The organism is Citrobacter farmeri, from assembly GCF_019048065.1.
In the GTDB taxonomy this organism is placed as follows: domain Bacteria; phylum Pseudomonadota; class Gammaproteobacteria; order Enterobacterales; family Enterobacteriaceae; genus Citrobacter_A; species Citrobacter_A farmeri.
Map to the genome: position 1 here is coordinate 2,413,289 of NZ_CP077291.1, position 57,380 is coordinate 2,470,668.

The following is a 57,380-nucleotide window of genomic DNA, read 5'->3' on the forward strand; positions in this document are numbered from 1 at the left end:
GGCATCACGACCGATCAACTGCGGGCAAAGATGATCTTTCAGGTACGACGCGACGGACAGCTCACGTCCATTCAGCGTCGCGTCTCCCAGACCGGTAATGCCGTCTTCGGTCGTAATCTTCAATGTGACAAAGTTTCGCCCCGGACAGGTGACAAAAACCTCAGCCCCTACAATCTTCATTTTCTCTTCCTGGTTCTGTGTGGTGATGGAGGGAATTTACGCAATTCGCATACTACCATACAAGTATAAATGATCTGTTTTTCCGGGCAGATCACAAAACTCGCCGTCATGTCATGGAAGGGTGAATTCAGAAAGGGTGAAAAGACGGCCCTGAAGAACAGGAGCCGTCACAATTGAATGAGGTCAGACGCGACTGACTGCCGCAGTACGCCGCTTCACGGTCATAGACTGTGTTGCGTCTTCAGGTATTCGCAAATCGCGGTCGCACACTTCTGGCATCAGGAACGCAGAGAGCAAACCAATCAGGGAGTAAACCACGATCATCACCAGAATCGGCAGCCAGTTTCCGGTTATGTTGCAGAAAATCCCTGCCAGCACCGGTCCAAACCCGACCGCCACCAGCCCCCCTGCTTCTTTGGCAATCGCCATACGGGTAAAGCGATTTCGTGAGCCAAAAATTTCTGCCATCGTAATGTTTTCCAGGGCAAACAGACCCAGTACTGCGACGTTATGAATGACGATCAGAGCCGCCATGATCACGCCCGGGTGATAAGTGTTATCTACCACGATGGATAACATCGGATACGCGAGAATAATCGCCGAGATATTCAGCACGATATAGGGTAAACGACGTCCGAATTTATCGGATAGCCAACCCAGTAGCGGAATAGTGATAAAACCAATCACTGAACTTATCATCAGCGCATCCGTCGGGATGGACTTACTGAACAGCAACGTCTGTACCAGATAGCCGGCAAGAAACGTCTGGATCAGCCCCGAGTTGCCGGCCTGACCAAAGCGCAATCCTGTTGCCAGCCAGAAAGATTTGCTGGTAAACATCGTTCCCGCTGAAATCGCCTCCTGCGGGGCTGTCGCCGGAGAATCCCCCTCATTGACCTGCTCGAAGACGGGACTTTCTTTCAGATTCAACCGCAACCAGATCGCAAAAATCATGACGACGACGCTTGCCAGGAATGGGATACGCCAGCCCCATGCCAACAATGCTTCGCGATCGAGAGCAAAGAACATCACTGCCCAAATCGCGGTGGCGCTGAGAGTGCCGCAGTTTGTTCCCATAGCGACCAGTGATGAAATAATTCCCCGCTTACCAACTGGCGCATATTCAGCGAGCATCGTTCCGGCTCCGGATATTTCTGCCCCGGCCCCGAGTCCCTGAATAATACGTAATGTCACCAACAATACGGGTGCCAAAATCCCTATCTGCGCATAAGTCGGAAGTATACCGATTAAGGTCGTGCACATTCCCATTAATGTGATAGTGATAAACAGCACCTTCTTGCGCCCAATCCTGTCCCCCATTTTACCAAAAAAGAAGGCCCCGATAATACGCGCGATATAGCCTGCGCCGTAGGTTCCCATTGCGAGAATTAATGCCATTGCCGCGGATTGTTCCGGAAAAAATACCTCATGAAAAACCAGTGCTGCTCCCAGGGAATATAACTGAAAGTCCATAAATTCTAATGCGGTTCCTAACCACCCTGAAATCGCGGCACGCACCAGATCCCGGGTACTTCTTTCATGCTTTATTGTATTCATATCGTCTGTCTCTACAGAGTAAATGCGTACCACGGAATGCCCGAATCATCAGGCGTCCCTCGCATGAATTAATCTTAAACGGAAAAAGAGAGTAATACTTTACAACATCTCTGTTGATCGGTTTCGAATAGTGTTATTGCGTCAATGACCTGGCGATAGTCAAACTGTTGGGTAATTAATTTCTCCGGGTCGATTAATTTTTTTTGCATCCACTCAATCACAACTGGAAATTTATGCGCATTCAGTCGGGATGAGAAAATCGTGAGCTCTTTTCCGGTAATCCCCTGTTGGATTATCTGGCTGGGGGCGCTGGAAAAACCCATTATCACAATACGCGCCGCAGGTGACGCCAGGTCAATGGCTTCAGTCAAGATGGCAGGATGGCAGGCCGCATCGATAATCAACGTCGGTCTGATGCCCTTCTCCGCCAGATATTGCGCTAATGGCCGTCGGGTATTATTCATCGTTTCGTCAGCCCCGCATGCTTTCGCCATTGCCAGCCGCGCATTAATCCGGTCAACAACAATGACCGTTTTAACCTGATAAACGCCTTTCAGCACCTGGACGGTGGTTAATCCCATCGGCCCGGCGCCATAAATTAAAGCAATATCATTTTTTGTCGGCGCAACCTGGCCCGTGACATTGGCGGCAATCGTAAAAGGTTCAACCATTACCGCCTGTCGGTCACTGACCGAATCCGGAATACAATAAACATTACTTTCAGGAACCGTGACATATTCACTGAAGCCGCCATCACGATGAACACCTAATACCGTTAACGAGGTACAAACATTGGGTTTGCCAACCGTACAGGGATAACAGACGCCGCAACTTATTACGGGATCCACCACAACACGTTCGCCTGGACTTTTATTTCTCACCCCGTCACCGACTGCATCGATAATGCCATAAAACTCATGACCAATGACGCGAGGATATTGTGCAAAAGGATTATGTCCGCGATATATGTGGCTATCCGACCCGCAGATGCCTGCTATTTTAACCTTAATCCTCACTTCTCCAGGTTCAGGTAAAGGTAATGGCCGCTGTTCAATCCATAAATTATTTGGCTGTTGAATCACTATACTTCCCATGCGTTTTCCTTACATCAAATTAGTGATGCAAGAAATTTATTCTCCACATAACTACCATACAAGTATAATGATCAAAAAATCACCAGGCGATCACAAAAAAGAGACGCTCAACCGCGTCCCCATCCCGCCACAATAATCAACATTCCACAGAGCGCGATCAGCGCCCCGCTCCAGTCATACAGGCTGAGTTTTACCCCATCCACTACGCGCAACCAGATAAGCGCAGTGCAAACATAAACGCCGCCATACGCCGCATACACCCGCCCACTGGCGGCGGGATGCAGCGTCAGCAGCCAGACAAACAGCGCCAGCGCAACCCCGGCGGGGAGCAGCAACCAGACGGTAGCGCCCCGCTTTAGCCAGAGCCAGGGAAGAAAGCAGCCGATAATTTCGCACAGTGCGGTAGCAAAGAAAAGCAGCGTTGTTTTGATCATCTGAATCGTTCATTTACCTGAGGTTCAGGCATGATACGCCATAATCGCCTGATCTCATCCATAACCGTCCTGTGGGTATGCCCTGTGCGAGGAATGGTGTAGAATTTGCGTGTTAATGATGCTTTTTGCGTCGCTCATAAAAGGAACTTGCCATGAACATTACGCTTCGCAAACGCCTGTGCCTGACGGCAATGATGCTGCTGGGGGCTGTCGTGTACACCGCGACCGCGCAGGCTGAGACCAGTCGACTGGTGATCGAATCCGGTGACAGCGCCCTGAGTCGTCAACAGGCAGCTATGCAAAAAGAACAATGGGATGACACCCGTAGTTTGCGTCAGAAAATTAACAAACGCGCGGAAAAAGAGTGGGATAAAGCAGATGCCGCTTTTGATAACCGCGACAGCTGCGAACAGAGTGCCAATCTGAATGCGTACTGGGAGCCAAACACCCTGCGCTGTCTGGATCGTCGCACCGGTCGCGTAGTTACCCCGTAATACAGAGAGTGAAACGAGAGGTTAAGGATTGGGTATGACAAGCGCCCTCAGTGTTAAGCTGCGCCCGCTGGAGCGTGAAGATTTACGTTTTGTCCATCAACTCGATAACAATGCCAGCGTGATGCGCTACTGGTTTGAAGAGCCTTACGAAGCGTTTGTCGAGTTGTCTGATCTTTACGACAAGCACATTCACGATCAGAGCGAACGTCGTTTTGTCGTCGAATGCGATGGAGAAAAGGCAGGTCTGGTCGAACTGGTTGAAATCAACCATGTCCATCGTCGGGCCGAATTTCAGATCATTATTTCCCCGGAGTATCAGGGAAAAGGTCTTGCCTCCCGTGCTGCCAGACTGGCGATGGACTACGGATTTACCGTACTTAACCTCTATAAGCTGTACCTCATCGTTGATAAAGAGAACGAAAAGGCGATCCATATCTACCGTAAGCTGGGCTTTATGGTCGAAGGTGAGCTGATTCATGAATTCTTTATCAACGGTGAGTACCGCAATACTATCCGGATGTGTATCTTCCAGCACCAGTACCTGGCGGAGCATCGTACGCCCGGTTCGACAATGTTAAAACCTACCGCGCAGTAATCACTGCGCGGTCATCTTAATAGTAATCGATGGTATTTTTAATCGTGTAATTGTGCTCGACCGCGGGTTTGACGCTTTCATCAACGATCACCAGCGTACAGTCGGTGGGATTGGCATGACTGTCATAGTCACAGGTTTGCTTAACATTCCCCAAAGGGTGATCGTTAAGCGAACTTACCGCTGTATAATCAAGCTTCTTACGCGGATCGTTCGAGGGTTTTGCATTGACCGATAGCGTCTTGTCCTTGCTGACCGTGGTCTTGCCGAGCGGATAACCTTCTGCATCATAGCGATACTGGACTTTCATCTCTTTTCCCGTCGCCGCGACCACAAAGCCATTATCATCGGTGTCCCAGACAACGCCGGCTGAAGGCAGTTCCGCGAGCTGGCATTTTCCCTGCAGGCGCACCTTTTTTTCCAGCGTTTCGGCATCGCGATAAAAGTTCGCATCCAGTACCAGCGCCACGCCGGTATTATTTTCAAGATCGTGCAACTCCAGCGAGTCGAAGCAACCTTCCTCAGACAGCGTGCCGTTGACGCGCTTCGCTACTTCGCCCTTCTCATTGAGCAACGTCTGGCTAAAGTCCTTTACCGGCCCGCGCAGTGGGTCAAAGTCAAATTCATTAGAGAAACTGGCCATCTCCGGCGTAAAGGACAGCGGCACCGTGCTGTTGTCGCATCCCATCAGCGCAGTACAGAGTGCAAAAAGAAATAGCTGTTTTTTCACAGGTTCCCCGAAAGAAAAGGATGATCTACAGACATAGTAGCAAAGACTGTCGTTTACACTCCAGAAAAGCGAAAAACGACAGAAGCCAACCGGGCATAGTGCCTGGCGGAAAAATTCTGAGAAAATCGCACTCAATTTTTACGTATCTCAAATGCGACATTTGATCGAAATCAAACAATTGTGTATTAGATTTTCGCAAAATTCCTAAATCATCACGCACGCCGCATTTAAGCAATGATGCCCTGACAAATGACTAGCGAATTAGTCATTCAGCCTGCAATAAAAATTACTCATCCTCTGCGCATATTATCTCCTTGTATAAGGATAATTATTTGCACTATTCCTAATATTTTAAACGTCCTTAATAAGATACGTTTCTGGCAAAAAAACATTTAAGATCTTATATAAGAAAATGAAAGCAATATTAAATAGATAAAACCTATTGGAGAACGCAATAATTAGTCGATAAAACCATTTCTCAATGCTAGATCATGCAAATAAAATATACCTCAGAGAAAATAATTTATTTTTATAAAATGTATTTCGCTCATCATATACACTAAGAGATTGTTCTTCATAACAAATATTATTTCGTATACCAGGCTCTCTCTTATGGAAGAGACAATTATGAATATTAAAAATTTGCACCACCAGAAATCACTGCTGGCAATCGCTATTGCTTTCGCAGTGCAAACAGCCGCCGCAGCGAATATGGATAATATCAATCTGTTATCCGTGACGCCGCCGACGGACATCACGAGCGATCTCATTATCGACAATAATGACTCCCTCACCCTTTCCTCAACCGAAAATACCGGCAGTAACTGGAATCAGGTTCGCGCAGTAACCGTTGGGAGTACCGGAGTCGGTACATTGATTATTGATGGTCGGGATGTCCTTGTTGCCGAAGGGGCTATCATTGGTTACGGGGGGACCGGTACCGTCACCTTGACCAATGGTGCCACCTTGAGAACGAATAACTGGTATATCCAGCTTGGACTGGGTAATGGTTCCGGTACGCTGAATGTGCTAAACGGCAGTAAAATCACCGGTCTTAATAATTTACTCATTGGCGATTCCGACATCGGCGCCAGAGGGGCTGTGACCATTGACGGCGCGAATTCCTCCATTACCAATTACCAGACCGTCGTTGGCCTCCGGGGCCACGGTCAATTAGTCATTACCAACGGCGGTAAGCTCTCCTCCGCAAATCATATGTTTATTGGTTATCTTGGCGTAGCCGACTTTGACGTCGGCGATGGTACAGGGGTTGTACGGATAGACGGGGCAAACTCAATTCTGGATGTTGCTACGGAAATTAACCTGGGTGGCATTTACACAAGCAATAACACCGCCAAAGGTTATCTCACCGTCAGCAACGGCGCGACGGTCAAATCCGGCTCGTTGATCCGCCTGGCCTATGGCAACGGCAGTACCGGGATTTTAAATATCGGCGGCGCGCAGGGCGAAGCCGAACAGGCAGCGGGTAAGATTGACACACCACGAATCTGGCTGGGTAACACCAACGGTCAAAAAACCGCGATTCTGAACTTTAACCACTTCAGTCCTGACTTCCTGCTGGCATCTCAGATTTATGGCACAGGTGAAGTCAACCACGTCGGCTCAGGGGTGACCACGCTGACCGGGGCCAATACCTACAGCGGCAACACGCTTGTCTCCAGAGGCACGCTTCGCGCCGGCGCGGAAAATACATTTAGCGCCGCGTCAGATTACATCGTCAATGACGGCGCCAGTCTGGATCTAAATGGCTATTCGCAAACCCTGAACTCGCTGGAACTGGCCGGTACGACAACGCTCTCTTCCCCACCGCGAGTGAAAGCGGCCTTTACCCCGACCACGTTAACCATCAACGGCAACTACACGGGCAACAATGGTCTGTTGGCCTTGCGTACCGTATTAGGCGATGACCTTTCGGCGACCGATAAGCTGGTTGTTCGTGGTGATACCAGTGGCACCACGCGCGTCAGCGTCACCAACGCCGGCGGTGGCGGTTCGCAGACAGTGGAAGGCATTCCGATTGTTGAAGTCGAAGGCGCATCCAACGGGACCTTTGTAAAAGAAGGTCGTATCGTCGCGGGCGCTTACGACTACAACATCATCAAAAAGAACAACCAGAACTGGCACCTGACCAGCGAGGTGATTCCGGATCCGTTACCGCCGGATGAGCCAGCACCAGCTTCACCAGAAACACCAGAACAGCCCGTTCCACAACCGCCTGTCGCCTCGGAAGTTGAGCATCAGTATCGGCCGGAATCCGGCAGCTATCTGGCGAATACCCTTGCGGCCAACACGCTGTTCAACACCCGTCTTCACGATCGTCTGGGGGAAACCCAGTACACCGACGCGTTAACCGGCGAGCAGAAGGTCACCAGTCTGTGGATGCGCCACATCGGCGGACATAACCGCTTCAAGGACGGTTCCGGGCAAATCAGCACCCAGAGCAACCGCTATGTGATGCAACTGGGCGGTGATATCGCGCAATGGAGCACCGACGGTCTCGATCGCTGGCATCTGGGTCTGATGGCCGGTTACGCCAACAGCAAGAGCCGCAGCCATTCCAGTCTGACCGGATACTCTTCTCGCGGGGAAATCAGCGGCTACAGCGCCGGTCTGTACGGCACCTGGTATGCCAACGACGCCGATAAAACCGGCGCGTATGTCGATGCATGGATGCTCTACAACTGGTTCGACAACACCGTCTCCGGACAGGGACTGGCGTCCGAGAAGTATGACTCGGACGGTATTACCGCCTCTGTTGAAACGGGTTATACCTGGAAACTGGCCGAATTCAGCGAACGTAACGCGCTGTATATTCAGCCTAAAGTCCAGGTCACCTGGATGGACGTGCAGGCCGATACCCATATTGAGAAAAATGGCACGCGGGTAGTGGATAAAACCGATGGCAATCTGCAAACCCGCCTGGGTGTGAAAGCGTACCTGCAGGGGCATAACGCGATGGATGACGGTAAAGACCGCACTTTCCAGCCGTTTGTCGAAGCCAACTGGATCCACAACACGCAGAATTACAGCGTGCAGATGGATGACATCAACAACGATGTGAAAGGCAGCCGCAACATAGCTGAACTGAAAGCTGGTGTTGAAGGTCAACTGACGAAAAACGTCACCCTGTGGGGGAACGTCGCCCAGCAGATTGGCGACAATGGCTACAGCGATACGCAAGGTATGCTGGGGCTGAAATACAGCTTCTAGTCCCTTCCCCCGTGGCGACGCGGGGGATTTCTCACAAACCCTGACCTCGTCGGGGTTTGTGTTTTTGGAAAGTAAAGGGATCTTTCAGATTCTTCAACAGGTTGAAGGCACTGACAATTGCTTACACTACCAATGCTATGCTTATTCTGTGCATCTCAACAATGGAGCTGATGATGAAATTATCCCGAGGAATACTGACAAGCGCCCTGCTGCTCGCCTCCCCGCTGGTTTTTGCCGCCCCTGATTCCTGCGAACGCGTCAGGAGTGATATTGAGCAGCGCATCATCAATAACGGCGTTCCGGAGACCAATTTCTCCCTGAGTATTGTGCCAAACGATCAGGCTGACCAACCGGACTCACAGGTTGTCGGTCACTGTGCCAACGACACGCATAAAATTCTCTATACCCGAACCAGCAGTGGTAATGCACCTGCAACTACGCCTTCTCAGGAAGGTGCCAACGCCGAGCCGCAATAATTCCGCCTGTTTTTCCCCCTCCGGTAACGGAGGGTTTCCCTCACTTTGATATGGATTAATAACCCCCACCCATTAAGGGGTAAAATTCATTCCTGTTTAGCATGTCTCTGATATCGCTATAGAAAAAAATACACAACGATCTGTTTGACGGTGTGGCATCAGCCCAATACCGCCTGCACCACACCGATCAATACAGAAAAAAAGGAATGGCTGTTCCCGAAGACAGGGACGCAACCAGGTCAGTTTTTGACATTAGCAAAGTGAGCAACCATGAAAATCACCACGCCTGAGGGCCTCATGGCGGCCAGTATCAGTCGCCGTAGTCTGGTGAAATCATCCGCCATTGGCAGCCTTGCACTTGCCAGTAGCGCTTTCACCCTTCCTTTCACACGAATCGCCCGCGCCGCAGACGGCATGACACCTGCGCCAGTCGAAGAAAAAGCGGTCTGGAGTTCCTGTACCGTTAACTGCGGAAGCCGCTGCCTGCTGCGGCTGCACGTTAAAGATGACACGGTTTACTGGGTGGAGTCTGACACCACCGGCAACGATGAGTACGGCAACCATCAGGTTCGTGCCTGCTTGCGCGGCCGCTCAATACGTCGCCGCATGAACCATCCGGACAGACTGAAATACCCGATGAAACGCGTCGGCAAACGCGGCGAAGGTAAGTTTGAGCGCATCTCCTGGGACGAAGCGCTGGATACCATCGGCGACAACCTGAAGCGGATCCTCAAAGAGTATGGCAACGAGGCGGTCCACGTGCTGTACGGCACTGGCGTCGACGGCGGAAACATTACCAACTCCAACGTTCCTTACCGTCTGATGAACGCCTGCGGCGGCTACCTTAGCCGTTACGGCAGTTACAGCACCGCGCAGATCAGCGCCGCCATGAGCTACATGTTTGGCAGCAACGATGGCAACAGCCCTGATGACATTGCCAACACGAAACTGGTGGTGATGTTTGGCAACAACCCCGCGGAAACCCGCATGAGCGGCGGTGGTGTTACGTATTACGTCGAACAGGCGCGTGAACGTTCCAATGCGCGGATGATCGTTATCGATCCACGTTATAACGACACCGCGGCCGGACGCGAAGACGAATGGCTGCCCATCCGCCCCGGCACGGACGGCGCGCTGGCGGCAGCCATCGCCTGGGTGTTGATTACTGAAGATATGGTCGATAAGCCGTTCCTCGACACGTATTGCGTCGGTTACGATGAAACCACCCTGCCTGCCGGTGCGCCGCGTAATGCGCACTACAAGGCGTACATCCTCGGCGAAGGTCCGGACGGTATAGCCAAAACGCCGGAGTGGGCTTCCCGTATCACCAGTATTCCGGCGGATAAAATCATTCAACTGGCCCGTGAAATTGGCTCGGCGAAACCGGCTTATATCTGTCAGGGCTGGGGACCCCAGCGTCACTCCAACGGCGAGCAAACCGCGCGGGCTATCGCCATGCTGTCGGTACTCACCGGCAACGTCGGCATTAACGGAGGCAACTCAGGCGTACGTGAAGGCACCTGGGATCTCGGCGTGGAGTGGTTTTCCCTGCTCGAGAATCCAGTGAAAACGCAGATCTCCGTGTTCACCTGGACCGACGCTATCGATCACGGCACTGAAATGACCGCCACACGCGACGGCGTACGTGGCAAAGAGAAACTCGATGTTCCCATCAAGTTCATGTGGTGCTACGCCAGTAATACGCTGATTAACCAGCACGGGAATATCGCCCATACCCATGACGTGCTACAGGACGACAGCAAATGCGAAATGATTGTCGGCATTGAACATTTCATGACGGCGTCGGCGAAGTACTGCGATATTCTGCTGCCGGATTTAATGCCGACAGAACAGGAAGATCTGATCTCCCACGAATCCGCCGGCAATATGGGCTATGTGATCCTTGGTCAGCCCGCAACTTCAGCGAAGTTTGAAAGAAAGCCAATCTACTGGATGCTCAGCGAGGTCGCCCGCCGACTCGGGCCTGACGTGTACCAGACCTTCACCGAAGGACGTTCGCAGCATGAATGGGTGAGATACCTGCATGCGAAGACCAAAGAGCGCAATCCGGAAATGCCGGATTACGAAGAGATGAAGCAAACCGGTATCTTCAAGAAAAAATGTCCGGAGGAGCACTACGTCGCCTTCCGCGCGTTCCGTGAAGATCCAGGCGCTAACCCGCTGAAAACACCGTCAGGGAAAATTGAAATTTACTCTGCGCGACTGGCCACTATCGCCGATACCTGGGAACTGAAGAAGGATGAGGTAATCCATCCTCTGCCTGCCTATACGCCCGGTTTTGACGGTTGGGATGACCCGATCCGCAAAACGTACCCGCTGCAGCTCACCGGGTTCCACTATAAAGCGCGCACGCACTCCAGCTATGGCAACATCGACGTCCTGCAACAGGCCTGCCCGCAGGAGATCTGGATTAACCCGATTGATGCCAACGCACGCGGGATTCAACACGGTGACACCGTCCGGGTGTTTAACAACAACGGACAAATGCTGATCCCTGCCAAAGTGACACCGCGTATTTTGCCCGGCGTCACGGCCATTGGTCAGGGAGCGTGGCTCAAAGCCGACATGTTTGGCGACCAGGTAGACCACGGCGGCTCCATCAACATCCTGACGTCGCACCGCCCTTCGCCGCTGGCGAAAGGGAATCCTTCGCACAGTAATCTCGTTCAGGTTGAAAAGGTCTAAGGAGTAACCGATGACAACCCAGTATGGATTTTTTATTGATTCCAGCCGTTGCACCGGGTGTAAAACCTGCGAACTGGCCTGTAAAGATTACAAAGATTTAACCCCGGATGTCAGCTTCCGCCGCATTTATGAATACGCGGGCGGCGACTGGCAGGAAGACAACGGCGTCTGGCACCAGAACGTTTTTGCTTACTATCTGTCCATTGCCTGCAACCACTGCGAAGACCCGGCCTGTACCAAGGTCTGTCCGAGCGGCGCGATGCACAAGCGGGAAGACGGTTTTGTGGTCGTGGATGAAGATGTCTGCATCGGCTGCCGCTACTGCCACATGGCCTGCCCATACGGCGCGCCGCAGTACAACGCGGCCAAAGGCCACATGACCAAATGCGACGGCTGTCATGACCGCGTCGCTGACGGTAAGAAACCGATCTGTGTCGAGTCCTGTCCGCTGCGCGCGCTGGATTTCGGCCCCATCGACGAACTGCGTAAGAAACACGGTGAGCTGGCGGCCGTTGCGCCACTGCCGGGCGCGCACTTCACGAAGCCGAGTATTGTGATCAAACCCAATGCCAACAGCCGTCCGACCGGGGATACCACCGGTTATCTGGCGAATCCGAAGGAGGTGTAAGATGGGAAGTGGATGGCATGAATGGCCGCTGGTGCTGTTTACGGTACTCGGTCAGTGCGTCGTGGGCGCGTTGATTGTGTGTGGACCTGGCTGGTTTGCAATGAAAGACGATGCCGCCGCCCGGCAACGCCTGGTTCGTAGTATGTTTTTCCTCTGGCTGGTAATGGGCCTGGGATTCCTCGCGTCGATCATACATCTCGGATCGCCGATGCGGGCATTCAACTCACTCAACCGCATTGGCGCATCCGGATTGAGCAATGAAATTGCCGCAGGCTCGGTCTTTTTCGCCGTGGGAGGTCTCTGGTGGCTGGTCGCCGTACTGGGTAAAATGCCGCCCGCGCTGGGAAAACTCTGGCTGTCGGTCGCCATGGTGTTGGGAATCGTCTTTGTCTGGGCAATGACCCGTGTTTACCTGATCGATACCGTACCGACCTGGTATACTGGTTATACGACGCTGGCGTTCTTCATGACGGTGTTACTCAGCGGTCCGCTGTTCGCGGCATTGCTGCTGCGGGCTTCCCGTGTCACCTTTAATGGAACCCTGTTTGCCAGTATCAGCGTGCTGGCGCTACTGATCAGCGTGGCGGTCATTGTTCTGCAAGGTATGTCGCTGGCAACAATTCACAGTTCGGTTCAGCAGGCCTCTGCGCTGGTGCCGGATTACGCCTCTCTACAGGTATGGCGCGTGGTGCTGCTTGCCGCCGGGCTGGGCTGCTGGATCTGCCCGCTGGTGCGCCGTAAAGAACCGCATGTCGCCGGGTTGTTGCTGGGGCTCCTGCTCGTGCTTGGCGGCGAAATAATAGGGCGTGGCCTGTTTTATGGCCTGCATATGTCCGTCGGTATGGCGGTAGCAGGTTAACAAATTCGTGCGGGGAAACCCGCACTTTTCAGGATGTTTCAGATGACTGATTTTACTCAACGTGATGATTTTGCGATGACGGCACGCGTGCTGGGGGCACTGTTTTACTATGCGCCCGACAGCACCGAAGCCACCCCGCTGGTGTCAGCGTTAACCTCTGACGACTGGCAGTCACAATGGCCGCTGGCAGCGGAAACACTGGCCCCGCTGGCGACAGACTTTAAACGCGCCAGCAATGAATCCCTTTCCGAAGCGTTCCAGCGCCTGTTCGTGGGGCCGTATGCATTACCGTCGCCACCCTGGGGATCGGTCTGGCTGGATCGTGAAAATGTCCTGTTTGGCGAGTCCACCCTGGCCCTGCGTCAATGGATGCGCGACAACGGAATTCACGTTGAAGCGGCGCAAAATGAACCCGAAGATCATTTCGGCTCGTTACTGCTGATGGCGGCGTGGCTGGCAGAAAGTGGCCGACACAGCGAATGCGAGCAGCTGCTGGCATGGCATCTGTTTCCCTGGTCGTCCCGCTTTCTGGACCTTTTCATTGAGAATGCCGATCATCCTTTTTATCAGGCTCTCGGTGAACTGGCCCGCCTGACCCTGGCAAAATGGCAGTCTCAGTTACTGACTCCCGTTGCGGAAAAACCGCTATACCGTTAACCCTCGAAGGCAGGTTTTTCCTGCCTTTTCTGATACCTGCGCTTTTCCTGGTTGTTACGGTGTCACTTTTTATCTCTGTTTTTAAGACAATTCTTTACATACCCTGCTTATCCTTTACGGCATAAGGCCAAATCGCTTTTAGCGATTAATCGTCTGCGAATCTAATTTGCCTTCCCGCTGGAATCCTTCCCACCCTGTTGCTATAGCTCAAAACACCCTGCCGATACATGGCATAACAACATGCGACGATTATTCGCCGCCATAACGCATGCAAACAGGGAGACACACTGCAATGCACACATCCACGTTAAAACGCGTGCTGGGGTATGGTTTTGTCATCATTCTGCTACTGGCGCTGCTGCTCTGGGGAATTGGCGTCGACACGCTGAAATCGCGTCAGGTCGATTTGCTCTATCTCGGTCAACAGCATCTGATATTAGTCTTTACCTCAATGTTCTTCGCCCTGTTGGTTGGTATTTCAGGCGGCATTCTGCTCAGTCGCCCCGCAGCCCGTGGCGTTGCCGAATATGCCATGCAGATCTTCAATATTGGCAACACGTTACCTCCGCTGGCCGTTCTCGCCCTGGCGATGGTGATTATCGGCATTGGCGACATGCCTGCTATCGTTGCTTTGTTTCTGGCGTCGCTGCTGCCGATTGTGCGTAACACGTATGCCGGACTGAGTTCTGTCCCGCCGTCACTGATTGAAGCGGCAAACGGCATCGGTATGACGAAATGGCAGCGGTTGTGTCAGGTGGAAATTCCCAATGCCTGGCCGGTGATGCTTTCCGGGATCCGTATCGCCACAGCGATTAATGTTGGCACCGCCCCACTGGCGTTTCTGATTGGCGCCAGCAGCTACGGCGAGCTGATTTTCCCTGGCATCTATCTTAACGACTTCCCGACATTGATCCTGGGGGCCACCGCCACCGCGCTTTTCGCCCTGATCCTCGACAGCCTGCTCGCCTGGCTTGGGCGTGCCCTGAGCCCACACACAGCCTGATGACAATGATAAGAACAACAAGGAGCGCTATATGAATTTCAAGAAAAAATGGCTGGGATGGCTCGCTGCGACGCTGTTCATTAGTACGCAGGCCCAGGCCGCCCCCCTTATTCTCGCCACCAAAAGCTTTACCGAGCAGCACATCCTCTCGGCCATGACCGTTCAGTATCTGCAGAAAAAGGGATTTCAGGTTCAGCCGCAGACCAACATCGCCACGGTGATCTCACGTAATGCAATGATCAATAAACAGATTGATATGACGTGGGAATACACCGGCACCTCGCTGATTATTTTCAATCACATTAATGAGCGCATGAGCCCACAGGCGTCGTATGACACGGTGAAACGCCTTGATGCCAGACTGGGACTGGTGTGGCTCAAACCCGCAGAGATGAACAATACCTACGCCTTTGCCATGCAGCGCAAGCGCGCCGAAGCGGAAAATATCAACACCATGTCGGAGATGGTGGCGAAAATCGAACATATCCGCCAGACCGATCCCGACAACAACTGGTTGCTGGGACTTGACCTGGAGTTTGCCGGTCGCAGTGACGGAATGAAGCCGTTGCAGCAGGCTTATCAGATGGATCTCGACCGACCACAGATCCGCCAGATGGACCCCGGACTGGTCTACAACGCCGTGCGCGATGGCTTTGTTGACGCCGGTCTTATCTATACCACTGACGGACGCGTGAGGGGATTCGATCTCAAAGTACTGGAGGATGATAAAGGCTTCTTCCCAAGTTACGCTGTCACGCCTGTAGTACGTAAAGACACGCTGGAGGCCAACCCGGGGCTTGCCGAGGCGCTTAATACCCTCTCGGGCCAGTTGAATAATGACGTGATCAGCTCGCTGAATGCGAAAGTTGATATCGATCACCAGTCACCTCAGCAGGTTGCTCGTGAATTTCTGCAACAAAAGAACCTGCTGTAAGGAGCGCATATGGAGACGATTCACTACATGATCGATAACGCGGGGTATCTGGCGACGCTCACGTTCCAGCATCTCTGGCTGGTGGCGCTGGCGGTTGGGCTGGCGATTGTGATTGGTGTGCCGCTGGGGATCCTGATTGTCCGCCACAAATGGCTGGCAACGCCCGTCCTGAGTGCCGCCACGCTGCTGCTGACGATTCCTTCCATTGCCCTCTTCGGCCTGATGATCCCGTTGTTTTCGCTGATCGGTCATGGAATTGGCGCATTGCCAGCCATTACCGCCGTCTTTCTCTATTCGCTGCTGCCGATCGTACGTAACACCCATACTGCGCTGGACAGCATCGCGCCGGGTTTACGGGAAGCGGGTCGTGGGATTGGTATGACCTTCTGGCAGCGTCTGCGCTGGGTTGAGATCCCAATGGCATTGCCGGTGATTTTTGGCGGTATCCGCACCGCCGTGGTCATGAATATCGGCGTGATGGCCATTGCCGCGGTGATTGGCGCAGGCGGTCTGGGATTACTGTTACTGAACGGCATCGGTGGCAGCGACATTCGCATGCTGATTGCCGGCGCAGTGATGATTTGTTTTTTAGCGATTGTGCTCGACTGGCTGTTACACCGCCTGCAAGTCGTCCTGACACCTAAGGGGATACGATAATGATAAAACTGGAAAACCTCTCCAAACAATTTTCACAGAAAAATGGTCAGCCGCTAAAGGCCGTCGATAACGTTAATCTCAACGTACCAGAAGGAGAAATGTGTGTTCTGCTGGGGCCATCGGGCTGCGGCAAGACCACGACCCTGAAGATGATTAACCGCCTGATCACGCCAGGCAGCGGCAACATCCTGATTAACGGTGAAAATACCGATGAAATGGATACCGTCACTCTGCGCCGCAACATTGGCTATGTGATCCAGCAGATTGGGCTGTTTCCTAACATGACGATTGAGGAGAACATTACGGTCGTCCCCCGCATGCTGGGCTGGGACAAAGCCCGCTGTAAAAGCCGTGCCGAAGAGTTGATGGCGATGGTGGCATTGGATGCGAAGAAGTTTCTGCATCGCTATCCAAAAGAGATGTCCGGCGGCCAGCAGCAGCGTATTGGCGTCATTCGCGCCCTGGCAGCGGATCCGCCGGTCCTGCTGATGGACGAGCCGTTTGGTGCCGTCGACCCCATCAACCGCGAAGTGATCCAGAATCAGTTTCTTGAGATGCAGCGCGCGCTGAAAAAAACCGTGATGCTGGTGAGCCATGATATTGATGAGGCGCTGAAACTCGGCGATCGTATTGCCGTATTCCGCCAGGGACGCATCGTCCAGTGCGCCAGCCCGGATGAGCTGCTGGCCAAACCGGCCAACGATTTCGTCGGTTCATTTGTCGGTCAGGACCGCACGCTTAAGCGTCTGCTGCTGGTTTCGGCGGGTGACGTGACCGATCGGCAGCCGACGCTGACCGCGCAACCGTCCACGCCGCTGAATGAAGCCTTTGGCATTATGGATGACAACGACATTCGTGCCATTACGGTGGTGGATGGTGAAGGCAAACCGCTGGGTTTTGTGAAACGTCGTGAGGCGCGTCAGGCCACCGGCACCTGCGCAGATATCCTTCATCCCTTCCGCGTTACCGGCAAGGCCGACGATAATCTACGTATTGTGCTGTCCAGACTGTATGAAAGTAATACCAGTTGGATGCCGATTGTCGACGAGGAAGGCCGCTATAATGGCGAGGTCTCACAGGATTACATCGCCGATTACCTCAGTTCCGGACGTACCCGTCGGGCGCTGAACATTCACGAAAACAGCTAAAACAGGTTTTTACGCGACAAAAAAACCGGGGAGCGCATTGGCTCCCCGGTTTCACATTATGTTTTAGGGTTGTGAATCAAGCCATGATTCTATCTACCGACAACACGCTACCCAGCATTGACAGGCGAATGTACTGTCCAAGTTCGCGCTGCTCGGCGCGCGGCAAATAAGGCAGTTCACCAATCAACGGTGCCGGCAGTTTTTTACTCAGCACATCGATAATTTCCGCGTAGTGTGCCAGGCCCGGATTGATACGATTAGCGACCCAACCGATCAGCGGTAAGCCGTCGTTGGCGATCGCCTGTGCCGTCAGCAGCGCATGGTTAATACAACCTTCCTGAATACCTACCACCATCAACACCGGTAACTGCTCCTGCACCACCCATTCGGACAACGGACGCAGATCGTTCATCAGGCTGCGCCAGCCGCCGGTACCTTCAACCACTACGTGATCAACCTTTTCGGACAGGCTAGCCAGCCCGTTAGAGAGTAAGGTGTAATTGATCGGGCCGCTGTGGGCGACGCTACTTTCATCTTCGCTCAGGGCGATGGGGTTAACGGCCTCATAGGGCAATTCCAGCGTCGACACGCTTTGCAACACCAGTGCATCCCGGTTGCGCAATCCTTCAGGCGTCTCTTTACTGCCCTTCGCGACCGGTTTATATCCCGCAACGCTTTTTCCCCCCGACGCTAACGCTTGCAGCAATGCGCGGGAAACAACCGTCTTCCCAACAGAAGTGTCTGTACCTGTAATAAAGAAACGCTTCAGCATCACCAACTCCACCGTTATGCTTCGAAAATATAAGCCAGGAAAATAATACAGTGGAGAAAGTCTAAGGTATGCCAGGCTGAATCAGCTTGAGTTAGCGCAATTTTTGGTAGAACAGTTAAAAAATGTTAACCCTGTAATAGACGAATCAACAAAGAACCGTTATACATCGCGTCTTTTACCAGCGCGGCACCCGCCATCGTCCCCTGATTAGAGAACTGTGTGCTCTCAACAACCATATTTTTGCTGTAGGCCGGCAGCGCCTGCTGGCGGATGCTGTCCGCTATCGCCGGGAATAACACATCCGCCGCTTTACTGAGTGGCGATCCAATCAGTATTTTTTGCGGATTAAACAGATTAACCATAATGGCAAGGATCCGCCCAACGTGCGTTCCCACGCCGCTGATAATGTCTTTAGCCAACAGATCCCCCTGCATCGCCGCCTGACACAGCGAATCAACCGTCAGCGGCTGGCCGTGGAGCGAGGAGCTCATGGATTGCGCCAGTCGCAGTTGCGCCAGTTCCAGTACGCTTTCGACGCTGGCAATGGTTTCCAGACAGCCGTGGTTGCCGCAGTAACAGCGTTTTCCATAAGGATCGACCTGAGTGTGGCCAATCTCCACCAGGCTGCTGCTACCCGCATGCAATAAATGACCGTCGGTAATCACCCCGGCCCCCACGTTATGATCGATGACCACCTGAATCACATCACGCGCACCGCGGGACGCGCCGAACAGCGCCTCTGCCATCGTCCAGGCGCTGATATCATGCTGAATGTAGACCGGCACACCGGTATGCTGCGCCAGCGTTTCACCGAGCGGCATCTCTTTCACATCGGCATAAAACGGCATCCGATGTACGATCCCATTCTCGGTATCAATAATGCCGGGCAACGTAATGGCGATAGAGGTCAGACGTTCGAGCTTCTGCTGATGGCGAATAAAAAATTGATCGACCAGCGTGACAATACGCGCCAACAGCGGCGTCTCGTCGTTCAGCGGCAGTTCAAGACAGTCTTCCACCACCAGCTTGCTGCTGAGATCGCGCAGGGCGAGAAAGATTTCCCCACGACTGATACGAAGGGACAGATAGTGCCAGGCTTCTGTTTCCACCACCAGTCCCACGGCAGGACGTCCGCGACTACCGGCTTCTTTAATCTCCAGTTCCTGAACCAGGTGCGCTTCCAGCATTTCGCGCACAATCTTCGTGATACTGGCGGGCGCCAGTTGTGCAAGACGCGAAAGATCGATACGCGATACCGGTCCCAGCTGATCAATCAGGCGATAAACTGCCCCCGCATTGGTCTGCTTTATTTGATCGATGTGCCCAGGCTGACTATCAGCAACCACCTCTGACTCCCTTTATTTTCGCGCTCCGAAATAATCTGTGGGCTATGGTGAAGCACTTCAATACACAACGTCAACTTTTTACTTAGCCGTGTGATTAACTGCACATTTTCAGCCGTTATTAAATTAATTTAAGCGTACCTGACGGCCTGAATTAACTGCTGACGAAAGCGTAGCGCCGCCTGACTCTGTTCATGATGTGCCGACCAGACCAGCCACATTTCCGAGACGGCATCTTCTTCAGCAATCGGCACCCAGCACATTTCATTGAGCTGAACTTTTTTAAATGAGGCCGGCAGTATCGACACACCTAAACCGGCAGCGACCAGCCCAATGATCGTCATCGCTTCACCGACCTCCTGAGTAATCACGGGCGACAACTGGTAGCGGCGCATCATGCCGAGGATGTCGTCGTAAAGACCAGTTCCGACATGGGGATCAAAGAAGACAAACGGCTCTTTCGCCAGTTCAGCCAGCGTCACGACCGGCTTTTGCGCCAGCGGGTACATCCGGGGGATCATCGCCATCAGCGGTTCATGCAAAATAACCTCATGATGTAAACTCTCCGGCAGTTGGGTATTGCGCATCAGCCCCAGATCCAATGCCCCTTCGCTCAGCGGTGCCAGTTGTTCGCGGGTATTCATCTCACGGGTCTGCAAATGCATATCCGGGTATTGCTGCCGGAACAGTGACAGGGTATCAGACACCGCGCGGATAAACGGCGCTGACGAGGTAAAGCCGATGCGCAGTTCCCCGGCCTCCCCCTGATGCAGACGCTCCGCACGGGCGGCGGCGTCATTGACCAATCCAAGGATCTGTCGACTGTCCGCGAGAAATTGCTTCCCTGCGGCGGTCAGCGCAACGCTGCGGTTAGTTCGTGCGAGCAGACGTGCGCCGACCTGTTGCTCCAGCATCTGAATTTGCTGACTCAGCGGCGGCTGCGAAATATTCAGGCGGGCCGCGGCACGCCCAAAATGCAGTTCTTCCGCCACGGCAACAAAGTAGCGAAGGTGACGAAGTTCAATATTCATATTTTTAAAGTATTATTTGAGACTATTAATATATTAGACAGAATAATAAGATTTTCCTACTCTAATCAATAAGGTTATGCCCGTCCCCTCAAAACACGGGTTTGTTGCGCAAGGATTTCCAGTGAGTCGTACTACTACAGTCAATGACGCGACGGCGAGCGATATTGACGACCAACGCATTTCTCAGCCGGTTCAGTTTATTCAACGCGGTACCTCTGCCTTTATGCGCGTCACGCTGGCGCTTTTTTCTGCCGGACTGGCGACATTCGCCCTGCTGTACTGCGTCCAGCCTATTTTGCCAGTGCTGTCTCATGAGTTTGGCGTATCGCCTGCCAGTAGCAGTATTTCACTGTCGATTTCCACAGGAATGTTAGCCGTTGGCCTGCTGTTTACCGGCCCGCTGTCGGATGCCATCGGGCGTAAGCCGGTAATGGTGACTGCCCTGCTGCTCGCCTCCTGCTGTACATTGCTCTCGACGATGATGACCAGTTGGCACGGCATTCTGGTGATGCGTGCGCTGATTGGCCTTTCGCTCAGCGGCGTAGCGGCGGTCGGAATGACCTATCTGAGCGAGGAGATCCACCCCAGTTTTGTCGCGTTCTCTATGGGACTGTACATCAGCGGTAACTCGATTGGTGGAATGAGCGGACGTCTGATTAGCGGTGTATTTACGGATTTCTTTAGCTGGCGCATTGCGCTGGCCGCCATTGGCTGCTTCGCGCTGGCATCGGCCCTGATGTTCTGGAAAATTTTGCCCGAATCGCGCCATTTCCGCCCCACATCGCTGCGCCCCAAAACGCTGTTCATTAACTTTCGACTCCACTGGCGCGACCAGGGGTTGCCGCTATTGTTTGCGGAAGGCTTTCTGCTGATGGGGTCGTTTGTCACCCTGTTTAACTATATTGGCTATCGCCTGATGCTTTCACCGTGGGAACTCAGCCAGGCCGTGGTCGGTCTGCTTTCCGTCGCCTATCTGACCGGGACCTGGAGTTCGCCGAAAGCCGGTTCGATGACGGTGCGCTATGGGCGCGGTCCGGTGATGCTCTTTTCTACCGCCGTAATGCTTGTCGGTCTGCTAATGACTTTATTCAGCTCGCTATGGCTGATTTTCGCCGGCATGCTGCTCTTCTCGGCGGGATTCTTTGGTGCCCACTCGGTCGCCAGTAGCTGGATTGGCCCGCGCGCTCGTCGGGCGAAAGGCCAGGCCTCTTCGCTGTATCTGTTCAGCTACTATCTGGGATCGAGTATCGCCGGTACGCTCGGCGGTGTGTTCTGGCATAACTATGGCTGGAATGGCGTCGGGGGGTTTATCGCGATTATGCTGGTACTGGCCATTCTGGTCGGTACCCGACTGCACCATCGTCTTCACGTCTAGTCTGAAAGAAAAGCCCGGATCTCACCGGGCTTTTCGCCTCTCGACCAACAGCGGTTACCAAATTCCTAAGATTGATGAATACCCCATCAATTCTCTGACGGCATCCAGTGCCAGAAGAGCAAAGACAACCCAGTGGAGTGGATTCATTTTGCTGTGTGTGTTTATTTTTATTGGACGGGTTTGATGTTCCCGTCAGCTACTATAAAAAAGGCTATCGATAAACATAACTACCCATTATGGTGGGGGAACTCAACCTGCCTGTTTCGTCGAAGAGGTTACATGGATAACAAAAGCTATCAACAACTTACCCGGACCTTCCTGCGGCTCTCCCGCTTCTCTCACCTTTCCGCCATCGCCAGTTGGGATATGTTCGCCATGATGCCGCCAGGCGGCAGCGCGGCGCGTGGTGAAGCGCTGGCCGAACTGAGCGTGCTGGAACATCAAATCCTGACCGAGCCGAAAGTAGCGCAATGGCTTGCCGCGGCCACTCAGGAGGACCTCAATGATGTGGAGCAGGCCAATCTGCGGGAAATGACGCGGCTGCATACCCAGGCCGCATTGTTACCGGAGTCGCTGGTGGAGGCGAAATCCCTCGCTGGAAGCCGCTGCGAGCACGCCTGGCGCAGTCAGCGCCCTGCCAATGACTGGCAAGGGTTTTCGGCGAATCTGCGAGAGGTGGTGAAACTGAGCCGCGAGGAGGCCAGACTGCGTGCGGAGGTCAAAGGTTGCTCGCCGTATGATGCGCTGCTGGATATTTATGAGCCAGAAATGACCAGTGCACAACTGGATGGACTGTTTGCCGATCTCAAATCATGGCTGCCGGACCTACTCAACCGCGTGGTGGAGCGACAGTCGCGCCAGCCGCTGCTTGCCCCTGTCGGCCCCTTCCCGACTGCCGTTCAGCGCGAACTGGGGCTGGAGACGATGTCTGCACTCGGTTTCGATTTCAATGCCGGTCGTCTGGATATCAGCGCCCATCCGTTCTGCGGCGGCGTGCCGGAAGATGTGCGTATTACAACGCGCTATGACGAAAACGAATTACTCAGCGCGCTGTTTGGCGTGATCCACGAAACCGGGCACGCCCGCTATGAGCAAAACCTGCCGCGTAACTGGCTGGGTCAACCGATCGCCCTTGCCCGTTCTACTGCGATCCACGAATCCCAGAGCCTGTTTTTTGAAATGCAGGTGGGCCGCAGCAATGCGTTCTTACAGCGGCTGCTACCCGCCGTGAAGCGTCATTTTGGCGATCAGGCCGCCTTTGAAGAGCACAACTTCATTGCCTGGAACCAGCGAGTGAAGCCTGGGTTTATCCGCGTAGATGCCGATGAAGTCAGCTATCCGGCACACGTCATTCTGCGCTATGAGATTGAACGGGCACTAATCAATGGCGACATCGAGGTCGACGATATTCCGGCGCTGTGGGACGAAAAAATGCAGGCATGGCTGGGCCTGTCAACAAAAGAGAACTATCGAGACGGCTGTATGCAGGATATCCACTGGACCGACGGCGGGTTTGGTTACTTCCCGTCGTACACGCTGGGCGCGATGTACGCCGCACAGTTGTTCAGCGCGGCGAATCGTGCGTTGCCGGGTCTACGCCAGCAGATTGCCGGCGGTGATTTCAGCGCACTGTTCGACTGGCTGCGGCAGAACATCTGGCAGCACGGCAGTCGCTTTACCACTGAGCAGTTGATCGCGCAGGCCACCGGAGAAGCGCTGAGCAGTCGCCATTTTCGCGCGCACCTGGAATCTCGCTATCTGTAAACCGCCTTGCCGGGCCGCTGCGCCCGGCATTGTACATATCGTTACACGCCGAAACCAATGACTCACGGAAGCACTTATCACCCAGCGATATAGTTATTTCAACGGCCCCGCAGTGGGGTTGAATGAAAAACCAAATCGAGGGTATGAGAATGAAAAAAGTATTAGCTCTGGTTGTTGCCGCTGCTATGGGTCTGTCATCTGCTGCGTTTGCAGCTGACACTACGACAACTGCACCGGCTGCCGCTCCTGCTGCAAAAGCGGCTCCGGCAAAAACCATGCACCACAAAAAACATCACAAAGCGACCACCCAAAAGGCGCCAGAACAAAAAGCGCAGGCCGCTAAAAAACACCCGAAAAAAGCCAAAGCCACTACTGAGCAGAAAGCTCCGGAACAAAAAGCGCAAGCTGCTAAAAAACACACCAGGAAACACACCGCGAAGCCGGCCGCTAAGCCAGCCGCTCAACCGGCAGCTTAAGTCCTGAATCTGTAAACTGGCGCGTCCCCTCGCGCCATTACTCAACGGCGCTAAACGCTTTCACGGTTTAGCGCCGCCTTTTTCGGAGGGCGACAAGGTGCGCCGTTATCGCTTTGAGTTCATCCTTATCACGCTTATTTTATGTGCGCTCATTGCCGCCCGCTTTTATCTTTCCTGATCGTAGTACTCTGATTTTGCTCTCACTTTCCTGCCGTTACGTCTATAGTAATTACTGAGGGTTCTCTTTTAATAATCATAATTACCCACACAGAGTGTGATATGCGTAAAACCGTTGCTGTATTACTGGGTTCGTTGTGCTTTTCATCGGATATTGCGCACGCGGATAAGCCTGACGCGGATACCGGGACCAGTGAAGTCAAAACGTTATTTTTTGGTCAGGACGATCGCGTGCCCGTGAGCGATCCCACACAATCGCCGTGGGATGCCATCGGACAACTGGAAACCGCCAGCGGAAATCTGTGTACTGCCACGCTGATCTCTCCGCATCTGGCGCTTACCGCCGGACACTGCTTATTAACGCCACCTAAAGGTAGACCGGATAAAGCCGTGGCTTTGCGTTTTGTCTCCAGAAAAGGTCTCTGGCGTTATGAAATTCACGGAATTGAAGGACGCGTGGATCCTGGTCTGGGAAAACGTCTGAAGCCCGATGGCGATGGCTGGATCGTGCCGCCAGCGGCCGCACCGTGGGATTTTGGCCTGATCGTTCTGCGCTATCCCCCTTCCGGCATCACACCGTTACCGCTTTTTGAGGGGGACAAAGCCGCACTGACCGCCGCCCTTAAAGATGCCGGGCGCAAGGTCACACAGTCGGGATACCCGGAAGATCATCTGGATACGCTCTATTCTCATCAGGATTGCATTGTCACCGGTTGGGCGCAAAATTCGGTGTTGTCACATCAATGTGACACTCTGCCAGGCGACAGCGGTTCGCCGCTGATGCTGAAAACAGAAGATGGCTGGCAATTAATCGGCGTTCAAAGCTCCGCCCCGGCGGCGAAAGATCGTTGGCGCGCGGATAACCGGGCTATTTCGGTGACTGGTTTTCGTGAAAAGCTGGATGCGCTGGCCGCAGAGCAATAAGGTTAATCGTGCTGCCCGCAAGGTGCGGGCAGCGGAACATCAGGCAAGCTTAATCATCACCATACCGGCCAGCAGCAGTATGACGCCGATCCAGCCCTTATGATTCAGGCGCTGACCAAACAGTATCCATCCGGCGGCTAGCGTCGCAGCGATACCAAACCCACCCCATAGCGCATAGGCCACGGACAGATCGATGCCTTTTACCGCCTGAGACAGTGCACTGAACGCGGCGAGAACCGCGACCAGCGAGAGGATGCCGTAGAATTTGCGTCGAAAGCCGTCAGAAAATTTTAAAAAGACGTTGGCGATAATTTCCAGAACGATCGATACACCCAACCACGCAGCGTGAACCCATTCAAACTGTTGCATGCGTCACCTCTTTCGCGCTCTGGCGCGACTTGCGGGTACCGGATTTGATCAACACAATCCCCAGTACCAGCGTCGCCAGACCGGCAATTTTCATGGCCGACAGCGACTCATCAAATAACAGCACGCTAAACAACGTAATAAATAAAATACCGATACCTTCCCACAGTGCGTAAGCCACACCGAGGGCGATTTTTTTAACGGCAAAAGAGAGAAAAATATACGAGGCTGCGATCATCACCAGCATTAAAATAAATCCGCTGTTGCCATCGCTCACGCTTGCCCATTTCATCGACAGTGTGCCAGTAATTTCAGCGGCAATCGCCAGGCCTAATAAAATCCAGTAAAACATGATGCTTCTCCTGCTTGAGAATATAATCCTTTGGGCTTGCCGGAAGCAGCAAACCAGAAAATAAAATCAGTTAGCTAAACGCGCGGCGTCAGCTCGAACAGAAGAAGGGACTAAAGCGCGTTGCGCCAGTGTTGCTCACCTGCAAGCAAGAAAGAGGAGGAAGTGCGAAGAAGAGTCTGGGTAGAAAAAAACGTCCTGAACATATTGTCCATAATATTACAATTATCCGCAGTGTTGCTTCTCGTCATCGCGGATGATAATTGTCCTCGGTAGTTGAACACGCCTGATTTGTATCATAGGCCAGGAATTAACTCAAAACCTTTTCACTTCTTTACCCGAATCGTTTGATTTTTACCGGGACACCTCGACACGAATCACATTATTATACGCGGCAAGTAGAAAAATACAGGACGCCCCATGGCAAAACCAATCATCACGCTGAACGGTCTCAAGATCGTCATTATGCTGGGAATGCTGGTGATCATTCTTACCGGTATCCGCTTTGCGGCGGATATTATTGTGCCATTTATTCTGGCCTTATTTATTGCCGTCGTCCTCAGCCCTCTGGTTCAGCGGATGGTGAAACTGCGCGTTCCACGCGTGCTGGCAATCTCCCTGCTGGTGATCATCATCGTTATGGCGATGGTCCTGCTATTGGCCTACCTTGGAACGTCCCTCAACGAACTGGCGCGCACCCTGCCCCAGTATCGTTCGTCACTGGTCATTCCCCTGAAAAATCTGGAACCCTGGCTGGTTCGCTTAGGCATCGGCGTCTCCGTGGATGAGATGGTGAAGTACATCGATCCCAACGCGGCCATGACGCTAATCACCAATTTACTGACGCAGTTAACCAATGCCATGTCGTCGATATTTTTACTGCTGCTGACGGTGGTCTTCATGCTGCTGGAAGTGCCGCAGCTTCCCACCAAACTCCAGCAGATCATGGTCCGCCCGGTCGAGGGGATGGCGGCCATTCAGCGCGCCATTGACAGTGTGTCACACTATCTGGTGCTGAAAACGGCAATCAGTCTTGTCACGGGCCTGGTGGTCTGGGGCATGCTGACGACGCTGGATGTGCGTTTCGCCTTTATCTGGGGGCTATTAGCCTTCGCGCTGAACTACATCCCGAACATTGGATCGGTGCTGGCAGCAATCCCGCCTATCATTCAGGTGCTGGTGTTTGGCGGTCTGTACGACGCGCTGGTGGTACTTGCTGGCTATCTGATTATCAACCTGGTATTCGGTAATATTCTTGAGCCACGCATCATGGGACGTGGTCTGGGTCTCTCTACGCTGGTGGTGTTTCTGTCGTTGATCTTCTGGGGATGGCTGCTGGGACCGGTCGGAATGCTGCTTTCGGTACCACTGACGATTATCGTCAAGATTGCACTGGAACAATCTGTTGGCGGGCAGAGTATCGCCATTTTATTGGGCGATGCAAATAAAGCGTGACCGACGTAAAAACGGCCTCCGCAGAGGCCGTTGCAGTTAAACAATCGATTACAGCGCTTTCAGAATCGCATCCACGCTGGCTTTGGCATCGCCAAACAGCATATGGGTGTTCTCTTTAAAGAACAGCGGGTTCTGCACGCCGGCGTAACCGGTATTCATCGAACGTTTGAAGACGATAACGTTCTGTGCTTTCCACACTTCCAGCACAGGCATACCGGCAATCGGACTGTTAGGATCGTCCTGCGCCGCCGGGTTCACGGTGTCATTCGCGCCAATAACCAGCACGGTGTCGGTATCGGCGAAATCATCATTGATCTCGTCCATTTCCAGCACGATGTCGTAAGGCACTTTCGCTTCCGCCAACAGGACGTTCATGTGGCCTGGCAAACGCCCGGCAACCGGGTGAATACCGAAACGCACCTTGATACCGCGTGCACGCAGCTTCTCGGTAATTTCCGCAACCGGATACTGCGCCTGCGCCACCGCCATGCCGTAACCCGGGGTGATGATCACCGTATGCGAGTTTTTCAGCATATCCGCGGTCTCTTCCGCACTGATTTCACGGTGTTCACCCACTTCTTCATCACCGCTGGACGCCGTACCATCGGTACCGAAGCCTCCCGCAATGACGCTGATGAACGAGCGGTTCATCGCCTTACACATGATGTAAGACAGAATCGCACCGGAAGAACCGACCAGCGCACCGGTCACGATCAGCAGGTCATTGCTCAGCATGAAGCCCGCTGCCGCTGCAGCCCAACCGGAATAGGAGTTCAGCATGGAAACCACAACCGGCATATCCGCCCCGCCGATGGAGGCCACCAGATGCCAGCCAAACGCCAGCGCAATGATGGTCATCACCAGCAGCGCCAGAACCTGCAGGCCAACGCTTTCGGTACGAACAAAGACCACCAGCAACAGGAAAGAGATCACCAGCGCCGCGAGGTTCATTTTATGCCGGTTTGGCAGCATCAGCGGCTTAGAAGAGATCTTACCGCGCAGTTTACCAAACGCCACCACCGAACCGGTGAAGGTCACCGCACCGATGAAGATGCCAAGGAACACTTCGGTCAGGTGAATATTGACCAGAATCGGCTCGAGACCCGCTTCGTGATACAGATAGCTGTTAAAGCCGACCAGTACCGCAGCCAGACCAACGAAGCTGTGCAGAATCGCCACCAGCTCCGGCATTTCGGTCATTTCGACTTTCTTTGCCAGACGAATACCAATCGCGCCGCCGATGATCATCGCCACCAGGATCCAGGCAACATTGCCCGTATCCGGGCCAAAAATCGTGGCAATCAGCGCAATCGCCATCCCGGCGATACCGAAGTTGTTACCCTGCTGAGACGTTTCATGCTTTGAAAGTCCCGCCAGACTGAAAATAAACAGGATCGCGGCAACAATGTATGCAGCTGTAACTAATCCTCCAGACATGTGTTACCCCTTAGTTTTTCCGGAACATTTTCAGCATGCGCTGAGTCACGGTGAAGCCACCGAAAATATTGATGCTGGCAATCAGTACCGCGATGAAGCTCAGGAAGCTCACCCAGCCACCCTGGCCAATCTGCAATAGCGCGCCAACGACGATGATCCCTGAAATGGCGTTGGTCACGGACATCAGCGGTGTATGCAGAGCATGAGAGACGTTCCAGACCACGTAGTAACCCACCACGCAGGATAATGCGAATACCGTAAAGTGTCCGAGGAACTCTTTCGGCGCGACGTCAGCCAGCCAACCAAACAGAATGATCGCCAGCGCCATCAACGCGTATTTACGCCACGGTGAGGCAGGTTTTGCTGGCTCTTTTGCTACCGGCGCGGCTTTCGCGGCGGCCTGCGGCTGTGCGGACACCTGAATCGGCGGCGCAGGCCAGGTGATTTCACCGTCCCGCACCACCGTTACACCGCGTACCACCACGTCGTCGAAATCAACGGTGATATTACCGTCTTTCTCTTTGCACAGGAGTTTGAGCAGATTAACAAGGTTGGTGCCGTACAGTTGTGAGGACTGTGTTGGCAGGCGTCCTGGCAGATCGGTATAGCCGATGACTTTGACGCCATTTGCGGTGGTTGTGACCTGATTAGCAACGGTGTATTCACAGTTGCCGCCGTTTTGCGCGGCCAGATCGACAATGACACTGCCCGCTTTCATGGAGTCAACCATCTCGCGGGTGATCAGTTTCGGTGCCGGTTTACCAGGGATCAGCGCGGTGGTGACAATAATGTCGACCTCTTTCGCCTGCGCGGCAAATAGCGCCATTTCCGCTTTGATAAACGCCTCAGACATCACTTTGGCGTAACCGTCGCCACTACCCGCTTCCTCTTTGAAATCCAGTTCGAGGAATTCAGCGCCCATACTCTGGACCTGTTCTTTTACTTCGGGACGGGTGTCAAAAGCACGCACAATCGCGCCCAGGCTGTTCGCCGCGCCAATCGCAGCCAGGCCGGCAACACCTGCGCCAATCACCATCACTTTGGCAGGTGGCACTTTGCCCGCAGCGGTGATCTGCCCGGTAAAGAAGCGTCCGAACTCGTGCGCCGCTTCAACGATCGCCCGATAACCGGCAATGTTTGCCATGGAGCTCAATGCATCCAGCGACTGCGCACGTGAAATACGCGGTACGGAATCCATCGCCATCACCGTCACATTACGCTCGGCGAGCTTTTGCATTAACTCTGGATTCTGCGCCGGCCAGATGAAGCTAACCAGCGTGGTGCCCGGATTGAGTAACGGAATTTCTTCATCTTCTGGTGCGTTAACCTTCAGAATGATCTCAGATTGCCAGACAGCGCCGCTGTCGACAATTTCCGCGCCCGCTTCTACAAAAGCCTTATCGTCAAAACTTGCCAGTCCACCCGCGCCGCTCTCTACCGCGACGGTGAAACCCAGCTTCAGCAGTTGCTCAACCGTTTTCGGCGTCGCTGCTACGCGGGTTTCATTGGTAAACCGTTCTTTTGGTATGCCAATTCGCATAATGTTCCCTTCCATCGGTATTTTTGATGATGGTTTGTCAGTGATCGTGAAATTACGCAGGTAATGTCACGCAGGAGGTACAGGTTACCCCGGAAAAATAAAACAGTAACAAACTCCATATAACGTACTGAAAATAGCGCCTGTGATCTAGCGCCAAAAAACAGTATTTGTCGGGTTATCAGCAAAACAGGAACGATTCAGCCCTCTGACCGGGATAATGACCTTCAATTCCTTGTGAAAGGCCAATAAATCGCTCAGACGAAGCGGCAAAACATGATTAAGCGCCACAGTAGATCAACTCGTTAACATTAAATTAACTTATAAAATTCAGTGCGTTCATCAGTTTTTACTGTGAAATGACCATTTTTTCGACATATCATAATTTGTTATCACCCTTGTGACGTCCTCTGCCATGTCTATTGAAAAATGACGCAGACAGTCACCGGGTTTAAATGCAATAATCAGCCACGTTTCTAGTCAATAACAATACCAGTACCTGGTTTGCGCAAGGCGAAGGATTATTTTTATGAAGCTTAAGAACACTCTCCTGGCGTCCGCACTTCTTTCTGCGACGGCTTTTTCCGTAAACGCAGCAACAGAATTGACGCCGGAGCAAGCGGCAGCACTGAAACCTTACGACCGTGTCACGGTCACAGGCCGTTTTAATGCGATTGGCGATGCGGTGAAAGCCGTTAACCGCCGCGCAGATAAAGAAGGCGCCGCCTCATTTTATGTTGTCGATACCTCTGATTTTGGTAACAGCGGTAACTGGCGTGTTGTTGCAGACCTCTACAAAGCCGACGCCGAGAAAGCGGAAGCCAGCAAAAACCGCGTGATCAATGGCGTGGTTGAATTACCGAAGTCTGAAGCCGTGATGCTGGAACCGTTTGATACCGTCACGGTACAGGGTTTCTACCGCAGTCAGCCGGAAGTAAATGACGCCATCACCAAAGCGGCAAACGAAAAAGGCGCCTACGCCTTCTACATCGTGCGTCAGATCGATGCGAACCAGGGTGGCAACCAGCGTATTACCGCTTTCATCTATAAAAAAGATGCGAAGAAACGCGTAGTACAGAGTCCTGACGCGATCCCGGCGGATTCCGATGCCGGTCGCGCAGCGTTAGCTGCCGGTGGCGAAGCGGCGAAAAAGGTCGAAATCCCAGGTGTTGCTACCACCGCGTCTCCGAGTTCTGAAGTAGGCCGCTTCTTCGAAACGCAATCCACCAAAGGCGGGCGTTACACTGTCACCCTTCCGGATGGCACTAAAGTCGAAGAACTGAACAAAGCCACGGCAGCCATGATGGTGCCGTTCGACAGCATCAAGTTCACCGGCAACTACAGCAGCATGACCGAAGTCTCTTATCAGGTCGCGAAGCGTGCAGCGAAGCAAGGGGCCAAGTATTACCACATTACTCGCCAGTGGCAGGAACGTGGTAATAACATGACTATCAGCGCCGATCTGTATAAATAACGCGCTCCGGTAGTAAAATAAGGCGGCTTTATGCCGCCTTTCGTTTTATTAGTCACAAATTTTTCTCTGATCATTGCATGCAGTCTCTTCTCTCCGTAAAATCCCGCGCCTTAGTGGCTTTCACCATTTTTATGCGTTTTGCCACAATAATTATTCTTCATCTTTCGTTTTTACCACGGGATAACCATGGAAAAGAAACTGGGACTGAGCGCACTCACCGCGCTGGTTTTAAGCTCAATGCTTGGCGCAGGTGTTTTCAGTCTGCCGCAGAACATGGCCGCTGTTGCCAGTCCGTCAGCATTACTCATCGGCTGGGCGATTACCGGAGCCGGGATAATGCTGCTGGCGTTTGCCATGTTAATTCTGACCCGCATTCGGCCCGAACTGGATGGTGGCATTTTCACCTATGCCCGTGAAGGATTCGGGGAGCTGATCGGTTTCTGTTCTGCCTGGGGTTACTGGCTATGCGCGGTGATTGCCAACGTCTCCTACCTCGTCATTGTCTTCTCTGCCCTCAGTTTCTTTACCGATACCCCAGCGTTGCGTCTGTTTGGTGACGGAAACACCTGGCAGGCGATCGTGGGCGCCTCGGTTCTGCTGTGGGTAGTACACTTTCTGGTACTGCGCGGCGTACAAACGGCGGCCAGCATCAATCTGGTGGCGACGCTGGCAAAATTGTTGCCGCTCGGTTTGTTTATCGTGCTGGCCTTTATGGCGTTTAAACTGGACATCTTCAGTCTGGATTTTACCGGCCTCGCGCTGGGTGTCCCGGTCTGGGAACAGGTTAAAAACACGATGCTCATCACACTATGGGTGTTCATCGGTGTGGAAGGCGCGGTGGTAGTCTCGGCGAGGGCGCGCAATAAGCACGATGTGGGTCGCGCCACGCTGTTAGCGGTGCTCTCCGCACTTGCCGTGTATCTGCTGGTTACCCTGCTCTCGCTTGGCGTGGTTGCCCGTCCTGAACTGGCAGAGATCCGTAACCCGTCGATGGCCGGTTTGATGGTCAAGATGATGGGACCATGGGGTGAGATTATTATCGCGGCGGGCCTGATTGTCTCTGTCTGCGGGGCGTATCTGAGCTGGACGATTATGGCGGCGGAAGTTCCGTTTCTCGCTTCAACGCATAAAGCCTTCCCGCGGATTTTCGCCCGTCAGAATGCGCAAGGTGCGCCATCGGCCTCGCTGTGGCTCACCAACCTCTGCGTCCAGATCTGCCTGGTGCTTATCTGGCTTACCGGTTCGGATTACAACACGCTGCTGACCATCGCTTCAGAGATGATTCTGGTTCCCTATTTCCTCGTCGGTGCCTTTCTGCTAAAAATTGCCACCCGTCCGCTTCACCAGGCGGTAGGTGTCGGTGCGTGCATTTATGGCTTATGGTTATTGTATGCTTCCGGGCCGATGCATCTGCTGCTCTCGGTGGTGCTTTACGCACCGGGTCTGCTGGTGTTCCTGTATGCGCGCAAAACGCATACGCATGATAACGTTCTGAATCGTCAGGAGATGGTGCTGATTGGTCTGTTGCTGGTTGCCGCCGTACCGGCGACCTGGTTGCTGGTGGGGTAATCGCATCCCATCGTTTGACGCTAATAGCCTGATTTGCAGGCGCATAAGGAGTTTTTCGATGGGAACTCAACATCCTCTGCCCATTCTCGTGACCGGTGGCGGTCGCCGCATCGGTCTCGCGATTGCCTGGCATTTTATCAACCAGAAACAGCCGGTGATCGTCAGTTATCGTACGCATTATCCGGCCATTGACGGGCTGACCCAGGCGGGCGCGCTGTGCATTCAGGCCGATTTCTCCACCGATGAAGGCATTCTGACCTTCGCCGATAAAGTGAAAGAGCAAGCCCGCGGTCTGCGCGCTATTGTGCACAACGCCAGCGCGTGGATGGCAGAGAAGCCCGGAACGCCGCTCTCTGATGTACTGGCCTGCATGATGCAAATCCACGTCAATGCGCCTTATCTGCTTAATCATGCGCTCGAAGGCATGCTGCGCGGGCACGGGCACGCCGCCAGCGACATCATCCATTTTACGGATTACGTTGTGGAGAAAGGCAGCGACAAGCATATCGCCTACGCGGCAAGCAAAGCGGCGCTGGATAATATGACCCGCTCATTCGCTCGTAAGCTCGCGCCGGAAGTAAAGGTCAACGCGATCGCCCCTTCGCTGATTCTGTTTAACGAAGGTGACGATGCCGAATACCGTCAGCAGGCGCTGAACAAATCGCTAATGAAAACGGCTCCGGGCGAAAAAGAGGTGATCGATTTAATCGATTATCTGCTGACCAGTTGCTTTGTCACCGGTCGCAGTTTCGCCGTAGACGGCGGTCGTCATCTGCGTTAGTGAAGTTTGACCCAGCAAAAGATCAGCAGCCAGGCGCTCAGGCACCAGCAGATCACCGCCCCGCCCAGCGCCACCGGCAGCTTCAGAAAGCCGGTGAAGTACCACAGTGAAACGAGATAGACAAAGTAGGGAATAATCGACCACATGCTGAACACGATGGTCGTTCTCAGCGCGTCAATTCCCCGTTCGCTGGCCACGATGTAATGTGCAATCAGCGCAAATGTCGGGAACAGTGGGATTAACCCTGCGATATAATAATTCTTCGTTTTTGCCAGCAACCCAATCAACACCACCACCAGCGCACCCAGCGCGGCTTTAATCACGAGTCCCATTACCTTGCCTTTACACATCAATAACATCGGCAACCAGCATAACGGAAGCACCCCCGTTTAGGAAAGATTAATGGAAGCCAGCGGCCCGGCGGTGTATGTTGACGTTTTCTGATCGGCAATCAAGATGATGAACACGATTGTATTTGTTGAAGACGATCCTGAAGTCGGTGCGCTCATTGCGGCCTATCTGGCAAAACACGATTTTGAGGTGGTTGTCGAGCCACGTGGCGATCTGGCAGAAGCACGGATAGTAGAGGTTCAACCGGATCTGGTACTGCTGGATATCATGCTCCCAGGCAAAGACGGTATGACCCTCTGTCGTGACCTGCAGGGGCAATGGCAAGGGCCAATCGTCCTGCTCACCTCGCTGGACAGCGACATGAACCACATCCTGGCGCTGGAAATGGGGGCCTGCGATTACATTCTGAAGACCACGCCGCCAGCGGTACTGTTGGCACGTCTGCGTCTGCATTTGCGCCAGAGCGATCAGTCTGGCCATAGTAAAGGGTTTCAGCCTGCCACCATCACGCCGCATAAAACGCTGCGCTTTGGTTCTCTGACCATCGACCCCATCAACCGTGTCGTATTGCTTAGCGGTGAGCAGATCATTCTGTCCACTGCCGATTTCGAACTGTTATGGGAGCTCGCCACCCACGCCGGACAAATTATGGACCGCGATGCGCTGCTGAAAAATCTACGTGGCGTAAGCTATGACGGTATGGATCGCAGCGTGGACGTCGCCATCTCACGTCTGCGCAAGAAACTGCTTGATAACGCGGCAGAACCCTATCGAATTAAAACGGTGCGTAACAAAGGCTATCTGTTTGCCCCGCACGCCTGGGATGATGTGCCATCACTACATTCGGGGATGTAAATGAAGAAACTGTTTGTACAGTTTTATCTCCTGCTGTTTGTCTGCTTTCTGGTGATGACTCTGCTGGTCGGGCTGGTTTATAAATTCACCGCAGAGCGCGCTGGCAGGCAGTCGCTCGATGATTTGATGAAAAGTTCGCTCTATCTGATGCGCAGCGAATTGCGCGAGATACCCCCTCGCGACTGGGGTAAAACGCTCAAAGAGATGGACCTCAATCTCTCTTTTGACCTGCGCGTTGAGCCACTGACGAAATTCACGCTGGATGCTCCGAGTATGCAGCGTCTGCGTGAAGGCGATATTATTGCGCTCGACGATGAGTACACCTTCATTCAGCGCATTCCACGCAGTCATTATGTGCTGGCCGTTGGCCCCATTCCCTATCTCTATTTTCTCCATCAGATGCGTCTTCTGGATATCGCGTTGATAGCATTTATCGCTATTTCACTGGCCTTTCCGGTGTTTATCTGGATGCGTCCCCACTGGCAGGAAATGCTGCGACTGGAAGCTGCCGCTCAGCGGTTCGGCAAAGGTCATCTCAGCGAACGACTGAATTTTGACAGCGGTTCCAGCTTTGAGCGTCTGGGCATTGCCTTTAACCAGATGGCGGACAATATCAATGCGCTGATCGCCAGTAAAAAACAGCTGATCGACGGGATTGCCCATGAACTGCGCACCCCACTGGTTCGCCTGCGTTACCGACTGGAGATGAGTGAAAACCTGACGGAGCAAGAATCTCTGGCGCTTAATCGCGATATTGGACAGCTCGAAGCCTTGATTCAGGAACTATTAACCTATGCCCGCCTCGACAGGCCGCAAAATGAGCTGCATCTGAGCGAACCGGATCTCCCGGTCTGGCTCTCGGCGCACATTGACGATGTGCAGAGCGTGAATCCTGAGCGAACGCTTCAGGTTTCGCACCTCGTCAACGGCGATTACGGTGCGCTGGATATGCGACTCATGGAACGCGTGCTGGATAATCTCCTGAACAACGCCCTGCGTTATTGCCAGTCCACCGTGCAGATAAGCCTGCAACTCAACGATCGCTTCGCCACGCTGGTCGTCGAAGATGACGGACCAGGCATTGCCCCGGAGGACTGGGAGAGCGTTTTCGAGCCTTTTGTCCGCCTGGATCCGAGTCGGGACCGCGCCACCGGCGGGTGCGGTCTCGGTCTGGCGATCGTGTATTCCATCGCTCAGGCGATGGGTGGCACGGTTAGCTGCGGGGAAAGCGAGCTTGGCGGTGCCCGCTTCAGCTTTTGTTGGCCGATCCAGCACGCACTCCCCGAATTAACCGCTGGCTAACGCCATCCGCGCCGTTGCCGCAGGCGAAATAATGTGCTATGAATTGAGTATGTTGTAACTAATGAGATGCACAATGGCCCGTTACGATCTCGTCGACAGACTGAATACCACGTTTCGCCAGATGGAACAGACTCTGGCTGAACTGACGCAAACGCTCGGAGAACATCATCTGATGATTGCCCGTGTCTTTTCGCTACCGGAAGTGACCAAAGAGGCCGAGCATTCCCCGCTGGATACAATTGCGGTGAAGCAACATCTGGGCAAAGAGGCCGAAGCGCTGGCACTGGCGCATTATCGTCACCTGTTTATTCAGCAGCAGTCCGAAACACGCAGCAGCAAAGCGGCGGTACGTCTGCCCGGCGTGCTGTGTTATCAGGTTGACAATGCCAGCCAGGCCGTGCTGGAAAATCAGGTGCAACATATCAATCAGCTAAAAACCACCTTTGAGCATATTGTCACTGTGGAATCGGGTTTGCCGTCTGCTGCGCGCTTTGAATGGGTCCATCGCCATCTGCCGGGACTGATTACGCTTAATGCGTATCGGACGCTGACGGTAATAAACGATCCGGCGACACTGCGCTTTGGCTGGGCGAACAAACATATCATCAAGAATCTGAAACGCGACGAGGTTCTGGCGCAACTGGAGAAGAGTCTGAATACCCCGCGCAGCGTGCATCCCTGGACGCGCGAGGAGTGGCAGGCAAAGCTGGAGCGCGAGTATCAGGACATCGCCGCCCTGCCGCAGCAGGCAAAACTGAAGATTAAGCGTCCGGTGAAGGTTCAGCCCATCGCCAGAGTCTGGTACAAGGGCGAGCAAAAGCAGGTACAGCATGCCTGCCCGACCCCCCTTATCGCATTGATCAATACGGAAAACGGCGCAGGCATGCCGGATATTGGCGAGCTACTGAATTACGACGCCGAAAACATACAGCATCGATTTAAACCCCAGGCACAGCCGCTGCGACTGATGATTCCGCGACTGCACCTGTATGTGGCTGATTAACGTCCCGGTTTCATGCTGCCGACCATCTGCTCTGGCCGCACCCAGCTGTCGAACTCCGCTTCGGTGAGATAGCCCAGCGCCAGAGCCGCGTCTTTCAGCGTCAGCCCCTCTTTATGCGCTTTCTTGGCGATTTCTGCCGCTTTGTCGTAGCCGATATGGGTATTCAGCGCGGTGACCAGCATCAGCGATTCATTGAGCAACTGATTGATCCGTTCGCGATTTGGCTCGATACCGACGGCGCAATGCGCATTGAAGCTCTCCATACCATCCGCCAGCAGACGCACCGACTGCAGGAAGTTGTGGATCACCATCGGACGGTAGACGTTCAGTTCAAAATTGCCTGACGCCCCGCCCAGGTTGATCGCCACATCGTTCCCCATCACCTGGCAGCACAGCATCGTCAGCGCTTCGCACTGGGTCGGGTTGACCTTGCCTGGCATGATTGAACTTCCCGGTTCATTTTCCGGAATCGCAATTTCGCCAATGCCGCAGCGCGGCCCTGATGCCAGCCAGCGCACGTCGTTGGCAATTTTCATAAGCGACGCCGCCAGTCCCTTCAGCGCGCCGTGGGCATGGACCAGCGCATCGCAGGTTGCCAAGGCTTCAAATTTGTTTGGCGCAGTGACAAAGGGGGCATGGGTGATTGCCGCCAGTTCGTCAGCAACGCGACGGGCATACTCCGGATGCGTATTCAGCCCGGTGCCGACGGCCGTACCGCCCAGCGCCAGTTCCGCCACGTGCGGAAGACTGTTTTCGATGTGTCGCAGATTATGTTCTAACATCGCCACCCAGCCAGATATCTCCTGCCCCAGCGTCAGCGGCGTGGCGTCCTGGAGATGGGTACGGCCAATTTTAACGATATCGGCGAAGGCGTGTGATTTTTCATTCAGCGTCTTCGTTAACACCTGCAACTGCGGAATAAGATGACTCCGCAGCGTCAACAGCGCTGCGACATGCATCGCCGTCGGAAAGACATCGTTCGAACTCTGGCTCTTGTTGACATCATCATTAGGATGGACTTTGCGGTCCATGCCGCGAACGCCGCCAAGCAGTTCACTGGCCCGGTTTGCCAGCACTTCGTTCATGTTCATATTGCTTTGCGTACCTGACCCGGTCTGCCAGATAGCCAGAGGAAATTCCCCCGCGTGTTTATCTGCCAGCACCTCATCGGCAGCCTGCATAATCGCGGCGGCTTTTTCGGCGGTCAGCAGCCCTAAATCGTCGTTAACCTTTGCCGCTGCGCGCTTGGTGAGCGCCAGCGCGTGGATCAGCGAGACGGGCATTTTCTCGGTGGAGATCCGAAAATGCTCAAGCGAACGCTGGGTTTGCGCTCCCCACAGTTTATCTGCCGGGACATCAATTGCGCCCATCGAATCTTTCTCGCTGCGTACCGTTACCATGACCTGCTCCTTAGAGAATGAATTGATTAGGTTATGTTCGACATTGCCCACTTGCTTGCGGTCTTATGAGTATCAACGATGACAGCACCACCGTTTGGTGGTTTGTGCGATAAAAAAAAACCGCCCCGAAGGGCGGCTGACGTTACTTAACGCAGCGTGCGCACTGCGACGTCTGAATCTGCTGGAAAAAATCGTTTCCTTTATCGTCAACGAGAATAAAGGCCGGGAAATCTTCAACTTCGATTTTCCAGATAGCTTCCATTCCCAGTTCCGGATATTCCACGCACTCCAGGCTCTTGATGCTGCCCTGCGCCAGGACGGCTGCCGGACCGCCAATACTGCCGAGGTAGAATCCGCCGTGTTTTTTACAGGCGTCGGTCACCTGCTGACTGCGGTTACCTTTCGCCAGCATGATCATACTCCCGCCCTGTGACTGAAGCTGATCGACATACGAGTCCATGCGCCCGGCAGTAGTCGGACCGAGTGAGCCGGAGGCATAACCTTCCGGCGTCTTCGCCGGGCCGGCGTAGTAAATCGGGTGATCTTTCACATACTGCGGCAGCCCTTCGCCATTATCCATCCGCTCTTTTAATTTAGCGTGCGCGATATCACGACCGACGATGATGGTGCCGTTCAGAGAAAGGCGAGTCGAAACCGGGTATTGCGACAGTTGTTCAAGGATCGCTTTCATTGGGCGGTTCAGGTCCACGCGCACTGCTTCTCCCTCGCCCGCTTTACGCAGCTCTTCAGGAATGTATTTCCCCGGGTTATGCTCCAGCTTCTCAATCCAGATGCCTTTGCGGTTGATCTTCGCTTTGATGTTGCGATCCGCCGAACAGGAGACGCCCATCCCGACCGGGCAGGACGCGCCGTGGCGCGGCAGGCGGATCACGCGGATGTCGTGGGCAAAGTATTTGCCGCCAAACTGCGCGCCTAAACCGAGGTTTTGCGCTTCCGTCAGCAGTTCTTTTTCCAGCTCGATGTCGCGGAAGGCCTGACCATGCTCATTCCCTTCGGTTGGCAGTTCGTCATAGTATTTTGCCGACGCCAGCTTCACGGTCTTCAGGTTCGCTTCCGCTGACGTCCCGCCGATCACAAAGGCGATGTGGTATGGCGGACAGGCGGCGGTTCCCAGCGTTCGCATCTTCTCAACCAGGTAGTTTTTCAGCTTGCCCGGCGTGAGCAGCGCTTTGGTTTCCTGGTACAGGTAAGTTTTGTTGGCGGAACCGCCGCCCTTCGCGATGCAAAGGAATTTGTACTCATCCCCGTCGACGCTGTAGAGGTCAATCTGCGCAGGCAGGTTGGTGCCGGTGTTCACCTCTTTATACATATCCAGCGCGGCGTTTTGCGAGTAGCGCAGGTTATCTTCAATGTAGGTGTTGTACACCCCACGCGCCAGCGCCGCCTCATCGCCCCCACCGGTCCAGACGCGCTGGCCTTTTTTGCCGACAATAATCGCCGTACCGGTATCCTGACAGGTTGGCAGAATGCCCTTCGCTGCGATATCAGAGTTGCGCAAGAACTGTAGCGCCACATATTTATCGTTTTCGCTGGCGTCCGGATCGCGCAGAATATCAGCAACCTGTTGCTGGTGCGCAGGGCGCAGCATAAATGAAGCGTCATGGAAGGCCTGGCGCGCGAGCAGCGTGAGGGCTTCCGGGTCGACTTTGAGGATCTCTTGTCCTTCAAATTCGGCGACGGAAACATATTCGCTGGTCAGCAGGGTGTATTCGGTATCATCCTTTTTAAGGGGAAAAGGATCCTGATAATGAAAGGGTTTGTTTGACATTGTTCTCTCACTTACTGCTCGGTCTGATTTTCTTAGGCTTCAGGGCAGATGTTCCATTGCCCTCGTTAAAAGCGAGTTACACTATCCTACACAATTTTTTAACAAAAACTGAGACAAGTACGACTTTTTGCGCCCGCAGGTTACTTCCTACAGGTTTCTTGCTTTAATAGTCGAATTAAGTTCCCACTGATTTCCAACTTGCAACAGGGCATTGAACATGCAAAAACTCATCAACTCCGTACAGAACTACGCCTGGGGAAGCAAAACGGCGCTGACGGAACTCTATGGTGTGGCGAATCCGCAGCAGTTGCCAATGGCAGAACTGTGGATGGGCGCGCATCCGAAGAGCAGTTCGAAGGTTGAAGATGCCAGCGGGCAGATCGTCTCGCTGCGTGACGTGATCGACAGCCAACCATCCGCCTTGCTCGGCGATGCCGTGGCGAAACGCTTCGGGGAACTGCCGTTCCTGTTTAAAGTGCTTTGCGCCGCGCAACCCCTGTCCATTCAGGTACACCCGAACAAGCGTAATTCTGAAATCGGCTTTGCTAAAGAAAACGCCGCTGGTATCCCGATGGATGCCGCAGAGCGCAACTACAAAGATCCAAACCATAAGCCGGAACTGGTTTTCGCCCTGACGCCATTCCTTGCCATGAACGCGTTCCGCGAGTTCTCTGAGATCGTTTCGCTGCTGCAACCGGTGGCTGGCGCGCATACCGCTATCGCCCACTTCCTGGAACAACCCAACGCAGAGCGTCTGAGCCAGTTGTTTGCCGGTCTGCTGAGCATGCAGGGCGAAGAGAAATCCCGCGCGCTGGCAATTCTGAAAGCGGCGCTGGAAACCCAGCAAGGCGAACCGTGGCAGACTATTCGCCTTATCGCAGCGTTTTATCCGGACGACAGCGGTCTCTTCTCACCGCTGTTGCTGAACGTGGTGAAACTGAATCCTGGCGAAGCGATGTTCCTGTTCGCCGAAACGCCGCATGCCTATCTGCAGGGCGTGGCGCTGGAAGTGATGGCGAATTCCGATAACGTACTGCGTGCGGGTCTGACGCCAAAATACATCGACATCCCGGAACTGGTTGCCAATGTTAAGTTCGACGCAAAACCGGCGAATCAGTTGCTGACCACTCCGGTGAAAAACGGCGCGGAACTCGATTTCCCTATCCCAGTGGATGATTTCGCATTCTCCCTGCACTCTCTGTCAGCCCAGGAGACCACAATTGACCAGCAAAGCGCTGCGATCCTGTTCTGCGTTGAAGGCGAAGCGGTGTTAAGCAAAGGCGAACAGCGGCTGGTGCTTAAACCGGGAGAATCGGCATTTATCAGCGCCGAAGAGTCGCCGGTGCGCGTGAGCGGCGTGGGCCGTGTGGCCCGGGTTTACAACAAACTCTAGCAACTTACTGAATTTTGTAGTAACTCTTGCTAAGCTTGTTTAGGGCTTTTGACTTTGCCAGGCGGTCTCTACCGCCTGGTTTCATTTATGGACAAACAATATGAAAAAATCGCTGGTAGCTGCAGGTGTGATCGTCGCACTCGGCGTCGTCTGGACAGGCGGTGCGTGGTACACAGGTAAAAAGCTGGAAACCCATCTTGCTGAGATGGTTAGCCAGGCCAATGCGCAGATAAAACTCACCGCGCCGGAAGCAAACGTAGAACTCGCTTATCAGAACTATCAGCGTGGCGTATTCAGTAGCCAGTTACAGTTGGTGCTTAAGCCAGTGGCGGGAAAAGAGAATCCGTGGCTGAAAGCGGGCCAGAGCGTGGTGCTTGATGAATCCGTCGATCACGGCCCCTTCCCGTTCGCCCAACTGAAAACCTTTAATCTCCTGCCGTCGATGGCCTCGGTGAAAACCACCCTGGTGAACAACGACGTCAGCAAACCGCTCTTTGAGATGGCGAAAGGTGAAACGCCTTTCGAGATCAATTCTCGAATTAGCTATAGCGGCGATACCCGTTCCGCCCTGTCGCTGAAACCGCTGAACTATGAGAAAGAGGCTGAGAAAGTCGCGTTCAGCGGCGGCGAATTTATCTTCAATGCTGATAAAGAAGGAAAAGTGGTTTCCCTTTCCGGTGAGGCGAAGAGCGGTCTGGTCGATGCGGTGAATGAATACGATCAAAAGGTCCAGCTCTCCTTTAACGACCTGAAAACGGAAGGTTCCAGCACGCTGGCCAGTTTCGGTGAGCGCGTCGGTAACCAGAAAGTGACGATTGGGAAAATGGCGCTCGCCGTTGAAGGTAAAGAGATGGCGCTGTTGGAAGGCATGGAGATCAGCGGTAAAACCGATCTCGTGGACGACGGTAAAACCATCAACAGCCAACTGGATTACGTCCTGAACAGCCTGAAAGTACAGAATCAGGATCTGGGTAGCGGCAAGCTGACGCTGAAAGTGGGCCAGATCGATGGCGCAGCCTGGCATCAGTTCAGCCAACAGTATAACGCCCAGACTCAGGCGCTGTTATCTCAACCGGGCGTGGCGGATAACCCGGAACTGTATCAGCAGAAAGTGACCGAAGCCTTCTTCGGCGCCCTGCCGCTGTTGATGAAAGGCGAACCGGTGATCACCATTGCACCGTTGAGCTGGAAAAACGCCAAAGGCGAAACCGCGCTTAATTTATCCCTGTTCCTGAAGAATCCCGCCACCGCGCAGGGCGAGCCACAGACGCTGGCTGACGAAGTCGATCGCGCTGTGAAATCGCTCGACGGTAAGCTGTCGATTCCGGTGGACATGGCCGTTGAGTTCATGACCCAGGTTGCCAGACTGGAAGGTTATCAACAGGATGAAGCCGCTAAGCTGGCTAACCAGCAGGTGAAAGGGCTGGCCGCAATGGGGCAGATGTTCCGCATTACCACTCTGGAAGACAACACCATTGGCACCAGCCTGCAGTACGCCAACGGTCAGGTGACCTTAAACGGTAAGAAGATGCCGCTGGAAGAGTTTGTCGGAATGTTCGGTATGGTATTGCCGCAGTAATCATCGCGAAAGCCCCTCCTCGAGGGGCTTATTTTTGCACTACCAGTCGCGCAGACAATGTCTGATTACGGGAGTGGCTTTCTTCGCGCGCAATGCGTTGCAGCATGCGTTCTGCCAGACTGTATCCCATTTCCCGGGCCGGTATTGTCGCCCAGACAATCGGCAGATCGTCCAGTGCGCTTTCCGTCACGTCGGCAAAAGCCCCCAGCGAGACCTGTTGTTCAAAGTAACGATCAACCCCGACTTCACCGCTCTGCCGTCCTGCCCGCATCAGACCAAACCACGCCCCCATCGCAATGGTTTCGTTGTAACATACCACGGCGCTGATGGTTGGATTGCGCCGCAGCAATGCGCCAATTGCCTCGGCCGCCTGCTTCTGGCTGGACGCGCACTCCATCACCCAGTCGCTGTGAAACGGTAAACCGTATTTCAGCAGCGTCGCACAGTAGCCGCCGACACGTTCCGCGCGCGTTAATGAAGAACTCTGCCCACCCAGCCATGCGATGCGCTGATGACCATGACGAATCAGATGCTCGGTCAACAGTTGCGAGGCCTGCATATTGTCCGGACGCACGGTATCCGCGTCATCCAGATAGCTGGCCCGTGAGGCAAAGACTACCGGGATACCCTTTTCTTCCGCCATCACGCGCAGGTCGTCGCTGCTGCCGGCAGCCCCGGCGATCACCACCCCGTCAACGCCCTGATTCAATAACATGGCAAAGCGCTGCGCCAGTTGTTCACCATCCTGACCGCCATGCAATAAAAAAACCATCCGGCCCTGTGCTTCCAGCGCTTCCGTCAGTCCCGCCGTCAGTTCCGCGTAAAACTGCGCCGACAGATCGCGAACAATCAGTCCGATTACGCCGCTCTGCCCACCGCGCAACGCCGAGGCCTGCCGATTACGCACAAAACCCAGTTGTTCTATTGCCGCATTCACCCGTTCGCCGGTGGCGGTTGAAATTCGCCCCTTACCACTGAGCACCAGCGAAACCGTACTTACGGAGACGCCCGCCGCAAGGGCAACATCGTGGATAGTGATTTTTTTGGCTATAGCCATAAAAACGCCAGACTCCTGATAATGTGACAGATAAAACGTTTTATCCATTACCTATATTTATACGCGTTATTATCCGTTGATAATGTGATTTTCACCGCACTAAAAAATGGTAAAACGTTTTATCTTCTTGCTCAAATTTTCTCATTACCCATGGATTTGTACAAGGAGTCGTTAGATGACGGCGAAGACAACACCAAAAATTACGTTGTGGGAGTTTTTCCAGCAGTTGGGGAAAACGTTTATGTTGCCCGTGGCGCTGCTCTCGTTTTGCGGGATTATGCTCGGGATCGGCAGCTCGTTAAGCAGTCACGATGTGATCACCCTGCTTCCGGCGCTGGGTAACCCGGTGCTGCAGGCCATTTTTACCTGGATGAGCAAAGTCGGCTCTTTCGCCTTTAGTTTCCTGCCGGTGATGTTTTGTATTGCTATCCCGCTTGGACTGGCGCGCGAAAACAAAGGCGTTGCGGCGTTCGCCGGTTTTGTCGGTTACGCGGTAATGAATCTCGCCGTCAACTTCTGGCTGACCGCGAAAGGTATTCTGCCAACCACCGATGCGGCAGTCCTGAAAGCCAACAACGTCCAGAATATCCTCGGTATTCAGTCAATTGACACCGGGATCCTCGGCGCAGTCATTGCCGGTATTATCGTCTGGATGCTGCACGAGCGTTTCCACAACATTCGCCTGCCGGATGCGCTGGCGTTTTTCGGCGGCACCCGCTTTGTCCCTATCGTGTCCTCGGTGGTGATGGGTCTGGTCGGTCTGGTGATCCCGCTGGTGTGGCCGGTTTTCGCGATGGGAATCAGCGGACTGGGCCATATGATTAACAGCGCGGGCGACTTTGGTCCGATGCTGTTTGGTACAGGCGAACGTCTGCTGTTACCGTTTGGATTGCATCACATTCTGGTCGCGCTGATTCGCTTTACCGACGCCGGGGGCACCCAGGAAGTGTGCGGTCATTCGGTCAGCGGCGCGCTGACCATTTTCCAGGCGCAACTGAGTTGCCCGACCACCCAGGGCTTCTCGGAAAGCGCCACCCGCTTCCTGTCACAGGGGAAAATGCCAGCGTTCCTCGGCGGCTTACCGGGTGCGGCGTTAGCGATGTACCATTGCGCACGTCCGGAGAACCGTCACAAGATCAAGGGGCTGCTGATCTCGGGGCTGATTGCCTGCGTCGTCGGCGGCACGACTGAACCGCTGGAGTTCCTGTTCCTGTTTGTCGCACCGGTGCTGTACGTCATTCACGCGTTACTGACCGGTCTGGGCTTTACCATGATGTCGGTACTGGGCGTGACTATCGGTAATACCGACGGCAATATTATCGACTTTGTGGTGTTTGGGATCCTGCACGGACTGTCTACCAAGTGGTACCTGGTACCGGTCGTGGCGGCGGTCTGGTTTGTGGTGTACTACGCTATTTTCCGCTTCGCCATCACCCGCTTTAACCTCAAAACGCCAGGGCGCGACAGCGAAATCGCCAGTACGCTCGAAAAAGCCGTTGCCGGTACGCCGGGAAAATCGGGCTATAACGTTCCAGCTATTCTGGCCGCGCTGGGCGGTGCCGATAATATCGTCAGCCTGGATAACTGCATTACTCGCCTGCGTCTTTCTGTCAAAGATATGTCGCGAGTGAACGTGCAGGCGCTGAAGGACAACCGTGCCATCGGCGTTGTTCAGTTGAATCAACATAACCTGCAGGTGGTGATTGGCCCACAGGTTCAGTCGGTTAAAGATGAAATGGCAGGCCTGATGAACACGGTTCAGGCATAAGGACACGCGCATGTTTGATTTTTCACAGGTTGTCGACCGTCACGGTACGTGGTGCACACAGTGGGATTACGTGGCTGACCGCTTCGGTACTGCCGACCTGCTGCCATTTACCATCTCTGATATGGATTTCGCGACGGCCCCCTGCATTCTGGAGGCGCTGAACCAGCGCCTCGCGCATGGTGTACTGGGCTACAGTCGCTGGAAGAATGATGAGTTTCTCAGCGCGGTCGCCCACTGGTTTGCCCGGCGTCACAACACACAAATGGATACTGAATCGCTGGTGTACGGCCCTTCTGTGATCTATATGGTGTCGCAACTCATCCGCCAGTGGTCTTCTGTCGGCGACGGCGTGGTGCTCCATACTCCGGCCTATGACGCATTTTATAAAGCCATCGAAGGCAATCAGCGCCATGTTGTGCCGGTGGCGCTGGAAGAGCGAAATGGCGGCTGGCATTGCGACATGGACAAACTGGATGCAGCCCTGGCACGCCCGGAAAGTAAAATTCTGCTGCTGTGCAGTCCGCATAATCCAACCGGTAAAGTCTGGACGCGCGAAGAACTGGAGACGATGGCGGAACGCTGTCAGCGTCACGGCGTGCGGGTAATATCTGATGAGATTCATATGGACATGGTCTGGGGCGAACAACCGCATATTCCCTGGAGCAACGTCGCATGTGGTCACTGGGCGCTGTTCACCTCCGCCTCCAAAAGCTTCAATATTCCGGCGCTAACCGGAGCCTGGGGGCTGATTGAAGACGCAGACAGTCGCAATGGGTATCTCAATGCGTTGAAAGGCCGTGATGGCCTGTCATCTCCCGCCGTACTGGCGTTGACTGCGCATATTGCAGCTTACGAACAAGGCGCGCCGTGGCTGGATGCGCTGCGGGCGTATCTGCGGGACAATCTGCGCTACGTTGCGGATACGTTGAACCATGCTTTTCCTGAGCTCAACTGGCAGATGCCGCAGTCGACCTATCTCGCGTGGATTGACCTGCGGGCGCTGAACGTTGATGACAGCGCATTACAGAATGCGCTGATTCAGCAGGAAAAAATCGCCATTATGCCCGGTTATACCTACGGTGATGAAGGACGCGGTTTTGTCCGTCTCAATGCCGGTTGCCCCCGTTCAAAACTGGAAAAAGGCGTGAACGGATTAATTAACGCAATCCGCTCGGTACGCTGACAGCCTGTTGCGCAATGGAATTAATCATTGCGCAACATAGCTTTTCCCCTGCTTTTGTTTTTATAATAGAGCGCACTTTTATATTCGAATAATGAGTGCGACCATGATTGATACTTCCCTGCCGTTAACTGACATTCATCGCCACCTTGATGGTAACATCCGGGCGCAAACCATTCTGGATCTTGGCCGCCAGTTCAATTTGTTTCTCCCCGCGCACACGCTTGAAGCGTTGATCCCTCACGTGCAGGTCACGGCGACGGAACCCGATCTGGTTAGTTTTCTGGCGAAACTGGACTGGGGTGTAAAGGTTTTAGCCTCCCTTGACGCCTGTCGCCGCGTGGCTTTTGAAAACATTGAAGACGCAGCGCGCAATGGCCTGCACTACGTTGAACTGCGGTTTTCCCCCGGCTACATGGCAATGACGCATCAATTGCCGGTCGCAGGCGTGGTTGAAGCCGTTATTGCCGGCGTGCGTGAAGGCTGCGAAGCCTTTGGCGTACAGGCGCAACTGATTGGCATCATGAGCCGAACCTTCGGCGAAGCCGCCTGCCTGCAGGAACTGGAAGCGCTGCTGGCGCACCGCGATGGGATAACTGCCCTCGACCTTGCCGGTGATGAACTGGGCTTCCCTGGCAGTCTGTTCCTGTCTCATTTCAACCGCGCGCGTGACGCCGGTTGGCATATTACGGTGCACGCCGGTGAGGCCGCCGGTCCGGAAAGCATCTGGCAGGCTATTCGCGAACTGGGGGCAGAACGTATCGGCCACGGCGTAAAAGCGGTGGAGGATCCGGCGCTAATGGATTTCCTCGCTGAACAGCGTATTGGTATCGAATCCTGCCTGACGTCAAATATCCAGACCAGCACCGTTCCCTCGCTGTCCGTCCATCCGCTGAAAACGTTCCTCGGGCATGGCATTCTCGCCAGTCTGAACACGGACGACCCGGCGGTCCAGGGTGTGGATATTATTCACGAATATACCGTTGCAGCACCCGCAGCGGGACTGAACCGGGAGCAGATCCGTCAGGCACAGATCAACGGGCTGGAAAGTGCCTTCCTGAGCGCGGCGGAAAAACAGGCGTTGCGTGAAAAAGTGGCGGCAGCATAAAGAAAAGAAGCCCGATGAATTTCATCGGGCCTTTCTGATATCAGGCAAGGCATAACGTCGAACGATGTTTGGCCGACTCTATCCCCAGTTCAATTAATTCCATGATCTGGATGGCCTGACTCGCCGGCACCGGGTTTTCGCCGTTACCATTCAGCGCGTCACGGATCCCCGCATAGTAAGCCGGATAATTCCCCGGCACGGTCAGCCAGGTCTCTTCCACCCGGGTGTCACCTTCAACGCGAGTGACGATACCATCTCGCATGTCATAGCCCCAGTCCTCCTGCGGCAGACGTTCGCCGTTTTTCAGGCGCTCTTCCTGCGGATCCAGGCCGTATTTCACGTAGCTGCCACGCGAACCATGTACGATGTAACGTGCCGATTCCGCAGCTGCCAGCATCGTTCCGTGTAAGATCACCCGACGCTGTGGGTAAGAAAGCGTGGCATGGAAGTAGTCCGTTGACTGCGCCCCCGGACGCAACTGGGCCAAATCTACCGTCATGCTGACAGGCAGACCAAACAAATTGATCGCCTGGTCCAGGAGATGCGGCGCCAGATCGTACCAGATACCGCTCCCCGGTCCCCCTTGTTCACGCCAGCGGTCGCGTACCTGTGGACGAAAGCGATCGAAATGCGATTCAAAATAGGCGACCTCGCCCAGCACGCCTTCTGCCAGCATCGCTTTCAGAGTCAAAAAGTCACTGTCCCAGCGACGGTTGTGAAAAACTGAAAGCACCCGTCCCAGACTGCGCGCCAGCGCATCCAGCTCACGCGCTTGTGACAGTGTCACGGTAAAAGGTTTATCCACTACCACATGCTTGCCAGCCTCCAGTGCCGCTTTAGCGAGCGGGAAGTGGGTATCGTTGGGCGTTGGGATAACGATCAGATCGATATTGGGGTCATTGAACAGATGCTTCGGCTCAGAGACAACGGCCACGGAAGGCCAGTCCGCCTTCACTTTCGCTGCATCACTACTGGAAACTGCCGCCAGTTCCAGTCCCGGCGTGCCGACAATCAGGGGAGCATGGAACGTTTTACTGGCGTATCCGTAGCCAATCAGTCCTACACGGATGTTGTCACTCATATCTATGCCTCTTGTTTCAGTCTGTGACCATTTCACACTATCCATGAACCACTAACAATAGTTTACTCACCCTGCCGCAAAAAGGCCGTTATTTAACTTAAGTCAAATAAATGTCACTTTCGCGCAGTTTGGCGGTATAAAGTCGCTGAAATCGTTCCCAAAACACTTGCCGGGATTAATATTGCTAAGTAACATCTGCAGCCTGTATTTAAGGATAAATCAACGCACATGTCGTCAGTCATCAATCGTCTTATTGAATTAACAGGTTGGGTGGTTCTTGCGGTCTCCGTGGTCCTCCTCGGCGTCGCTAATCATATCGATAATTATCAGCCTCCCGAACCGACCGCCGCTATTCAGCCGAAATAGTGTGCCAGGCGAAGTATGTCGCCTGGCAGGTCTTATTTCCCCATGTTGATTGCAGAAAAAGCCGTCAAATTATCTGAAAAAGCGGATTGTGCGGCTTCCAGCCTCTGCGCGTATTGCCAGTCATAACGAAGCGCGTTACCCTTCTCTCTGGTGTCGTCTGGCGCCTTAAACACCACTGAAGAAAATACTTTTTTGACATTTGCCTGGCGGTTCCTTTCGCCGGAAAGGTTTATTTACGTTCACGACTCGTAGGCTTTATTTTTATAATAGGGAACCCTGTTTATGACTGTTCAGGATTATTTATTAAAATTTCGCAAAATTAGCTCGCTTGAAAGCCTTGAAAAACTGTTTGACCATCTGCATTACACCCTTACTGACGACCGGGATATTATCAATATGTATCGCGCGGCCGATCACCGCCGTGCAGAGCTGGTCTCCGGCGGTCGCCTTTTTGATGTTGGTCAGGTGCCGAAATCAGTCTGGCGCTACGTGCAATAAGAAAGTAGCGCTTGCCGGTAAAAGCTTTATAATAACCGCCCCAAAAAGAACGGTACGTCTGGCAATTGCGGAGATTTTATGACCACAACACCGGCACAGCGCATTGGCGGTTGGTTACTCGGCCCACTGGCCTGGCTTTTAGTCGCCCTGCTGAGTGCTTCGCTGGCCTTGTTTTTGTATGCTACAGCACTCGCATCTCCCAAAACGTTTGCGATGCTGGCAGAGCAAAGTACCGGCAATCTGCTGTTGTGGGGCGTCTCTTTTATCACCGCAATCGCCATGTGGTATTACACCCTGTGGCTGACGATTGCATTCTTTAAACGCAGACGCAGTGTTCCGAAACACTATATTATCTGGCTCCTGGTCTCCGTCTTACTGGCGGTTAAAGCCTTTGCCTTTTCGCCGGTACCTGACGCCCTGGCGGTGCGCCAGTTACTATTTCCGCTGTTGGCGGCGGCACTCTTAGTGCCCTATTTCAAACGTTCAGCACGTGTGAAAACCACCTTTGTGAATCCGTAATAACCCTACAGTTAACCTGTTGTCGCCTGCTGTAGATTGTCAGATAATAGGCGGCTTTTTTATTTCAGGCCGAAAAATGACTGATTACCTGCTGCTGTTTGTCGGAACTGTACTGGTCAATAACTTTGTACTGGTTAAGTTTCTGGGTCTTTGCCCCTTTATGGGGGTTTCCAAAAAGCTGGAAACCGCAATGGGGATGGGGCTTGCGACCACGTTTGTGATGACGCTGGCCTCAATCTGCGCCTGGCTGATTGACACCTGGATCCTGATCCCGCTCGATCTCATCTATCTGCGCACGCTGGCCTTTATTCTGGTTATTGCGGTCGTAGTGCAATTTACCGAAATGGTGGTGCGCAAAACGAGTCCGGCACTCTATCGCCTGCTGGGGATATTCCTGCCGCTAATCACCACCAACTGTGCGGTTCTCGGTGTAGCGCTATTGAATATCAATCTCGGCCACAACTTTTTGCAGTCGGCGCTGTACGGTTTTTCCGCCGCCGTCGGCTTCTCACTGGTGATGGTGCTGTTTGCGGCGATTCGCGAACGTCTCGCCGTTGCGGATGTCCCTGCTCCATTTCGCGGTAATGCCATTGCGCTGATTACCGCTGGGTTAATGTCTCTGGCCTTTATGGGCTTTAGTGGTTTGGTGAAGTTGTAATGAATGCTATCTGGATTGCCGTTGCCGCCGTGAGCCTGCTGGGTCTGGTGTTCGGCGCTATCCTGGGTTATGCCTCCCGTCGTTACGCGGTTGAGGATGATCCTGTTGTTGAAAAAATTGATGAAATTCTGCCGCAGAGCCAGTGTGGGCAATGCGGCTATCCTGGCTGTCGCCCCTACGCGGAAGCGATTGGCGGCCAGGGGGAAAAAATTAACCGCTGTGCGCCCGGTGGCGAAGCGGTGATGTTGAAAATTGCGGAACTGCTGAACGTGGATCCCCAGCCAATTGATGGCGATGAACAGGACGTTGCGCCGGTTCGTATGCTGGCGGTGATTGATGAAGCCAACTGTATTGGCTGTACCAAATGTATTCAGGCCTGTCCGGTCGATGCGATTATTGGCGCAACCCGCGCCATGCACACGGTGATGAGCGATCTGTGCACGGGCTGCAATCTGTGCGTTGACCCCTGCCCGACTCACTGTATAGAACTGCGTCCGGTCGCCGAAACGCCTGACAGCTGGAAGTGGGATTTGAACACGATCCCCGTGCGTATTATCCCCGTGGAACAACATGCTTAAGTTATTCTCTGCTTTCAGAAAAGATAAGATCTGGGATTTCAACGGCGGTATCCATCCGCCTGAAATGAAAACCCAGTCAAACGGCACGCCGCTGCGCCAGGTTCCCCTTGCGCAGCGCTTCGTTATTCCCCTCAAACAGCATATCGGTGCTCAAGGGGAACTGTGCGTTGCCGAAGGACAACACGTGTTGCGTGGACAGCCGCTCACCCGTGGCTGGGGAAAAATGCTTCCGGTTCACGCCCCCACCTCCGGGACGGTGGTGGCGATCGCACCTCACTCAACGGCGCACCCTTCAGCATTAGCCGAACTGAGCGTGATCATTGATGCCGACGGCGAAGACCGCTGGATTGAGCGCGAAGGCTGGCAGGATTACCGTTCGCGGAGTCGTGAAGCGTTGATCGCCCGCATTCACCAGTACGGCGTCGCCGGACTGGGCGGCGCTGGCTTTCCAACCGGCAATAAATTGCAGGGTGGCGGCGACAAAATCGAAACGCTGATCGTCAACGCCGCGGAATGTGAACCTTATATCACCGCCGACGATCGCTTAATGCAGGATTGTGCAGCGCAGATCGTCGAAGGTATCCGCATCCTGGCCCATATTCTGCAACCGCGTGAAATCCTCATCGGTATCGAAGATAACAAACCGCAGGCGATCTCAATGCTGCGCGCGGTGTTGGCCGGCGCGCAGGATATTGCGCTGCGCGTGATCCCAACAAAATATCCTTCGGGCGGCGCAAAGCAACTGACCCAAATCCTGACCGGAAAACAGGTTCCACACGGCGGACGTTCTTCCGATATCGGCGTACTGATGCAAAACGTCGGCACGGCGTATGCGGTAAAACGCGCGATCATTGACGGCGAACCCATTACCGAGCGCGTTGTCACTCTCACTGGTGAAGCGGTCAGTCGTCCAGGCAACGTCTGGGCGAGACTTGGTACGCCAGTGCGCCATCTGCTGAATGATGCTGGCTTCTGCCCCTCTGCCGATCAGATGGTGATTATGGGAGGCCCGCTAATGGGCTTCACCCTGCCGTGGCTCGATGTACCGGTGGTTAAGATCACCAACTGTTTGCTGGCGCCGTCAGCGACGGAGATGGGCGAACCGCAGGAAGAAAAAGGCTGCATTCGCTGTAGCGCCTGTGCCGACGCCTGCCCGGCCGATCTTCTGCCCCAACAGCTTTACTGGTTCAGCAAAGGGCAGCAGCACGACAAAGCCACGGCGCATAACATTTCCGACTGTATTGAGTGTGGCGCTTGCGCCTGGGTCTGCCCAAGTAATATTCCGTTAGTGCAATATTTTCGTCAGGAAAAAGCGGAGCTTTATGCAATAAGCCAGGAAGAAAAACGAGCGGCAGAAGCTAAAGCGCGTTTCGAAGCGCGTCAGGCTCGCCTGGAGCGTGAGAAAGCGGCGCGCCTGGAACGTCATAAGAAAGCGGCCGTGCAGCCTGTGGCAAAAGATCAGGATGCCATTGCCGCCGCCCTGGCTCGCGTCAAAGAGAAACAGGCTCAGGCAACACAGCCGATAACGATTAACACTGGCGAAAAGCCGGACAATAGCGCGGCGATCGCGGCTCGCGAGGCGCGTAAAGCGCTGGCACGAGCAAAACAGGCGGAGAACGCCACCGCTGACGACACCGATCCACGCAAAGCCGCCGTCGAAGCCGCTATCGCCCGCGCAAAGGCGCGCAAACTGGAACAGCAGGCCAGCAGCAAACCCGCCGTATCGGATAAACCGGTGGATCCACGCAAAGCCGCCGTCGAAGCCGCTATCGCACGCGCAAAGGCGCGCAAACTGGAACAGCAGGCCAGCAGCGAACCCGCCGCATCGGATAAACCGGTGGATCCGCGCAAAGCCGCCGTTGAAGCCGCTATCGCCCGGGCGAAGGCGCGCAAACAGGAACAGCAGGCCAGCAGCGAACCCACCGCATCGGATAAACCGGTGGATCCGCGCAAAGCCGCCGTCGCCGCTGCAATAGCGCGCGCGAAAGCCAAAAAAGACGCTCAGCAGCAGGTTGTTAACGAGGAATAAATGGTATTCAGAATCGCAAGCTCTCCCTATACGCATAATCAGCGTCAAACCTCGCGCATTATGCTGCTGGTTTTACTTGCCGCAGTGCCGGGAATTGCCGTGCAATGGTGGTTTTTCGGCTGGGGAACGCTGTTCCAGATCGTACTCGCCTGCGCAAGTGCGCTGCTGGCTGAAGCTGCCGTGCTCAGATTACGTAAACAATCGGTAGTCACGATTTTAAAGGACAACTCCGCGCTGCTGACTGGTCTGCTGCTCGCCGTCAGTATTCCCCCGCTCGCCCCCTGGTGGATGGTGATCCTCGGGACGGTATTCGCAGTGATCATCGCCAAGCAGCTGTATGGCGGTCTGGGACAAAATCCGTTCAACCCGGCAATGATTGGTTATGTGGTGCTGCTGATCTCCTTCCCGGTGCAGATGACCAGTTGGTTGCCGCCGCAGGGTATTGCCGCCACCACGCCAGGATTGCTCGATGCCCTGCAGATTATCTTTACCGGACATACTGCCAGCGGGAGCGACATGCATACGCTGCGCATGGGGATCGACGGGATTAGCCAGGCCACACCGCTGGACACCTTTAAAACCTCCCTGCACGCCGGTCATTCTGTAGCGCAGATCATGCAATTCCCCATTTACAGTGGCATCTTTGCCGGCGCCGGCTGGCAGTGGGTCAACCTGGCCTGGCTGGCTGGCGGTGTTTTTCTGCTGCAACAAAAAGCCATTCGCTGGCATATTCCGGTTAGCTTCCTGCTCTCATTAGCCGTCTGCGCGACGCTGGGTTGGCTATTTGCACCTGAAGCGCTCGCCTCGCCGCAAATTCACCTGCTCTCCGGAGCAACGATGCTGGGTGCATTCTTCATTCTGACTGACCCGGTGACGGCGTCGACGACCAATCGCGGTCGTCTGGTGTTTGGCGCGCTGGCGGGCCTGCTGGTATGGCTGATCCGCAGTTTCGGCGGCTATCCGGATGGCGTGGCCTTTGCCGTGCTGTTGGCCAATATCACGGTCCCGCTGATTGACTACTACACGCGTCCGCGCGTGTACGGGCACCGCAAAGGATAATCCATGCTGAAAACGATTCGTAAACATGGCATCACCCTGGCGCTGTTTGCGGCAGGGTCAACCGGACTGACCGCCGCCATCAACCTGATGACTAAATCCACCATTGATGAGCAGGCTGCGATTCAACAGAAGGCGCTGTTTGATCAGGTACTGCCTGCCGATCGCTATAATAACCGTTTGCAGGATCGCTGTTTCGTTGTCAGTTCACCCGCGCTGGGGAAAGGCGAACATCGCGTCTATATTGCTGAGCAGGATGGTACGCCCGTGGCGGCCGTGCTTGAGACAACGGCACCGGATGGCTATTCTGGTGCCATTCAATTGCTGGTTGGGGCTGATTTCAGCGGCACGGTTTTGGGTACCCGCGTAACGGAACATCATGAAACGCCAGGACTGGGCGACAAAATTGAACTACGACTGTCAGACTGGATAACCGGTTTCAGCGGTAAAAAGATTCAGGGTGACAACGACAGCCACTGGGCCGTGAAAAAAGATGGCGGGGATTTCGACCAGTTTACCGGGGCGACAATTACGCCACGTGCGGTGGTCAACGCCGTCAAACGTGCGGGGCTGTATGCCCAAACGCTGCCTGCGCAACTTCCTCAACTTCCGGCCTGCGGAGAGTAAGTGATGAGCGAAATTAAAGACGTCATCGTTCAGGGATTGTGGAAAAACAACTCGGCACTGGTGCAACTACTGGGGATGTGTCCGCTACTGGCAGTCACCTCGACCGCCACTAACGCTCTCGGCCTGGGGCTTGCCACTACGCTGGTGCTGACGCTGACCAACCTGACCATCTCTACGTTGCGCCGTTGGACGCCAGCCGAAATTCGTATTCCAATCTACGTGATGATCATCGCGTCGGTGGTGAGTGCGGTACAAATGCTGATCAACGCCTATGCCTTTGGCCTTTACCAGTCACTGGGGATCTTTATCCCGCTGATCGTGACCAACTGCATTGTGGTGGGACGCGCTGAAGCTTTTGCTGCCAAAAAGGGCCCGGCGCTGTCCGCGCTGGACGGTTTCTCCATTGGAATGGGGGCTACCGGCGCCATGTTTGTGCTGGGTTCCCTGCGCGAGATCATCGGCAACGGGACCCTGTTTGACGGGGCGGATGGACTCCTCGGCAATTGGGCGAAGGTGCTGCGTGTGGAAATTTTCCACACCGACTCTCCTTTCCTGCTGGCAATGTTGCCGCCAGGCGCATTTATTGGGCTGGGCCTTATGTTGGCGGTAAAATATCTCATTGATGAGAAAATGAAAAAACGCCGCGCCAGTGCGACAGTCACGACAGAATTACCCTCTGGCGAACCAGGGAATGCCTCATGAATAAAGCAAAGCGGTTAGAAATATTAACCCGATTACGCGCGAACAATCCGCATCCGACAACCGAGCTGAATTTCAACTCTCCCTTTGAACTGTTGATCGCCGTGCTGCTGTCGGCGCAGGCGACAGATGTCAGCGTGAACAAGGCCACGGCGAAACTCTATCCGGTTGCTAATACTCCTGCCGCTATGCTGGAACTCGGCGTTGAGGGGGTTAAGACCTACATCAAAACGATTGGTCTGTTTAACAGCAAAGCCGAGAACGTGATTAAGAC

At 54.0% G+C, this 57,380-nt stretch carries 58 protein-coding genes (2 of these 58 running past the window's edge); 39 read left to right on the top strand and 19 right to left on the bottom strand.

Going from position 1 to position 57,380, the window contains the following annotated elements; all coding sequences use genetic code 11:
• The 4 genes from rspA to I6L53_RS11315 all read right to left on the bottom strand — a co-directional run.
• Positions 1–180, bottom strand: partial view of a starvation-sensing protein RspA gene (gene rspA, locus I6L53_RS11300; RefSeq protein ID WP_042319132.1) — the beginning only. Its footprint begins 1,035 nt before the window's first position; 180 of the gene's 1,215 nt are visible here — the first part of the coding sequence; its start codon is at positions 178–180; the stop codon falls past the left edge of the window.
• A 183-nt stretch (positions 181–363) separates the two neighbouring features.
• On the bottom strand, positions 364–1,737 hold the full coding sequence (locus I6L53_RS11305; protein WP_042319134.1) for an MFS transporter: 1,374 nt from the start codon (positions 1,735–1,737) through the stop codon (positions 364–366).
• Positions 1,738–1,811: 74 nt separating this feature from the next.
• Positions 1,812–2,831, bottom strand: coding sequence for a Zn-dependent oxidoreductase (locus I6L53_RS11310; RefSeq protein ID WP_042319136.1), 1,020 nt, complete (start codon positions 2,829–2,831; stop codon positions 1,812–1,814).
• Positions 2,832–2,938: 107 nt separating this feature from the next.
• On the bottom strand, positions 2,939–3,265 hold the full coding sequence (locus I6L53_RS11315; RefSeq protein ID WP_042319138.1) for a YnfA family protein: 327 nt from the start codon (positions 3,263–3,265) through the stop codon (positions 2,939–2,941).
• Between the two features lie 152 nt (positions 3,266–3,417).
• On the opposite strand from I6L53_RS11315, the gene I6L53_RS11320 reads away from it, so the two are divergent.
• Both I6L53_RS11320 and speG read left to right on the top strand, forming a co-directional pair.
• Positions 3,418–3,759 (top strand): DUF1283 family protein, encoded by a 342-nt coding sequence (locus I6L53_RS11320; RefSeq protein ID WP_042319140.1) that lies wholly within the window; start codon positions 3,418–3,420, stop codon positions 3,757–3,759.
• Between the two features lie 34 nt (positions 3,760–3,793).
• Complete coding sequence (gene speG / locus I6L53_RS11325; RefSeq protein WP_042319142.1) at positions 3,794–4,354, top strand: spermidine N1-acetyltransferase; 561 nt, start codon at positions 3,794–3,796, stop codon at positions 4,352–4,354.
• 16 nt (positions 4,355–4,370) lie between these two features.
• On the opposite strand, the gene I6L53_RS11330 is transcribed toward speG, so the two are convergent.
• A complete protein-coding gene (locus tag I6L53_RS11330; protein ID WP_217437725.1) occupies positions 4,371–5,039 on the bottom strand; it encodes a YnfC family lipoprotein in 669 nt (222 codons plus the stop codon).
• A gap of 669 nt (positions 5,040–5,708) precedes the next feature.
• Between I6L53_RS11330 and I6L53_RS11335 the strand changes: the two genes are divergently transcribed.
• From I6L53_RS11335 to osmV, 10 genes are all read left to right on the top strand, one after another.
• Positions 5,709–8,312 carry an autotransporter outer membrane beta-barrel domain-containing protein gene (locus tag I6L53_RS11335; RefSeq protein ID WP_084196587.1) on the top strand — a complete coding sequence of 868 codons (2,604 nt, stop codon included), beginning with the start codon at positions 5,709–5,711 and terminating at the stop codon, positions 8,310–8,312.
• Between the two features lie 170 nt (positions 8,313–8,482).
• The gene (locus I6L53_RS11340) at positions 8,483–8,788 is read left to right on the top strand and encodes a DUF1161 domain-containing protein (RefSeq protein WP_084196588.1); all 306 of its coding nucleotides are present in this window, start codon (positions 8,483–8,485) and stop codon (positions 8,786–8,788) included.
• Positions 8,789–9,058: 270 nt separating this feature from the next.
• Positions 9,059–11,494: a selenate/tellurate reductase subunit YnfF gene (gene ynfF, locus I6L53_RS11345; RefSeq protein WP_042319146.1), complete on the top strand. Its 2,436-nt coding sequence runs from the start codon at positions 9,059–9,061 to the stop codon at positions 11,492–11,494.
• A gap of 10 nt (positions 11,495–11,504) precedes the next feature.
• On the top strand, positions 11,505–12,122 hold the full coding sequence (dmsB, locus tag I6L53_RS11350) for a dimethylsulfoxide reductase iron-sulfur subunit DmsB (RefSeq protein ID WP_042319148.1): 618 nt from the start codon (positions 11,505–11,507) through the stop codon (positions 12,120–12,122).
• 1 nt (position 12,123) lies between these two features.
• On the top strand, positions 12,124–12,981 hold the full coding sequence (locus I6L53_RS11355; protein WP_042319150.1) for a dimethyl sulfoxide reductase anchor subunit family protein: 858 nt from the start codon (positions 12,124–12,126) through the stop codon (positions 12,979–12,981).
• Positions 12,982–13,023: 42 nt separating this feature from the next.
• A complete protein-coding gene (gene dmsD, locus I6L53_RS11360) occupies positions 13,024–13,638 on the top strand; it encodes a Tat proofreading chaperone DmsD (protein WP_042319152.1) in 615 nt (204 codons plus the stop codon).
• 292 nt (positions 13,639–13,930) lie between these two features.
• The gene (gene osmY / locus I6L53_RS11365) at positions 13,931–14,641 is read left to right on the top strand and encodes an osmoprotectant ABC transporter permease OsmY (protein ID WP_042319154.1); all 711 of its coding nucleotides are present in this window, start codon (positions 13,931–13,933) and stop codon (positions 14,639–14,641) included.
• Positions 14,642–14,672: 31 nt separating this feature from the next.
• Positions 14,673–15,575, top strand: a complete 903-nt coding sequence (gene osmX / locus I6L53_RS11370) for an osmoprotectant ABC transporter substrate-binding protein OsmX (protein ID WP_042319155.1) — start codon at positions 14,673–14,675, stop codon at positions 15,573–15,575.
• A gap of 9 nt (positions 15,576–15,584) precedes the next feature.
• Positions 15,585–16,232 carry an osmoprotectant ABC transporter permease OsmW gene (gene osmW / locus I6L53_RS11375; protein ID WP_042319156.1) on the top strand — a complete coding sequence of 216 codons (648 nt, stop codon included), beginning with the start codon at positions 15,585–15,587 and terminating at the stop codon, positions 16,230–16,232.
• On the top strand, positions 16,232–17,380 hold the full coding sequence (gene osmV, locus I6L53_RS11380; RefSeq protein WP_042319157.1) for an osmoprotectant ABC transporter ATP-binding protein OsmV: 1,149 nt from the start codon (positions 16,232–16,234) through the stop codon (positions 17,378–17,380). Before osmW ends, osmV begins: the two co-directional genes overlap by 1 nt.
• Positions 17,381–17,456: 76 nt before the next feature.
• Here osmV and bioD read toward each other — a convergent pair whose 3' ends face one another.
• From bioD to I6L53_RS11395, 3 genes are all read right to left on the bottom strand, one after another.
• Positions 17,457–18,152, bottom strand: coding sequence for a dethiobiotin synthase (gene bioD / locus I6L53_RS11385; protein ID WP_094465417.1), 696 nt, complete (start codon positions 18,150–18,152; stop codon positions 17,457–17,459).
• 125 nt (positions 18,153–18,277) lie between these two features.
• Positions 18,278–19,498 carry a sugar metabolism global transcriptional regulator Mlc gene (gene mlc / locus I6L53_RS11390; RefSeq protein WP_042319158.1) on the bottom strand — a complete coding sequence of 407 codons (1,221 nt, stop codon included), beginning with the start codon at positions 19,496–19,498 and terminating at the stop codon, positions 18,278–18,280.
• 128 nt (positions 19,499–19,626) lie between these two features.
• Positions 19,627–20,526 (bottom strand): LysR family transcriptional regulator, encoded by a 900-nt coding sequence (locus I6L53_RS11395; protein WP_042319159.1) that lies wholly within the window; start codon positions 20,524–20,526, stop codon positions 19,627–19,629.
• A gap of 121 nt (positions 20,527–20,647) precedes the next feature.
• Here I6L53_RS11395 and I6L53_RS11400 point away from each other — a divergent pair, with 121 nt between their 5' ends.
• Positions 20,648–21,901: an MFS transporter gene (locus tag I6L53_RS11400; protein WP_042319160.1), complete on the top strand. Its 1,254-nt coding sequence runs from the start codon at positions 20,648–20,650 to the stop codon at positions 21,899–21,901.
• 54 nt (positions 21,902–21,955) lie between these two features.
• Here the strand turns inward: I6L53_RS11400 and I6L53_RS23820 are convergent, their stop codons facing one another.
• Complete coding sequence (locus I6L53_RS23820) at positions 21,956–22,048, bottom strand: KPN_01571 family protein (protein WP_216525544.1); 93 nt, start codon at positions 22,046–22,048, stop codon at positions 21,956–21,958.
• 132 nt (positions 22,049–22,180) lie between these two features.
• On the opposite strand from I6L53_RS23820, the gene I6L53_RS11410 reads away from it, so the two are divergent.
• The 4 genes from I6L53_RS11410 (at position 22,181) to I6L53_RS11425 (ending at position 25,242) form a co-directional block, all read left to right on the top strand.
• Entirely contained in the window at positions 22,181–23,665 is a 1,485-nt protein-coding gene (locus I6L53_RS11410; protein ID WP_042319162.1) for a carboxypeptidase M32, read from the top strand.
• A 149-nt stretch (positions 23,666–23,814) separates the two neighbouring features.
• On the top strand, positions 23,815–24,141 hold the full coding sequence (asr, locus tag I6L53_RS11415; RefSeq protein ID WP_042320040.1) for an acid resistance repetitive basic protein Asr: 327 nt from the start codon (positions 23,815–23,817) through the stop codon (positions 24,139–24,141).
• Positions 24,142–24,238: 97 nt separating this feature from the next.
• The gene (gene ydgU, locus I6L53_RS11420) at positions 24,239–24,319 is read left to right on the top strand and encodes a small membrane protein YdgU (protein ID WP_139155879.1); all 81 of its coding nucleotides are present in this window, start codon (positions 24,239–24,241) and stop codon (positions 24,317–24,319) included.
• 101 nt (positions 24,320–24,420) lie between these two features.
• Positions 24,421–25,242: a trypsin-like serine peptidase gene (locus I6L53_RS11425; protein WP_042319164.1), complete on the top strand. Its 822-nt coding sequence runs from the start codon at positions 24,421–24,423 to the stop codon at positions 25,240–25,242.
• Between the two features lie 39 nt (positions 25,243–25,281).
• Here the strand turns inward: I6L53_RS11425 and mdtI are convergent, their stop codons facing one another.
• The 3 genes from mdtI to I6L53_RS23825 form a co-directional block, all read right to left on the bottom strand.
• A complete protein-coding gene (gene mdtI, locus I6L53_RS11430) occupies positions 25,282–25,611 on the bottom strand; it encodes a multidrug/spermidine efflux SMR transporter subunit MdtI (protein WP_042319165.1) in 330 nt (109 codons plus the stop codon).
• Positions 25,598–25,963: a multidrug/spermidine efflux SMR transporter subunit MdtJ gene (gene mdtJ, locus I6L53_RS11435; RefSeq protein WP_125368059.1), complete on the bottom strand. Its 366-nt coding sequence runs from the start codon at positions 25,961–25,963 to the stop codon at positions 25,598–25,600. Before mdtJ ends, mdtI begins: the two co-directional genes overlap by 14 nt.
• A 107-nt stretch (positions 25,964–26,070) precedes the next feature.
• Positions 26,071–26,241 carry a protein YdgV gene (locus I6L53_RS23825; protein ID WP_080949895.1) on the bottom strand — a complete coding sequence of 57 codons (171 nt, stop codon included), beginning with the start codon at positions 26,239–26,241 and terminating at the stop codon, positions 26,071–26,073.
• A gap of 136 nt (positions 26,242–26,377) precedes the next feature.
• On the opposite strand from I6L53_RS23825, the gene I6L53_RS11440 reads away from it, so the two are divergent.
• The gene (locus I6L53_RS11440; RefSeq protein WP_042319168.1) at positions 26,378–27,412 is read left to right on the top strand and encodes an AI-2E family transporter; all 1,035 of its coding nucleotides are present in this window, start codon (positions 26,378–26,380) and stop codon (positions 27,410–27,412) included.
• 48 nt (positions 27,413–27,460) lie between these two features.
• Here the strand turns inward: I6L53_RS11440 and pntB are convergent, their stop codons facing one another.
• Both pntB and pntA read right to left on the bottom strand, forming a co-directional pair.
• Positions 27,461–28,849: a Re/Si-specific NAD(P)(+) transhydrogenase subunit beta gene (gene pntB / locus I6L53_RS11445; protein ID WP_042319169.1), complete on the bottom strand. Its 1,389-nt coding sequence runs from the start codon at positions 28,847–28,849 to the stop codon at positions 27,461–27,463.
• A 10-nt stretch (positions 28,850–28,859) separates the two neighbouring features.
• On the bottom strand, positions 28,860–30,389 hold the full coding sequence (gene pntA, locus I6L53_RS11450; protein WP_042319170.1) for a Re/Si-specific NAD(P)(+) transhydrogenase subunit alpha: 1,530 nt from the start codon (positions 30,387–30,389) through the stop codon (positions 28,860–28,862).
• 526 nt (positions 30,390–30,915) lie between these two features.
• Here pntA and ydgH point away from each other — a divergent pair.
• The 3 genes from ydgH (at position 30,916) to folM (ending at position 34,210) form a co-directional block, all read left to right on the top strand.
• Entirely contained in the window at positions 30,916–31,860 is a 945-nt protein-coding gene (gene ydgH, locus I6L53_RS11455; RefSeq protein ID WP_042319171.1) for a DUF1471 family protein YdgH, read from the top strand.
• Between the two features lie 186 nt (positions 31,861–32,046).
• Complete coding sequence (locus I6L53_RS11460; RefSeq protein WP_042319172.1) at positions 32,047–33,429, top strand: amino acid permease; 1,383 nt, start codon at positions 32,047–32,049, stop codon at positions 33,427–33,429.
• A gap of 58 nt (positions 33,430–33,487) precedes the next feature.
• Complete coding sequence (gene folM / locus I6L53_RS11465) at positions 33,488–34,210, top strand: dihydromonapterin reductase (RefSeq protein ID WP_042319173.1); 723 nt, start codon at positions 33,488–33,490, stop codon at positions 34,208–34,210.
• Here the strand turns inward: folM and I6L53_RS11470 are convergent.
• On the bottom strand, positions 34,207–34,542 hold the full coding sequence (locus I6L53_RS11470) for a GlpM family protein (protein WP_042319174.1): 336 nt from the start codon (positions 34,540–34,542) through the stop codon (positions 34,207–34,209). The genes folM and I6L53_RS11470 overlap by 4 nt on opposite strands.
• A gap of 127 nt (positions 34,543–34,669) precedes the next feature.
• On the opposite strand from I6L53_RS11470, the gene rstA reads away from it, so the two are divergent.
• The 3 genes from rstA (at position 34,670) to tus (ending at position 37,721) form a co-directional block, all read left to right on the top strand.
• On the top strand, positions 34,670–35,416 hold the full coding sequence (gene rstA, locus I6L53_RS11475) for a two-component system response regulator RstA (protein ID WP_042320043.1): 747 nt from the start codon (positions 34,670–34,672) through the stop codon (positions 35,414–35,416).
• Positions 35,417–36,718, top strand: a complete 1,302-nt coding sequence (rstB, locus tag I6L53_RS11480) for a two-component system sensor histidine kinase RstB (RefSeq protein WP_042319175.1) — start codon at positions 35,417–35,419, stop codon at positions 36,716–36,718. It abuts the gene before it with no gap.
• A gap of 73 nt (positions 36,719–36,791) precedes the next feature.
• On the top strand, positions 36,792–37,721 hold the full coding sequence (gene tus, locus I6L53_RS11485) for a DNA replication terminus site-binding protein (RefSeq protein ID WP_042319176.1): 930 nt from the start codon (positions 36,792–36,794) through the stop codon (positions 37,719–37,721).
• Here tus and fumC read toward each other — a convergent pair.
• Together fumC and fumB are read right to left on the bottom strand one after the other, a co-directional pair.
• The gene (fumC, locus tag I6L53_RS11490; protein ID WP_042319177.1) at positions 37,718–39,121 is read right to left on the bottom strand and encodes a class II fumarate hydratase; all 1,404 of its coding nucleotides are present in this window, start codon (positions 39,119–39,121) and stop codon (positions 37,718–37,720) included. The two genes, tus and fumC, sit on opposite strands and share 4 nt — an antisense overlap.
• 142 nt (positions 39,122–39,263) lie before the next feature.
• On the bottom strand, positions 39,264–40,910 hold the full coding sequence (fumB, locus tag I6L53_RS11495) for a class I fumarate hydratase (RefSeq protein WP_042319178.1): 1,647 nt from the start codon (positions 40,908–40,910) through the stop codon (positions 39,264–39,266).
• 217 nt (positions 40,911–41,127) lie between these two features.
• Here fumB and manA point away from each other — a divergent pair, with 217 nt between their 5' ends.
• A complete protein-coding gene (gene manA, locus I6L53_RS11500) occupies positions 41,128–42,303 on the top strand; it encodes a mannose-6-phosphate isomerase (protein ID WP_042319179.1) in 1,176 nt (391 codons plus the stop codon).
• A gap of 100 nt (positions 42,304–42,403) precedes the next feature.
• Complete coding sequence (locus I6L53_RS11505) at positions 42,404–43,882, top strand: YdgA family protein (protein ID WP_042319180.1); 1,479 nt, start codon at positions 42,404–42,406, stop codon at positions 43,880–43,882.
• A gap of 28 nt (positions 43,883–43,910) precedes the next feature.
• Here I6L53_RS11505 and I6L53_RS11510 read toward each other — a convergent pair whose 3' ends face one another.
• Entirely contained in the window at positions 43,911–44,939 is a 1,029-nt protein-coding gene (locus tag I6L53_RS11510) for a Mal regulon transcriptional regulator MalI (protein WP_042320046.1), read from the bottom strand.
• A 175-nt stretch (positions 44,940–45,114) separates the two neighbouring features.
• Here I6L53_RS11510 and malX point away from each other — a divergent pair, with 175 nt between their 5' ends.
• The 3 genes from malX to add all read left to right on the top strand — a co-directional run bounded on the left by malX (position 45,115) and on the right by add (position 48,995).
• A complete protein-coding gene (gene malX / locus I6L53_RS11515; RefSeq protein WP_042319181.1) occupies positions 45,115–46,707 on the top strand; it encodes a PTS maltose transporter subunit IICB in 1,593 nt (530 codons plus the stop codon).
• A gap of 10 nt (positions 46,708–46,717) precedes the next feature.
• A complete protein-coding gene (locus I6L53_RS11520) occupies positions 46,718–47,890 on the top strand; it encodes a MalY/PatB family protein (RefSeq protein WP_042319183.1) in 1,173 nt (390 codons plus the stop codon).
• A gap of 103 nt (positions 47,891–47,993) precedes the next feature.
• The gene (gene add, locus I6L53_RS11525) at positions 47,994–48,995 is read left to right on the top strand and encodes an adenosine deaminase (RefSeq protein ID WP_042319184.1); all 1,002 of its coding nucleotides are present in this window, start codon (positions 47,994–47,996) and stop codon (positions 48,993–48,995) included.
• Between the two features lie 40 nt (positions 48,996–49,035).
• On the opposite strand, the gene I6L53_RS11530 is transcribed toward add, so the two are convergent.
• Entirely contained in the window at positions 49,036–50,076 is a 1,041-nt protein-coding gene (locus I6L53_RS11530; RefSeq protein ID WP_042319185.1) for an oxidoreductase, read from the bottom strand.
• 240 nt (positions 50,077–50,316) lie between these two features.
• On the opposite strand from I6L53_RS11530, the gene blr reads away from it, so the two are divergent.
• The 10 genes from blr to nth form a co-directional block, all read left to right on the top strand.
• On the top strand, positions 50,317–50,442 hold the full coding sequence (gene blr, locus I6L53_RS11535; protein WP_042320047.1) for a division septum protein Blr: 126 nt from the start codon (positions 50,317–50,319) through the stop codon (positions 50,440–50,442).
• Between the two features lie 282 nt (positions 50,443–50,724).
• Positions 50,725–50,940: a transcription modulator YdgT gene (gene ydgT, locus I6L53_RS11540; RefSeq protein WP_042282818.1), complete on the top strand. Its 216-nt coding sequence runs from the start codon at positions 50,725–50,727 to the stop codon at positions 50,938–50,940.
• Between the two features lie 78 nt (positions 50,941–51,018).
• Positions 51,019–51,459: a DUF2569 domain-containing protein gene (locus tag I6L53_RS11545; protein ID WP_042319188.1), complete on the top strand. Its 441-nt coding sequence runs from the start codon at positions 51,019–51,021 to the stop codon at positions 51,457–51,459.
• Positions 51,460–51,535: 76 nt separating this feature from the next.
• A complete protein-coding gene (gene rsxA, locus I6L53_RS11550; RefSeq protein ID WP_005121199.1) occupies positions 51,536–52,117 on the top strand; it encodes an electron transport complex subunit RsxA in 582 nt (193 codons plus the stop codon).
• A complete protein-coding gene (gene rsxB / locus I6L53_RS11555) occupies positions 52,117–52,695 on the top strand; it encodes an electron transport complex subunit RsxB (protein WP_042319189.1) in 579 nt (192 codons plus the stop codon). Before rsxA ends, rsxB begins: the two co-directional genes overlap by 1 nt.
• The gene (gene rsxC / locus I6L53_RS11560; RefSeq protein ID WP_042319190.1) at positions 52,688–54,724 is read left to right on the top strand and encodes an electron transport complex subunit RsxC; all 2,037 of its coding nucleotides are present in this window, start codon (positions 52,688–52,690) and stop codon (positions 54,722–54,724) included. The genes rsxB and rsxC overlap by 8 nt, the downstream gene beginning before the upstream one ends.
• A complete protein-coding gene (gene rsxD / locus I6L53_RS11565; protein WP_042319191.1) occupies positions 54,725–55,783 on the top strand; it encodes an electron transport complex subunit RsxD in 1,059 nt (352 codons plus the stop codon).
• A 3-nt stretch (positions 55,784–55,786) separates the two neighbouring features.
• Complete coding sequence (rsxG, locus tag I6L53_RS11570) at positions 55,787–56,407, top strand: electron transport complex subunit RsxG (protein WP_042319192.1); 621 nt, start codon at positions 55,787–55,789, stop codon at positions 56,405–56,407.
• A 3-nt stretch (positions 56,408–56,410) separates the two neighbouring features.
• On the top strand, positions 56,411–57,109 hold the full coding sequence (locus I6L53_RS11575; RefSeq protein WP_042319193.1) for an electron transport complex subunit E: 699 nt from the start codon (positions 56,411–56,413) through the stop codon (positions 57,107–57,109).
• Positions 57,106–57,380, top strand: the 5' portion of a protein-coding gene (nth, locus tag I6L53_RS11580) for an endonuclease III (protein WP_042319194.1). It continues 361 nt past the right edge of the window; the window shows 275 of its 636 coding nt (coding positions 1–275); it begins with the start codon at positions 57,106–57,108; its stop codon lies beyond the right edge, outside the window. The genes I6L53_RS11575 and nth overlap by 4 nt, the downstream gene beginning before the upstream one ends.

Bases quoted from the DNA above. Each gene is read 5' to 3' on its own strand.
- manA (WP_042319179.1), top strand. From the start codon at position 41,128: ATGCAAAAACTCATCAACTCCGTACAGAACTACGCCTGGGGAAGCAAA.
- fumB (WP_042319178.1), bottom strand. From the start codon at position 40,910: ATGTCAAACAAACCCTTTCATTATCAGGATCCTTTTCCCCTTAAAAAG.
- pntB (WP_042319169.1), bottom strand. From the start codon at position 28,849: ATGTCTGGAGGATTAGTTACAGCTGCATACATTGTTGCCGCGATCCTG.
- I6L53_RS11310 (WP_042319136.1), bottom strand. From the start codon at position 2,831: ATGGGAAGTATAGTGATTCAACAGCCAAATAATTTATGGATTGAACAG.
- I6L53_RS11510 (WP_042320046.1), bottom strand. From the start codon at position 44,939: ATGGCTATAGCCAAAAAAATCACTATCCACGATGTTGCCCTTGCGGCG.
- rstA (WP_042320043.1), top strand. From the start codon at position 34,670: ATGAACACGATTGTATTTGTTGAAGACGATCCTGAAGTCGGTGCGCTC.
- I6L53_RS11575 (WP_042319193.1), top strand. From the start codon at position 56,411: ATGAGCGAAATTAAAGACGTCATCGTTCAGGGATTGTGGAAAAACAAC.
- I6L53_RS11305 (WP_042319134.1), bottom strand. From the start codon at position 1,737: ATGAATACAATAAAGCATGAAAGAAGTACCCGGGATCTGGTGCGTGCC.
- I6L53_RS11330 (WP_217437725.1), bottom strand. From the start codon at position 5,039: ATGGGATGCGACAACAGCACGGTGCCGCTGTCCTTTACGCCGGAGATG.
- I6L53_RS11340 (WP_084196588.1), top strand. From the start codon at position 8,483: ATGATGAAATTATCCCGAGGAATACTGACAAGCGCCCTGCTGCTCGCC.
- I6L53_RS11520 (WP_042319183.1), top strand. From the start codon at position 46,718: ATGTTTGATTTTTCACAGGTTGTCGACCGTCACGGTACGTGGTGCACA.
- I6L53_RS11440 (WP_042319168.1), top strand. From the start codon at position 26,378: ATGGCAAAACCAATCATCACGCTGAACGGTCTCAAGATCGTCATTATG.
- fumC (WP_042319177.1), bottom strand. From the start codon at position 39,121: ATGGTAACGGTACGCAGCGAGAAAGATTCGATGGGCGCAATTGATGTC.
- osmX (WP_042319155.1), top strand. From the start codon at position 14,673: ATGAATTTCAAGAAAAAATGGCTGGGATGGCTCGCTGCGACGCTGTTC.
- I6L53_RS11460 (WP_042319172.1), top strand. From the start codon at position 32,047: ATGGAAAAGAAACTGGGACTGAGCGCACTCACCGCGCTGGTTTTAAGC.
- osmY (WP_042319154.1), top strand. From the start codon at position 13,931: ATGCACACATCCACGTTAAAACGCGTGCTGGGGTATGGTTTTGTCATC.
- tus (WP_042319176.1), top strand. From the start codon at position 36,792: ATGGCCCGTTACGATCTCGTCGACAGACTGAATACCACGTTTCGCCAG.
- I6L53_RS11335 (WP_084196587.1), top strand. From the start codon at position 5,709: ATGAATATTAAAAATTTGCACCACCAGAAATCACTGCTGGCAATCGCT.
- ynfF (WP_042319146.1), top strand. From the start codon at position 9,059: ATGAAAATCACCACGCCTGAGGGCCTCATGGCGGCCAGTATCAGTCGC.
- I6L53_RS11530 (WP_042319185.1), bottom strand. From the start codon at position 50,076: ATGAGTGACAACATCCGTGTAGGACTGATTGGCTACGGATACGCCAGT.
- I6L53_RS11505 (WP_042319180.1), top strand. From the start codon at position 42,404: ATGAAAAAATCGCTGGTAGCTGCAGGTGTGATCGTCGCACTCGGCGTC.
- I6L53_RS11545 (WP_042319188.1), top strand. From the start codon at position 51,019: ATGACCACAACACCGGCACAGCGCATTGGCGGTTGGTTACTCGGCCCA.
- ydgT (WP_042282818.1), top strand. From the start codon at position 50,725: ATGACTGTTCAGGATTATTTATTAAAATTTCGCAAAATTAGCTCGCTT.
- rstB (WP_042319175.1), top strand. From the start codon at position 35,417: ATGAAGAAACTGTTTGTACAGTTTTATCTCCTGCTGTTTGTCTGCTTT.
- dmsD (WP_042319152.1), top strand. From the start codon at position 13,024: ATGACTGATTTTACTCAACGTGATGATTTTGCGATGACGGCACGCGTG.
- I6L53_RS23820 (WP_216525544.1), bottom strand. From the start codon at position 22,048: ATGAATCCACTCCACTGGGTTGTCTTTGCTCTTCTGGCACTGGATGCC.
- pntA (WP_042319170.1), bottom strand. From the start codon at position 30,389: ATGCGAATTGGCATACCAAAAGAACGGTTTACCAATGAAACCCGCGTA.
- malX (WP_042319181.1), top strand. From the start codon at position 45,115: ATGACGGCGAAGACAACACCAAAAATTACGTTGTGGGAGTTTTTCCAG.
- I6L53_RS11395 (WP_042319159.1), bottom strand. From the start codon at position 20,526: ATGAATATTGAACTTCGTCACCTTCGCTACTTTGTTGCCGTGGCGGAA.
- I6L53_RS11315 (WP_042319138.1), bottom strand. From the start codon at position 3,265: ATGATCAAAACAACGCTGCTTTTCTTTGCTACCGCACTGTGCGAAATT.
- speG (WP_042319142.1), top strand. From the start codon at position 3,794: ATGACAAGCGCCCTCAGTGTTAAGCTGCGCCCGCTGGAGCGTGAAGAT.
- rsxB (WP_042319189.1), top strand. From the start codon at position 52,117: ATGAATGCTATCTGGATTGCCGTTGCCGCCGTGAGCCTGCTGGGTCTG.
- rsxG (WP_042319192.1), top strand. From the start codon at position 55,787: ATGCTGAAAACGATTCGTAAACATGGCATCACCCTGGCGCTGTTTGCG.
- rsxC (WP_042319190.1), top strand. From the start codon at position 52,688: ATGCTTAAGTTATTCTCTGCTTTCAGAAAAGATAAGATCTGGGATTTC.
- rsxA (WP_005121199.1), top strand. From the start codon at position 51,536: ATGACTGATTACCTGCTGCTGTTTGTCGGAACTGTACTGGTCAATAAC.
- osmW (WP_042319156.1), top strand. From the start codon at position 15,585: ATGGAGACGATTCACTACATGATCGATAACGCGGGGTATCTGGCGACG.
- dmsB (WP_042319148.1), top strand. From the start codon at position 11,505: ATGACAACCCAGTATGGATTTTTTATTGATTCCAGCCGTTGCACCGGG.
- osmV (WP_042319157.1), top strand. From the start codon at position 16,232: ATGATAAAACTGGAAAACCTCTCCAAACAATTTTCACAGAAAAATGGT.
- mdtI (WP_042319165.1), bottom strand. From the start codon at position 25,611: ATGCAACAGTTTGAATGGGTTCACGCTGCGTGGTTGGGTGTATCGATC.
- folM (WP_042319173.1), top strand. From the start codon at position 33,488: ATGGGAACTCAACATCCTCTGCCCATTCTCGTGACCGGTGGCGGTCGC.
- I6L53_RS11410 (WP_042319162.1), top strand. From the start codon at position 22,181: ATGGATAACAAAAGCTATCAACAACTTACCCGGACCTTCCTGCGGCTC.
- add (WP_042319184.1), top strand. From the start codon at position 47,994: ATGATTGATACTTCCCTGCCGTTAACTGACATTCATCGCCACCTTGAT.
- ydgH (WP_042319171.1), top strand. From the start codon at position 30,916: ATGAAGCTTAAGAACACTCTCCTGGCGTCCGCACTTCTTTCTGCGACG.
- I6L53_RS11355 (WP_042319150.1), top strand. From the start codon at position 12,124: ATGGGAAGTGGATGGCATGAATGGCCGCTGGTGCTGTTTACGGTACTC.
- I6L53_RS11425 (WP_042319164.1), top strand. From the start codon at position 24,421: ATGCGTAAAACCGTTGCTGTATTACTGGGTTCGTTGTGCTTTTCATCG.
- I6L53_RS11320 (WP_042319140.1), top strand. From the start codon at position 3,418: ATGAACATTACGCTTCGCAAACGCCTGTGCCTGACGGCAATGATGCTG.
- rsxD (WP_042319191.1), top strand. From the start codon at position 54,725: ATGGTATTCAGAATCGCAAGCTCTCCCTATACGCATAATCAGCGTCAA.
- bioD (WP_094465417.1), bottom strand. From the start codon at position 18,152: ATGCTGAAGCGTTTCTTTATTACAGGTACAGACACTTCTGTTGGGAAG.
- I6L53_RS11470 (WP_042319174.1), bottom strand. From the start codon at position 34,542: ATGGGACTCGTGATTAAAGCCGCGCTGGGTGCGCTGGTGGTGGTGTTG.
- asr (WP_042320040.1), top strand. From the start codon at position 23,815: ATGAAAAAAGTATTAGCTCTGGTTGTTGCCGCTGCTATGGGTCTGTCA.